This window comes from Chryseobacterium sp. PMSZPI (assembly GCF_002835665.1).
GTDB lineage: Bacteria > Bacteroidota > Bacteroidia > Flavobacteriales > Weeksellaceae > Chryseobacterium.
This window is the reverse complement of record NZ_PIZV01000062.1, coordinates 1-57,671: the sequence shown is the minus strand read 5'-3', so window position 1 is coordinate 57,671 and position 57,671 is coordinate 1. Positions and strand designations below refer to the sequence as shown.

53 protein-coding genes are annotated in these 57,671 nt (G+C 34.6%); 34 read left to right on the top strand and 19 right to left on the bottom strand.

The window, feature by feature from the left end; all coding sequences use genetic code 11:
* Positions 1-20: 20 nt before the first annotated feature.
* Positions 21-386, bottom strand: a complete 366-nt coding sequence (locus tag CW752_RS12750) for a DUF1304 domain-containing protein (RefSeq protein WP_101240093.1) — start codon at positions 384-386, stop codon at positions 21-23.
* A gap of 66 nt (positions 387-452) precedes the next feature.
* Here CW752_RS12750 and CW752_RS12745 point away from each other — a divergent pair, with 66 nt between their 5' ends.
* From CW752_RS12745 to CW752_RS12730, 4 genes are all read left to right on the top strand, one after another.
* Positions 453-1,025: a Crp/Fnr family transcriptional regulator gene (locus tag CW752_RS12745; protein ID WP_101240092.1), complete on the top strand. Its 573-nt coding sequence runs from the start codon at positions 453-455 to the stop codon at positions 1,023-1,025.
* Positions 1,026-1,088: 63 nt separating this feature from the next.
* Positions 1,089-1,520 (top strand): DoxX family protein, encoded by a 432-nt coding sequence (locus tag CW752_RS12740; RefSeq protein ID WP_185117628.1) that lies wholly within the window; start codon positions 1,089-1,091, stop codon positions 1,518-1,520.
* Positions 1,521-1,527: 7 nt separating this feature from the next.
* The gene (locus CW752_RS12735) at positions 1,528-1,971 is read left to right on the top strand and encodes a carboxymuconolactone decarboxylase family protein (protein WP_101240091.1); all 444 of its coding nucleotides are present in this window, start codon (positions 1,528-1,530) and stop codon (positions 1,969-1,971) included.
* Between the two features lie 172 nt (positions 1,972-2,143).
* Positions 2,144-2,623 (top strand): hypothetical protein, encoded by a 480-nt coding sequence (locus tag CW752_RS12730; protein ID WP_101240090.1) that lies wholly within the window; start codon positions 2,144-2,146, stop codon positions 2,621-2,623.
* A gap of 291 nt (positions 2,624-2,914) precedes the next feature.
* On the opposite strand, the gene CW752_RS12725 is transcribed toward CW752_RS12730, so the two are convergent.
* The 3 genes from CW752_RS12725 to CW752_RS12715 form a co-directional block, all read right to left on the bottom strand.
* Positions 2,915-3,898, bottom strand: a complete 984-nt coding sequence (locus CW752_RS12725) for an aldo/keto reductase (RefSeq protein ID WP_101240089.1) — start codon at positions 3,896-3,898, stop codon at positions 2,915-2,917.
* A gap of 496 nt (positions 3,899-4,394) precedes the next feature.
* The gene (locus CW752_RS12720; RefSeq protein ID WP_101240088.1) at positions 4,395-4,682 is read right to left on the bottom strand and encodes a putative quinol monooxygenase; all 288 of its coding nucleotides are present in this window, start codon (positions 4,680-4,682) and stop codon (positions 4,395-4,397) included.
* Positions 4,679-5,296 (bottom strand): NAD(P)H-dependent oxidoreductase, encoded by a 618-nt coding sequence (locus CW752_RS12715; RefSeq protein WP_101240087.1) that lies wholly within the window; start codon positions 5,294-5,296, stop codon positions 4,679-4,681. The genes CW752_RS12720 and CW752_RS12715 overlap by 4 nt, the downstream gene beginning before the upstream one ends.
* Before the next feature lie 433 nt (positions 5,297-5,729).
* On the opposite strand from CW752_RS12715, the gene CW752_RS12710 reads away from it, so the two are divergent.
* Entirely contained in the window at positions 5,730-6,473 is a 744-nt protein-coding gene (locus CW752_RS12710; RefSeq protein WP_101240086.1) for a metallophosphoesterase family protein, read from the top strand.
* 43 nt (positions 6,474-6,516) lie between these two features.
* Entirely contained in the window at positions 6,517-7,416 is a 900-nt protein-coding gene (locus tag CW752_RS12705) for a LysR family transcriptional regulator (RefSeq protein ID WP_101240085.1), read from the top strand.
* Here the strand turns inward: CW752_RS12705 and CW752_RS12700 are convergent.
* On the bottom strand, positions 7,390-7,857 hold the full coding sequence (locus CW752_RS12700) for a GNAT family N-acetyltransferase (RefSeq protein WP_101240084.1): 468 nt from the start codon (positions 7,855-7,857) through the stop codon (positions 7,390-7,392). The two genes, CW752_RS12705 and CW752_RS12700, sit on opposite strands and share 27 nt — an antisense overlap.
* A complete protein-coding gene (locus CW752_RS12695) occupies positions 7,857-8,291 on the bottom strand; it encodes an acetyltransferase (protein WP_101240083.1) in 435 nt (144 codons plus the stop codon). Before CW752_RS12695 ends, CW752_RS12700 begins: the two co-directional genes overlap by 1 nt.
* Before the next feature lie 433 nt (positions 8,292-8,724).
* Between CW752_RS12695 and CW752_RS12690 the strand changes: the two genes are divergently transcribed.
* The 3 genes from CW752_RS12690 to CW752_RS12680 all read left to right on the top strand — a co-directional run bounded on the left by CW752_RS12690 (position 8,725) and on the right by CW752_RS12680 (position 11,320).
* The gene (locus CW752_RS12690) at positions 8,725-9,600 is read left to right on the top strand and encodes an aldo/keto reductase (RefSeq protein WP_101240082.1); all 876 of its coding nucleotides are present in this window, start codon (positions 8,725-8,727) and stop codon (positions 9,598-9,600) included.
* A 172-nt stretch (positions 9,601-9,772) separates the two neighbouring features.
* Positions 9,773-10,834 (top strand): NAD(P)H-dependent flavin oxidoreductase, encoded by a 1,062-nt coding sequence (locus CW752_RS12685; RefSeq protein WP_101240081.1) that lies wholly within the window; start codon positions 9,773-9,775, stop codon positions 10,832-10,834.
* A gap of 48 nt (positions 10,835-10,882) precedes the next feature.
* The gene (locus CW752_RS12680; RefSeq protein ID WP_101240080.1) at positions 10,883-11,320 is read left to right on the top strand and encodes a hypothetical protein; all 438 of its coding nucleotides are present in this window, start codon (positions 10,883-10,885) and stop codon (positions 11,318-11,320) included.
* Between the two features lie 62 nt (positions 11,321-11,382).
* Here CW752_RS12680 and CW752_RS12675 read toward each other — a convergent pair whose 3' ends face one another.
* The 9 genes from CW752_RS12675 to CW752_RS12635 form a co-directional block, all read right to left on the bottom strand.
* Positions 11,383-12,720: a UDP-N-acetylmuramate--L-alanine ligase gene (locus CW752_RS12675; RefSeq protein WP_101240079.1), complete on the bottom strand. Its 1,338-nt coding sequence runs from the start codon at positions 12,718-12,720 to the stop codon at positions 11,383-11,385.
* A 6-nt stretch (positions 12,721-12,726) separates the two neighbouring features.
* On the bottom strand, positions 12,727-13,164 hold the full coding sequence (locus CW752_RS12670; protein ID WP_101240078.1) for a hypothetical protein: 438 nt from the start codon (positions 13,162-13,164) through the stop codon (positions 12,727-12,729).
* A gap of 6 nt (positions 13,165-13,170) precedes the next feature.
* A complete protein-coding gene (locus CW752_RS12665) occupies positions 13,171-13,977 on the bottom strand; it encodes a lysophospholipid acyltransferase family protein (RefSeq protein WP_101240077.1) in 807 nt (268 codons plus the stop codon).
* Positions 13,978-14,004: 27 nt separating this feature from the next.
* Entirely contained in the window at positions 14,005-14,634 is a 630-nt protein-coding gene (locus CW752_RS12660; protein WP_101240076.1) for an NUDIX hydrolase, read from the bottom strand.
* A 149-nt stretch (positions 14,635-14,783) separates the two neighbouring features.
* On the bottom strand, positions 14,784-15,260 hold the full coding sequence (locus tag CW752_RS12655; RefSeq protein WP_101240100.1) for an OsmC family protein: 477 nt from the start codon (positions 15,258-15,260) through the stop codon (positions 14,784-14,786).
* Between the two features lie 123 nt (positions 15,261-15,383).
* Positions 15,384-16,805, bottom strand: a complete 1,422-nt coding sequence (locus CW752_RS12650) for a T9SS type A sorting domain-containing protein (protein WP_185117627.1) — start codon at positions 16,803-16,805, stop codon at positions 15,384-15,386.
* A 291-nt stretch (positions 16,806-17,096) separates the two neighbouring features.
* Positions 17,097-18,656, bottom strand: a complete 1,560-nt coding sequence (locus tag CW752_RS12645) for a ribonuclease E/G (protein WP_101240074.1) — start codon at positions 18,654-18,656, stop codon at positions 17,097-17,099.
* 368 nt (positions 18,657-19,024) lie between these two features.
* Entirely contained in the window at positions 19,025-19,315 is a 291-nt protein-coding gene (locus CW752_RS12640; RefSeq protein WP_002984212.1) for an HU family DNA-binding protein, read from the bottom strand.
* Positions 19,316-19,613: 298 nt separating this feature from the next.
* Positions 19,614-20,285, bottom strand: coding sequence for a response regulator transcription factor (locus CW752_RS12635; RefSeq protein ID WP_101240073.1), 672 nt, complete (start codon positions 20,283-20,285; stop codon positions 19,614-19,616).
* Positions 20,286-20,464: 179 nt separating this feature from the next.
* Here CW752_RS12635 and tssO point away from each other — a divergent pair, with 179 nt between their 5' ends.
* From tssO to polA, 21 genes are all read left to right on the top strand, one after another.
* On the top strand, positions 20,465-20,998 hold the full coding sequence (gene tssO, locus CW752_RS12630; RefSeq protein WP_101240072.1) for a type VI secretion system TssO: 534 nt from the start codon (positions 20,465-20,467) through the stop codon (positions 20,996-20,998).
* A 12-nt stretch (positions 20,999-21,010) separates the two neighbouring features.
* Positions 21,011-21,535, top strand: a complete 525-nt coding sequence (locus tag CW752_RS12625) for a type VI secretion system transmembrane protein TssO (protein ID WP_101240071.1) — start codon at positions 21,011-21,013, stop codon at positions 21,533-21,535.
* Between the two features lie 47 nt (positions 21,536-21,582).
* Positions 21,583-22,494, top strand: a complete 912-nt coding sequence (locus tag CW752_RS12620) for a PKD domain-containing protein (RefSeq protein ID WP_101240070.1) — start codon at positions 21,583-21,585, stop codon at positions 22,492-22,494.
* A gap of 48 nt (positions 22,495-22,542) precedes the next feature.
* On the top strand, positions 22,543-24,948 hold the full coding sequence (gene tssR, locus CW752_RS12615; RefSeq protein WP_101240069.1) for a type VI secretion system protein TssR domain-containing protein: 2,406 nt from the start codon (positions 22,543-22,545) through the stop codon (positions 24,946-24,948).
* 457 nt (positions 24,949-25,405) lie between these two features.
* Positions 25,406-25,813, top strand: a complete 408-nt coding sequence (gene tssD / locus CW752_RS12610; protein ID WP_101240068.1) for a type VI secretion system tube protein TssD — start codon at positions 25,406-25,408, stop codon at positions 25,811-25,813.
* 169 nt (positions 25,814-25,982) lie between these two features.
* Positions 25,983-27,914, top strand: coding sequence for a type VI secretion system Vgr family protein (locus CW752_RS12605; RefSeq protein WP_101240067.1), 1,932 nt, complete (start codon positions 25,983-25,985; stop codon positions 27,912-27,914).
* A gap of 2 nt (positions 27,915-27,916) precedes the next feature.
* Positions 27,917-28,090, top strand: a complete 174-nt coding sequence (locus tag CW752_RS16935; protein ID WP_185117626.1) for a hypothetical protein — start codon at positions 27,917-27,919, stop codon at positions 28,088-28,090.
* Positions 28,074-29,051: a hypothetical protein gene (locus CW752_RS12600; protein ID WP_101240066.1), complete on the top strand. Its 978-nt coding sequence runs from the start codon at positions 28,074-28,076 to the stop codon at positions 29,049-29,051. Before CW752_RS16935 ends, CW752_RS12600 begins: the two co-directional genes overlap by 17 nt.
* Positions 29,052-29,957: 906 nt before the next feature.
* A complete protein-coding gene (locus CW752_RS12590) occupies positions 29,958-32,453 on the top strand; it encodes an ATP-dependent Clp protease ATP-binding subunit (RefSeq protein ID WP_101240064.1) in 2,496 nt (831 codons plus the stop codon).
* Between the two features lie 60 nt (positions 32,454-32,513).
* On the top strand, positions 32,514-33,380 hold the full coding sequence (locus CW752_RS12585; protein ID WP_101240063.1) for a lytic transglycosylase domain-containing protein: 867 nt from the start codon (positions 32,514-32,516) through the stop codon (positions 33,378-33,380).
* 765 nt (positions 33,381-34,145) lie between these two features.
* The gene (tssD, locus tag CW752_RS12580) at positions 34,146-34,553 is read left to right on the top strand and encodes a type VI secretion system tube protein TssD (protein ID WP_101240062.1); all 408 of its coding nucleotides are present in this window, start codon (positions 34,146-34,148) and stop codon (positions 34,551-34,553) included.
* Between the two features lie 224 nt (positions 34,554-34,777).
* Positions 34,778-36,970: a type VI secretion system Vgr family protein gene (locus tag CW752_RS12575; protein ID WP_101240061.1), complete on the top strand. Its 2,193-nt coding sequence runs from the start codon at positions 34,778-34,780 to the stop codon at positions 36,968-36,970.
* 44 nt (positions 36,971-37,014) lie between these two features.
* A complete protein-coding gene (locus CW752_RS12570) occupies positions 37,015-37,878 on the top strand; it encodes a hypothetical protein (protein ID WP_101240060.1) in 864 nt (287 codons plus the stop codon).
* Positions 37,875-39,122: a PAAR-like protein gene (locus tag CW752_RS12565; protein ID WP_101240059.1), complete on the top strand. Its 1,248-nt coding sequence runs from the start codon at positions 37,875-37,877 to the stop codon at positions 39,120-39,122. Before CW752_RS12570 ends, CW752_RS12565 begins: the two co-directional genes overlap by 4 nt.
* A 34-nt stretch (positions 39,123-39,156) precedes the next feature.
* A complete protein-coding gene (locus CW752_RS12560; RefSeq protein WP_228401750.1) occupies positions 39,157-40,041 on the top strand; it encodes an ankyrin repeat domain-containing protein in 885 nt (294 codons plus the stop codon).
* Between the two features lie 36 nt (positions 40,042-40,077).
* On the top strand, positions 40,078-41,013 hold the full coding sequence (locus CW752_RS12555) for an ankyrin repeat domain-containing protein (protein WP_228401748.1): 936 nt from the start codon (positions 40,078-40,080) through the stop codon (positions 41,011-41,013).
* Between the two features lie 31 nt (positions 41,014-41,044).
* A complete protein-coding gene (locus CW752_RS12550; protein WP_101240057.1) occupies positions 41,045-42,130 on the top strand; it encodes a LysM peptidoglycan-binding domain-containing protein in 1,086 nt (361 codons plus the stop codon).
* Positions 42,117-42,797 (top strand): hypothetical protein, encoded by a 681-nt coding sequence (locus tag CW752_RS12545; protein WP_101240056.1) that lies wholly within the window; start codon positions 42,117-42,119, stop codon positions 42,795-42,797. The genes CW752_RS12550 and CW752_RS12545 overlap by 14 nt, the downstream gene beginning before the upstream one ends.
* A 12-nt stretch (positions 42,798-42,809) precedes the next feature.
* The gene (locus CW752_RS12540) at positions 42,810-44,147 is read left to right on the top strand and encodes a hypothetical protein (RefSeq protein ID WP_101240055.1); all 1,338 of its coding nucleotides are present in this window, start codon (positions 42,810-42,812) and stop codon (positions 44,145-44,147) included.
* Between the two features lie 561 nt (positions 44,148-44,708).
* The gene (gene tssD, locus CW752_RS12535; protein ID WP_101240054.1) at positions 44,709-45,116 is read left to right on the top strand and encodes a type VI secretion system tube protein TssD; all 408 of its coding nucleotides are present in this window, start codon (positions 44,709-44,711) and stop codon (positions 45,114-45,116) included.
* Between the two features lie 164 nt (positions 45,117-45,280).
* Complete coding sequence (polA, locus tag CW752_RS12530; RefSeq protein ID WP_101240053.1) at positions 45,281-48,115, top strand: DNA polymerase I; 2,835 nt, start codon at positions 45,281-45,283, stop codon at positions 48,113-48,115.
* A 74-nt stretch (positions 48,116-48,189) separates the two neighbouring features.
* On the opposite strand, the gene CW752_RS12525 is transcribed toward polA, so the two are convergent.
* Positions 48,190-48,912, bottom strand: coding sequence for a hypothetical protein (locus CW752_RS12525; RefSeq protein WP_101240052.1), 723 nt, complete (start codon positions 48,910-48,912; stop codon positions 48,190-48,192).
* 567 nt (positions 48,913-49,479) lie between these two features.
* On the bottom strand, positions 49,480-49,878 hold the full coding sequence (locus CW752_RS12520) for an immunity 22 family protein (protein WP_101240051.1): 399 nt from the start codon (positions 49,876-49,878) through the stop codon (positions 49,480-49,482).
* Between the two features lie 194 nt (positions 49,879-50,072).
* Between CW752_RS12520 and CW752_RS12515 the strand changes: the two genes are divergently transcribed.
* Positions 50,073-50,720 (top strand): MgtC/SapB family protein, encoded by a 648-nt coding sequence (locus CW752_RS12515; RefSeq protein WP_101240050.1) that lies wholly within the window; start codon positions 50,073-50,075, stop codon positions 50,718-50,720.
* A 36-nt stretch (positions 50,721-50,756) separates the two neighbouring features.
* Here the strand turns inward: CW752_RS12515 and CW752_RS12510 are convergent, their stop codons facing one another.
* Positions 50,757-51,251: a copper resistance protein NlpE gene (locus CW752_RS12510; RefSeq protein WP_228401746.1), complete on the bottom strand. Its 495-nt coding sequence runs from the start codon at positions 51,249-51,251 to the stop codon at positions 50,757-50,759.
* 302 nt (positions 51,252-51,553) lie between these two features.
* Between CW752_RS12510 and CW752_RS12505 the strand changes: the two genes are divergently transcribed.
* The 3 genes from CW752_RS12505 to CW752_RS12495 all read left to right on the top strand — a co-directional run bounded on the left by CW752_RS12505 (position 51,554) and on the right by CW752_RS12495 (position 56,045).
* A complete protein-coding gene (locus CW752_RS12505; RefSeq protein ID WP_101240049.1) occupies positions 51,554-53,692 on the top strand; it encodes a S46 family peptidase in 2,139 nt (712 codons plus the stop codon).
* Positions 53,693-53,973: 281 nt separating this feature from the next.
* Positions 53,974-54,963 carry a polysaccharide deacetylase family protein gene (locus CW752_RS12500; RefSeq protein WP_101240048.1) on the top strand — a complete coding sequence of 330 codons (990 nt, stop codon included), beginning with the start codon at positions 53,974-53,976 and terminating at the stop codon, positions 54,961-54,963.
* Positions 54,960-56,045, top strand: a complete 1,086-nt coding sequence (locus CW752_RS12495) for a GNAT family N-acetyltransferase (protein WP_101240047.1) — start codon at positions 54,960-54,962, stop codon at positions 56,043-56,045. The genes CW752_RS12500 and CW752_RS12495 overlap by 4 nt, the downstream gene beginning before the upstream one ends.
* Before the next feature lie 169 nt (positions 56,046-56,214).
* On the opposite strand, the gene CW752_RS12490 is transcribed toward CW752_RS12495, so the two are convergent.
* Positions 56,215-57,671, bottom strand: a 1,457-nt coding sequence (locus tag CW752_RS12490) for a M16 family metallopeptidase (protein ID WP_133121689.1), incomplete at its 5' end; no start/stop codon positions are given.

The following is a 57,671-nucleotide window of genomic DNA, read 5'->3' as shown; positions in this document are numbered from 1 at the left end:
CCAATAAAATATCCAGAAATCTATTTCAGTAAAACAGCAATGATAGCCAATATTGCAGGCAATGCCTGAACAAAAAAGATCTTTTTCGTAGCAGAAATAGCTCCATAGATTCCAGCCACAGCTACACATCCTAAAAAGAATAAAGCTACATTGGTTTGCCATTGTTGATCTTTAATTAGAAAAGACCATATCAGTCCGGCGGATAAAAAGCCGTTGTACAATCCTTGATTGGCTGCTAATCCCTTAGTGGGTTTGAACATTTCGGGGGGCAGGGCTGCTTTGAATACTTCTTTGCCTTTGGTTTCCCAGGCAAACATTTCCATCCAGAGAATATAAAGATGTTCAATAGCTACAATAGCGATCAGAATTTTGGCAAGGACTTCCATAATTTTATGTTTTTGACATTGTAAAACTAAAAAAATAAAGTTAAGTTTGAATATACAATTCTTAAAATGGACAGTTTCAAGGCACATTTAAATAAATTTATCACAGTCAATGAAGAAGAATATATCTCAATCCTTTCATTCTTTGATACATTGAAGGTGAAAAAGAAACAAAATCTGATGCAGGATGGGGAGATTTGCAGACATATGTATTTTGTGGTGGAGGGTTGTTTAAGGAAATTTTTTATTAATGAAAAAGGGGTAGAACATACCACTCAATTTGCTATTGAAAATTGGTGGATTACCGATACATTCGCCTATGAAAGGCAGCTGCAAACTGATTTTAATATCCAGGCTGTAGAGCCGTCTGTCATTTTAACGATTGATTCTAAAAGCCAGGAATTATTGTTTGAAAAACATCCTGTGATGGAAAAATATTTCAGGATTATTTATCAGCGGGCTTATGCTGCTTCGGAAAGGAAAATTCGTTATTTATATGAATATTCAAGAGAAGAATTATATGTTCATTTCAGTACACTGTACCCTTGGTTTATTCAAAGAATTCCTCAATATTTAGTAGCTTCTTTTCTTGGCTTTACCCCGGAATATTTAAGTGAAATTAAAGCGAAATTACGTTCTTAAACCAGTTTAAGTTTTTTACGGATCAGAAGCCGGAAATTTGTCATGTGATTAAAAGTAAATGCAATGACAGATGTAAAGAACCAATTCCCACAATTATTTTTAAGATTTGCTCTTAGTATAACCATGCTTTCCGCGGTGGCGGATCGGTTTGGGTTATGGAACAAAGAAAATTCATCATGGGGGAACATGGACAGTTTTGAGGAATATACCAGGCAGTTGACCTTTTTTCTTCCTGAGGCTTTAAGTATTTTTTCAGCATATGCTGCCACATTTTTGGAGATACTTTTTCCTCTGATGCTGATTGTTGGTTTTAAAACTAAGATAGCAGCTTATGGAAGCAGCATCTTACTCCTGGTTTTCGCTTTATCCATGACGATTGCATTGGGAGTTAAGGCTCCACTCAATTACTCGGTGTGGGTAGGAAGTGCAGCGGCGCTATTATTGGCTGTTCAGTCACAGTATTCTTTAAGTATAGATCAATTAACCAAAAAATAATATAATAATGAGTGCACGATTTAACATGGCAACAACGGATGCTGCAGCGTATAAAGCAATGTTTGGATTAGAGGGATATTTACAGACAATTTCTTTAAATCCTATCCAAAAAGAATTAATTAAAATCAGAGCTTCACAGATTAATAAATGTGCTTTCTGCCTTGATATGCATACCAAAGATGCTATCAAATACGGTGAAACTCCTCAAAGAATATTCATTCTGGATGGATGGACGGAAGCTAAAGAATTCTTTACAGAAGAAGAACAGGTGCTTTTAGCAATGACTGAGGAAATTACTTTAATCAGCCATAAAGGTTTAACGGAAGAAACTTATCAAAAAGCCAGAACATTTTTTGATGAGACTCAGATTGCTCAAATCATTATGGCGATTATTACCATCAATGCATGGAACAGAATTGCAATAAGTACACATCTTCCGATTGCAAAATAGTAAAAAATAAGGATAGACGTTAGTGAAGACGGATCAAGTGTAGAAGTTGTGGGGCTTAGAATATGTAGATCTGTTTAATTTTAAAATTTCACGCAAAGGATTTCTGATTTTTTGCCATGTTTGGTAGTCTTAATATTTATATACCAAAACGAAAATTTAAATTTAAAAAAATATGAAAATTATATTAGAAGAAAAGCAAAAATTTAATCAATTACTTATTTGGCTACCATTAATTGGATTATTAATTTTTGTTATAAAAAAATATTACGACAATACTTCAACTTCAAGTTTAATATCATTATTAATAGTAAGCCTCTTAATTTTATTTTTCTTTTTCATTACTCTGAAATACTCGATTCATGAGGATGAAATTGATATTTCCTACTTCCCTTTTTTTAGAAAAAAAACTTTTAAAAAAGATGAAATTACAGAAATTAGCGTTGTCAAATATAGCCCTCTTTTTGATTTTGGTGGATGGGGATTACGATATGGGAAAAATGGAACTACAGCTTATAATATTAAAGGAAACGTAGGTATTTTTATTGTATTAAAAAATGGAAAGAAATATTTGTTAGGTAGTCAATTGAATAAAAATGTTTTATTAGAAAAATTGAAAATATTTTTTGATACAGTTGAAGAAAAAAAATTCTAAATAAATTGTTTTTTTTATAGGTAAATTTCCCAGTTTAGAGTGTAGATTATATTTATTAACTGTTTGAAAAAGGGTAAGTCTTCAAAAATAGGGAAGTTTACCATGGGGCTTCCGGTTTTACATTCCTTTGATAAATAGAAAGGAAGCTGGAAGATAGAAGTTGTTGAGGTCTGTTAACAATTGAAGTTTTGCATTATCAGATTGTTATTATTTGAAATAAAAGGCTGGAAGTTATCAAGTCACTTATAGGACCTCCATGTTCATACTTCCATCTTCCAGCCTCTCTATATATTAAATCTCGCTTAAAGCAGAGTTGATGAAGATTAATTCTTCCTGGGAAAGGTTGATGTTCATTGCTTTTGCATTATCAATAGCCTGTTCAGCATTTCTGGCTCCTGCCAATACTACTGTAATTGCCGGTTGTAATGTAGTCCATCTTAATACCAATTGAGAAAGGCTGGCTCCTTTTTCCTGAGCGATCGGCTCAATTTTTTCTAAGAAAGTTTTTACTTTATTTACATCAAACTGAGAGAAGTATCCGTTTCTGTGGTCGTTTTCTTTTAATTTATTATCCTTGAAATATTTACCGGTTAAAAGACCTCTTTCCATAGGACTATATACGATGATTCCTGAGTCGTTTTCCAAAGAATAAGGAACAAGATCAGTCTCAATAGCACGGTTCAGCATACTATAAGAAACTTGGTTGCTGGCTAATTTCAAGGTTCTGTTAGCTTCCTCCATTTGAGCTACACTATAGTTGCTTACTCCGGCGGCACGTACTTTTCCTTGCTGGATCAATAATTCCATAGCTTCCATCGTTTCGCTGATCGCAGTAGTGCTGTCCGGCCAGTGAAGTTGTAAAAGGTCAATATAATCGGTGCCTAATCTTTTTAAGCTTTCCTCAACTTCTTTGATGATGTTTTCTTTAGAAGCTAATTTATATACCGGAATGGTCTTTCCTTCATCTTCAGCATCGAAGAAAAATTCTCCTTTTCCATTATTGCTACCATCCCATACCAGTCCGAATTTGGTCAGCAACTGGATTTTTGAACGGTCTTTACCTTTAATTGCTTCTCCAATCATTTCTTCACTTAATCCGAAACCATAGAATGGCGCCGTGTCGATAGAAGTTACTCCATGATCTAATGATGCGTGGATAGAGTTGATAGAATCCCGTTTTTCATTACCACCCCACATATTTCCACCGATCGCAAAAGCTCCGTGTGTGATGGTTGATAATTCTAAATCTGTATTTCCTAATTTTCTATATTCCATTTTTCTTGTTTTTAAATTTGTTATTGTGTTAAACCTTGAAAGTCGTAAAAGGTGTTATAGATACTTGGTAAACCATCCCGTCAAAAATTCCTTGAATTTTTGCCACCCCTCCAGAGGATGGGAATTTTCAGCCCTTCAGTTGAGATATTCGGAGAAATTGGAGATTTTTCAAAACTTAAGTGTCTTTTCCACGGTTTGCATTATAATTTCTGTTTACTTAAGTGTTTAAAAGCTTTTGTGCCTTAATTTTCCACAGATTTTACAGATGTATACAAATCTTTTTTCTCTCGTAAATAAAGCCACTAATGCAGATTTTTATAACACTTTAGTTCACTTCAGTAAGTTTGTATTGATACTGAATAAGTAAGTTTATTATAGAAGAAAATCGAAGATTTTCAAGACTTATGTGTGCTTTCTATCCGTCAAGTTTGTCATTTAAATAACTTAAGTGTTAAAAACTTTTGTGACTTTTGTGGTTAAAAATTATGGTTTATGTTTAAATGAGATGAGTAATGTAAATCTGAGGTTTTTCCTGAAGTTTCTCATCTACCAAATCTCCAAAGGCTTTAATGTAAGGCTGTTCATTATGCTGTGCTAATCCTTCTTCACTTTTCCAGATTTCGTAAAAAACAAATTGGTTTTTGTCTTCAATTCCCTGGTGAAGGGTATACAATTCGGAAGCTTCTTCCTTTCTTGTTTCTGTTACCATATTCTGAAGAACTTCCAATACTTCTGTTTGATATTCTTCTTTGGCTTTTATAATTGCGGTAAGGTGAATTTTCATGATACTAATTCAGATTTTAATTCTTTTTCAAATACGTTTCTTACATGTTCTCTGTAGATTTTCATATCACGCTCAACATTGGCATTCTTTTCTACATCATGGAAATGGAAACTTTCCATTTTTTCTAACGAAACAAAGGCGTTCATTCTATGGAAACCAAATAGAGGTCCTTCATCTACGGTTTTTTCATCAAAAAATTCTCCCGGAAGTGTAAAGGCTGTTGCAGGAGCATTCCAGCTTGTTGTCAGCATATATTTTCTACCTCCAAGCATTCCTCCTGTACCGTAGTTGATTTCAGGATTTTCGGCTTTTCTTCCGTCACTCATATAAATTCCTTTTGCATGACCCGCGGTGAATACTTCATCAATATATTTTTTTAATCCGTTAGGAAGCTGGAACCACCAGATGGGAGTGTGGTAAATGATATAATCAGCCCAGACAAATTTTTGAACTTCTTCATGTTTGTCATAATTTTCACTTACATTCGTAACCTTTATTTCTACATTATCGAATTCTTTAAGAACTTCCAATGTGTTTTCTGCAATAGTCTGATTATATTTTCCTCCGGAATGCCCGAAGTTTTGTCCTCCGTTGATGATTAATACTTTTTTCATTTTTTTATGATTGTTTAAATTTTACTCTGCAAAGTTACTATCGAACTTTGTATAATAAAAATAATATAAATTATAGTAATGTATCAGAATATTTATATTGTTCAAATTTGTATATAGTGAATGGTGAATTCGCTTCGCTTGTCAATTTTTATAGTTGGGAGTCATTCAAGCTTTGTGAAAATCTTTGATTTTCATCTTATGTGGACTGGTCTACGGAATCGTTTAAACAAACTTACTTAAGTGAACTAAAGTGTTTTAAAATTAAAGATTCTGTGGTTTATAAAGATTAAACAACTTTATTATTCACTTGCGAAGTAAAATTGACGATTGGCTTTGCAAAGCAAAAATTCACCTCTTCATGGTAAAATGTCATATCATCTTTCCTCTGAAATTCCTTTCCACCTCGTAAATTTGATTAACAAATTGACAGTGAATGATACAGATAGCAGTTTTCAGTGACGTACATGGAAATCTTCCTGCTTTGGAAGCGGTATTGAAGGACATGGAAGAGAAGGGAATTGAACATAAATTTTGTTTGGGAGATTTGGTTGATTTTGCTCCATGGGGTAATGAAGTAATAGAAAAGATAAAGAGCTTGAATATTCCCTGTCTGATGGGAAATCACGATGAAAGAATTGCTTTTAATATCCCTGTCATTCCTTTACCCAAACATTCTGAAGAGGAAACGAATGCCAGGCTTATTGCTATTGATCATTCTAAAAAACATATTACAAAAGAAAACAAAAAGTTTCTTTCCGAACTTCCTTTTCATATGAAGCTCAATTATAAAATAGGTAAGAAACATTGGAATATTCAATTGGTTCACTCTAGCCTGGAAAGCAATGATACTTATTTATACGAATCGGAAAATGATGAGGTTTTTACACAGATGTTGGAAGATTCAAAATCTGATTTGATTGTGATGGGACATACCCATTTATCTTTTAAAAAACAATTTGATAATAAGAAATGGGCTGTTAATTGCGGCTCTGTAGGTCGTTCAAGAGAGGAAAACAGATTAGCTTCTTATTTAACACTGACTTTACACGAAGAAGAAATTAATCCTGAGATTATACAATTAGATTATCCGATTGAAGAAACCGCCCGTCAGATACAGGAAAGCGGGATTCCTGATTATTATGCATCGTTTTTAAGAAATGAAAATATATTATTATAATAATAATTTTGTAAATTTGCATTATAATATTAATAATTAAGTCATGGTTAATTTAGAATGGTATCGTACTTTTAAGGCGATATATAAAACCGGGACATTGACGGGCGCAGCTGATGCTTTATTCATTTCTCAGCCAGGAGTGAGTCTGCATTTAAGTTCACTGGAAGCTTATGTCGGTTATAAGCTGTTCGACAGAACCGGTAGAAAGATGATTCCGACAGAGAGGGGAAAAGTGTTGTTTAATGCGGTTGCCGAGCCTCTTACCAAATTGGAAGATGTGGAGAAAAATTTTCAAAAATCAACGGAAAAACTTACACCGACAATCAGTGTGGGAATGTGTTTTGAGACTTTTCAGACAACTTTAGAGCAATATGTTTCGTCATTGCCTTTCAATCTGATTATCAGCTTTGGAGAATATCCTGAAATGCTGGATCAATTGGATAAAGGAATTCTGGATCTTATCATTACTCCGAAAAAAGGATCTTCTCCTAATATTGAACATGAAGCATTTTCTTCCGAACAGATCATTCTGGTTGGCGGAAAAGACGTTGATACAGCAGCTTTCAATAGAGTATTGAAAACAAAAGATGCCGAGCAGATAGAGGAGTGGCTGAAGAATGAAAAATGGTACGGAACGACCGGAGATATGGAGCATCTTTTTCAGTTCTGGACACTCAATTTTGGACATAAACCAAACTTCCGTCCAAATTATATTGTTCCCAACCTTAATTCAATTATTCGTTGTCTAAAAGGAGGGGCAGGTTTGGCTGTTGTTCCTGATTTTCTATGCAAAAATGAAATCGAAAGTGGAGAAATAAAGCTGATCTGGGAAGGAAAGAAAAAGCTTGAAAATACGCTGTATTTCGGATGTAGAAAAAAGACCAATTATCAAACGGAAATAGACCATATCAAAGATCTATTCCGTAAGATGATGGGTAAGTAAAATCATATCGCGCATCTGTAAACCGTTTTCATAAATAGGATCCGGATAATTTTTAATAAAAAAATCCTTACGAATTCCTGTTGTAATGAAATCGTTTTTCTCATAAAATCTGATCTGTTGGAATCCTGTATCTGAGGTTCCGACAGTCAGTGTTTTATAATGATTTTCCCGTGCAATTTCTTTTGCTTTATGAATCAAAATACTGCCAATACCTTTACTTCTGTAGCTTTCAATAACGGCAATATTTTTAATTTCCAATTCTGTTTCAGAGTTTTTGTGTAAAGCCATCACAGCAATTTCTTGTTGGTGGTCATGCAAAAGATAAATTTCGGATGTGAAGATATACTGATCAATGGCTTCAATAGTTTCATCTGCCAACAGAAGTAGTTTGTAGGGAATCTCCGAACCTGATTCCATTTTCTTGAAAGTGAAATTTTGCATTACAAACTCATATGGATTAATGGATAATTTTTTCCGGAACCATCTTTCTCTGATCTTCCTGTTTTTTTGAACCCCATTTTTTCATAAAAGCCGATCGCTTGTGGATTTTGTTCGTTGACATCTACTTTGGTGAGGCCTGTTTTTTCTTTCATAAATTGATAAAGAGCCTTTCCATATCCTTTTCCACGGATATCATTATGGATAAAAAGCATTTCCAGGTTACTTTCAGCGACAGAAGCAAATCCTTGGGCTTCATTATTTTCCGTGATCAGATAGACTTCCAGATGAGGAAGATAATCTTTTGGAATAGCTTCTTTAAAATAGTTAAAATCCTCTTTAGCAAGGAAATCATGGGTAGCCTTTACAGCCGATTCCCAAATTTCCATGATTCTTGGATAATCTTCAGGAGTAGCAAGTCTAATATGTTGTGACATGATTTGAAATTTATACAAAAGTAAGGAAAATAGGGACTTAAAGCTAGGGTGAAGAAGGTATGAATTGATGAAGGTACAAAGGAATTATTTTCATCATGCTTATTTTTTGCCACAAATTCATGAATAAAATTATCCATAAAACTACGTATAGAATCCTTTAATATTTTTTCCAAACTATAGGGGGATGGCATGTATGCGTAAAAATAATCATTCGTGAATTCATAGCAATAAGAATAATTCTCTCGCAAATCTGGCTGATTAAGCAGATTTCCATAAATATCAGTACAATCAGCAAAATCAATGTGAGATAAAATTGTTGTATTGTGTAATGAAATTTTTTAACGGGAAAACAGTAAAATTGGTAAGCTAGAGTTTCGATTTTTTATCGCAAATTTGTTTAATCACTTTATATTAATAATTAAAATAAAGACTTATGCAAAAGAAAATCTATGCAGGTCAACCTGTAGTCACTTTAAATAATGGAGTAGATATTCCTGCGTTGGGATTTGGAGTTTGGCAAATGGAGAATTTGAAAGAATGTGAGAATGCTGTCATCAAAGCAATTCAAACAGGATACAGAATGATAGATACAGCAGCTATTTACCAAAATGAAACTGCTGTAGGAGCCGGTGTGAAAAATAGCGGAGTCAATAGAAATGATCTCTTTATTACTTCAAAAGTTTGGGTTCAGGATCATGGATATGAAAAAGCTAAGGCTGCCTTTCAAAGAACATTGAACCGCTTACAGATGGATTATCTCGATATGTATCTTATCCATTGGCCATATGGAGATTTCTTAGGGACCTGGAAAGCTTTGGAAGAATTGTATCAGGAAGGAAAGATTAAAGCTATCGGGGTATGCAATTTTACGATTGAAAAATTAGAAGAATTAAAAGCTAATTCTGCGATTTTACCTGTCATTAACCAAATTGAACTGCATCCGGTGTTTCAACAAAAAGAATTGCAGGTATATAACAAAGAAAATAATATTGTAACTGAGCCGTGGAGTCCATTAGGGAACGGAAATACCAATCTATTGAATAATACTGATCTGAAAGCAATTGCCGAAAAATATGGTAAAACGGTAGCTCAGGTAATTTTGAGGTGGCATTTGCAGGAAGGATTTGTAGTGATTCCAAAGTCTGTAACACCTTCTAGAATTGAAGAAAATTTTAATGTCTTTGATTTTGAACTGACAGGGGATGAGATGAATATCGTTCGCTCTCTGGATACCGGAAAAAGATTGTTTTTTGATCCAAAAGATCCGGAATGGGAGCAGAAAATGCTGAATGCTGTAGCAGATATTTAAAAATAAGATATTAAGATAGCTCCCGCGGATTTCACAGATAATGCAGATTTTTGATCTGTGAAATTTGCGAGATCTGTGGGATTTCTATTGTATCCATAATGAGGAATGTCATCTCCTGTTGCAAGTGAGGTGTTCTTATTTTTTGTACCTTTTTTAATTAAAAATAATTCTTATGCATTGGCCGGAAACCATTAGTAAAAGATTAGGAATAAAATATCCTGTCATTCAAGCTCCGATGTTTGGAGTGAGTACTGTAGAGATGGTTGCAGCAGCAACTCGTGCGGACTGCCTTGGGTCTTTGGCTGTAGCTGATCTTTCAGCAGACGAATCGATTTTTCTGATCAAAGAAACTAGGAAATTAACGGATAAACCTTTTGCTGTCAATATTTTTGCCCACGAAATTCCGGAAATTACAGATGCTTTACAAGATCAATTTCTAAGAACCAGACAGTTTTTGGAGCAGCTGGCCAAAGAAAATAATATTGATGTAAAGCTTCCTTATTTGGAAGACCTTAAAGTGAGCTCCTATCATGAATTGGTAGATGTAGTGATTGAGGAAAACTGTAAGATCTTAAGTTTTACTTTTGGTAATCTGGATGATCAGAGTATTGAGAAATTAAAAGAGAAAGGAGTAACACTAATCGGTACCTGTACTTCTGTGAATGAAGCATTGATTTTAGAAAAATCGGGAATCGATATTATTTGTGTGCAAGGAACGGAAGCAGGTGGCCACAGAGGAACTTTTGATCCTGATCATGTTCCTCAGATCGGGGGATTATCATTATTATCACAGGTGTCTGATCATGTTAAGGTTCCATTGATCTATGCGGGCGGAATTTATAATGGTAAAACTTTGCAGGCGGCAAAAGAATTGGGAGCGCAGGGGTTTCAGGTGGGAAATATTCTGTTGGCTTCTCAGGAAAGTGCTCTAGAGCCTTTTGAAAAGAAAAGACTTAAAAAGGTTCAGGAGAATGAAATTATTTTAACGAAAAGTTTTTCAGGGAGATATGCCAGGGGTTTGAAAAATAAATTCATTGAGCTGATTGAAGGGTCTGAATATATTTTGCCTTATCCTTATCAGAATAAACTTACAAACGGGCTGCGTAAAGCTGCAAAATCTAAACAGAATACCGATTTTGTGGGGATCTGGGTTGGGCAATCTATCCATCATTACAGTGAGCTTTCAACGGAACATATTCTGAGAAATCTCATACTTCAAACAGAAGGGAAGTAAATAAAATTGTATTACCTTCGGGCTTTAAATACAATTTAAACTTTAATCATGAAAAAATTATTTCTAGCATCTGCTGTACTTTCAGCAATGGTATCATGCAGTAGGGATGATGATAGTCCTAAAAAAGATGAAGCCTCTTTAATTATTGGAACCTGGAATCAATATAAAGGTGATTTTTATACTACTTATGATAATAAAACACAAACTCTTTACCCTAACGGTTGTGAATCCCAAAATACTGTTGAGTATAATGAAACTGAAGTGAATATTGTGAATTACGAAAGTAAAGATGGCGCATGTGCACCTACTATACACAAAAATGGAAAATATACATATGATAAAGAGACTAAAAAACTAACGCATGGTAAAGCGTATATTGTCACCAAAATAACTCCTACTGAATTGATAACGGAAGATCATAATACCGACTGGGATGGAGATGGAAAAAAAGATGTGACAACAAGGTATTTCAGAAGAGTCAAATAAAAAATAAAAATTCCTTTCATGTTTTTGAAAGGAATTTTATTTTATATCAAGCTGTAGATTACCTATTTAGCCAGATCCAGACCACCAAAGTTTCCTGAACTCATCATCAAATAAACACCATTGGTTTTATCTAAAGTATTCCAGTAGTTATGAAGATCTTCAGCATTAGTGAATACTCTTAAATTATCATTTTTAAATTTCTCTTTAATGAATTCCGGAGATATAGGCTCCATTCTTTTAATCTTTAATGCATCTTCAGAATAGAAAACAATAGCTTCATCCAATCCATCCATAGCATGATCATATTGCTCTAAAAAAGCAGGATTTAAGCTGGAATAGGTATGAAGTTCTAGAAATCCGTATTTCTTTTCGTTTTTAAATTGCTCTATGAACGCTTTTACAGCAGCTTTCACTTTACTTGGTGCATGGGCAAAATCTTTATAAAGAGTCCCATTGTCTTCTCTTTCTACTTTTTCAAGGCGTTTAGAGGCTCCTTTGAAACTCATAATCGCTTCATAGAAATCTTCATCCATAATCCCCAATTGTTGGCAAATATGTCTGGCCCCTTCCATATTTAATAGGTTGTGGGCTCCGAAAACAGAAAGTGGAACATCTCCCATTTCAGTTTTTAAATATACTTTACCATTGTTGATCTCATATTCAGGGGTTTTGTATGGGATTTTTCTGAAATAATTTTCAGCGTTTTCCACTACTTTTACCACTTCCGGATCTTCTTCATTGTATACTAAGACACCACCTGCAGTAATGCTTGCTACAAATTTTCTGAATTGGTCGATATAATCATCAAATGTTTTGAAAACATTGATATGGTCCCATGCAATACCACTCATCAAAGCAATATTAGGCTGATACAGCAAGAATTTTGAACGAAGGTCAATAGGAGAGGATAGGTATTCATCACCTTCCAATACCATGAAATCATTATCCTGAGTCAGCTTAACCATGCAATCAAAACCTTCCAATTGTGCTCCCACCATGAAGTCCACATCTTTCTGATGGAAGTTCAAAACGTGTAGTATCATAGAAGTAATGGTTGTTTTCCCATGAGAACCTGCAATGACCACTCTGGTTTTATTTTTGGATTGCTCGTATAGAAATTCCGGATAAGAATATATTTTTAATCCCAGTTCTTTTGCTCTTGCCAACTCGGGATTGTCCTGGTGGGCATGCATCCCAAGAATGACAGCATCAATATCCGGAGTTATTTTTTCCGGAAACCATCCCATTTCCTGAGGCAATATTCCTTTTTTCTCCAATCTGGATTTTGAGGGCTCGAAGATGGCATCATCTGAACCTGTAACCTGGTATCCTTTATCTTTTAATGCAATGGCAAGGTTGTGCATGGCGCTTCCGCCAATGGCAATAAAGTGGGTTTTCAATTGTATTTACTGTTTTTTAACATTAGTATTAATGATTTGCTGAAAAGCCTCAAGAATATTGTTCCAATTGGTTTGATAATTGGAAGTAATCATACTGGCGTCTGTTTTACTTCCTTCATTAGGACCTTTCTTGATATTGATAGACGTTGAAATATTGTCGTAAAGCTTTTTACGGTCCTCCTGAATTCTTCTGAAATTATTCTGAGAAAGAGTTTGATCCAGTTTCTTTAAATCTTCGTTGGAAATTTTAAAGTCCTGCTTATATTTTTTTCCCTGGCCTTCAAAAGAATAATGTACATTATTACCTTTGATCAGAAGATTTTCATATACAGGAGCATAGCCTCCACTTTTCGAATAGCTGATATCAAAATCCGAATATACTTTTTGGCTGTTGCACGAAACTAATACTATGATTGCGAATAAGATTCCTATTATTCTTTTCATAATTACTTAATTATTTGAGTCCTTTTGTTCTAATTTTTTAGCTTTAAGTTCTTCATCATAACTGTGTAATATATTGAAATCTTCTGTCTGCTCAATGGCAGTCATGATTTTCAATAAAATTTCCGGTGCTTTTTCATTATCATAATCAATATCCAAAGGAGCTTTAAATTCCATGGTAGGTTTCACACCGGTTACCTTTACACGGAGTCCTTTTTTATCAAAAGCCCTTCTGAATCCATTTATTTTGATAGGAATTACAATAGGGCGTTGGTTTTTTACCAATTTGGCAGTACCTCTTCTTCCTTGGGCAAAAGCTGATGTGGTTCCTTGAGGGAAAGTCGCTACCCAGCCATTGTCCAATGCCTTCATGATGTTATCTACCTCACTCATGTCTACCATTCTGTTGACATTTTTACCTTCAGATCTCCATGTTCTTTTTACGGTGACTGCTCCAGCAATTTTAAAAATTTTAGGAAGAATACCTTTATTCATGGTTTCTTCAGCAGCTACATAATAAAAATCAATCTTTGGGTTCAACAGATAGATCGGATTTTTAATGGTATTTAAATATCCGTTATTTACAGCGCAGAAAGCATGGTACATTGCCGCCACATCCGCAAAATAAGTTTGATGGTTCGATACAAAAAGCACATTGGAGTCCGGTAGATCCACAAGGTGTTCTGTACCGGTTATTTTCAATTTATTAAAGCCATTGAATCGTCTATAGGATACCAATCCTAAAATAAAAATAATTAACCTTTTTAAAAAATAAGGTGTTCCGAATGCATCGGTGAAAATATTTTTCTTCGCCATCTCTCAATTAAACACGGTAGTGCAAAGTTACATTTTTTTCAGCAACTGGCTGAATTCACTTAATATCATTGCTGTGGCTCCCCAGATGATATATCCATTGAAATTAATTACAGGAACTTCATGGCCTCCTGCACTTGGAAGTGCCATAATTTCAGGGGTGTCCGACAAGTTCAAAAATGAAGTGATGGGAAACTCGATAGATTCCACGGCTTCGCTCTGCTGAAGAACGAAAAGGGGATTCTTTTTAGTATACGAAATATATGGATATACGTAAAAGTTACTTGGTGGAATATAGATGGGTGACATTTCCCGGATAATCCTTACATAATGCTTGTCTATACCAATTTCTTCAGAGGTTTCCCGAACAGCCGTTTCGGCAAAATCTTTATCCAGTTCTTCGCGCTTTCCGCCAGGTAAAGAAATTTGACCACTATGTCTGTCGTGTTCATTAATGGTTCTTTGGATTAAAGGAAAATACCATTCGTTGTCTTTCAAATATAATACAATGTTAACGGCTGCAAACTTTGGATTTTTTGCCAACACTTCTTCATAAGTAAAAACGGGACGGTAAGGAGGTGAAAATATTCCGTGGGCATGTTCGCCGGGAAGTTCTACACTTTTAATTTTTCTCAATAAATCTTTTCCAAAATTTTCCATAGTCCAAATTTAACAATATATTCTTGAAGAAATAAAAGCCTTAACATTAATTAACCTAGGGGATTCACGAATGAAAGGATTGAAAAAATGTAAAATTCAATGAGCAAATAATGAAAAGATTATTGGTTATCAGATAATCAGTATAAGGTTTAAAATGCCGATTGAACCAATATATTTACTGCATGTCTTACCGGAAAATTAACAGAATTGGCAATGAAGCAATATTCGTTGGCTTTATGGTGAAGTTCTTTTGCTTTTTCAACCATTGATTCCTCGGTGATAGTCACGGTTGGATGAAGCGTTACTTCTGTAAAATGACCACTTCCATTGGTGGTTTCCGTCATTATACCGGTAGCTTCATCGGTATAGTTGGTGACAATAATTCCTGCTTCGGAACAAAAATGGAGATACCAAAGCATATGACATGACGAAAGTGAGGAAAGAAACATTTCTTCAGGGTTATGCTTTGTCTTGTCTCCTCTAAATGAAGGATCAGAGGAGCCTTCAATGGTAGCTTTGTTTTCTATTAAAATGCGATGGCTCCTTTCATAATCTCTATAGCTGCTCGTGCCGGTTCCTTTATTTCCGGTCCATTGAATCATGGTTTTGTAATGGTGAGTTTTCATGATTAAAAGGTATTTAATATCAATTGAGTTAGGTTTTAGTCCAAATTTCAAAATATGAATATACATCTTTAATAAAGTATAATCAATAACAAAAAACTCCGGTAAGACCAGAGTTTTGAATGATTAATTCTTAATAAATTTCTTTGTGACGCTATTCCCGTTTTCAAAGGTGAATTTTGCGATATAAGCTCCTTTTAGTAATTCTGAAATGTTTGTAGCATTACCTTGTAGGGTTTTTACCGTTTTTCCGGTGAGGGAATAAATCTCAATCTTGTTTACTTTTTCTTTTGACTGATAAACAAGGTTTTGATTAACCGGATTTTCAAATGAAAGATTAATATTGGTTTTTGCAATGTCAGGGGTAGCCAACGTTGAAGTATTTAACAAAAACTTTAGAATAGTAGTTCCTCTGCCTGCAATAATATTACTATTGTCTATGACCATATCGTCAATACCATCCGAACTTGAAGTGGTTTCTGAATAATAATTGAATAAAGGATCTACAGACCCTGTGGGAGTGAGTTTGGAAATGAAAAACGTTTCTCCGGTTGAACCAGTCTGGCCGGCTATAAAATAACTGCCATTCTTTTCCGTTACTGAAGATATGTTGTTGATTGTAAAAGGATATGAATTAGCTGGGTCAAATGCAAAAGAATTGTCATAGATTCCATTTGCAGTAATCCTAAATATTTCATTATTGATATTGCTGCAAAGAATATTGTTATTACTATCCATAAATGCTGTTCCTACCACTCCGGGATTATGAGTGAAAACAAGAACTCCATTGTTTCCAAAGCTTGTCAGAGGTTGCCCGTTACTGTTATATTTTTCCATTCCTCCGTTAGGATAGGTTACATTGGCGTTAGTATTACTGTAATTAGTGATAAGGCTTACAATATTTGATTGATTATCTACAAATATGAAGTTTCCCATAGTCTTAATAGATCCATTGTTTCCAAATGTATTGTCAATACTCCCATCATTGTTGAGCCTGTAAACACTCTTGTAAAAATTAGAAGGACCATCATTTGACACACCATAGATAATGATCTTATTATTTTGAAGATACAGGCCATAGCCAACACTATTGAAATCTGTTAAGACATTTGAAATCTTTGAAATGCCATTCATGCCAAATGTAGTATCAAGCTGTCCATTGGAGGTAATTCTGGCAATAGCAGCCCCATCAGTATTGAACCCCATTACCAAAAGCTTACCGTCTGACTGCTTGGTGAGTTGGCTGTCTACAGGGGTGAAATAATTACTGATGACAGTTTCTCCATTACTGCCAAAAGAAGAGTCTACAGTTCCGTTAGATTTAAGTTTTGAAATAACGCATTCAGGGGAGCCTAGAGAGGAATTGTCTCTGGCATAAGTGAAATAGACACTTTTATCAGAGTTTTTAACTAATTTGGTTTTGTAGTTGTTATTGCTGCCTGTGATAGCATATTTTCCGTTTGAAGCAAAACTGTTGTCATAGGAAACAATCTGTGCAGATACACTTTGAACCATCAAAATACATGGTAATAATAAGTTTTTGATCATTGTATTTAATTTAAAAGTTTTATTGGTAACAGTTTTCATAGCAGATCTTTACAGGGCATGTTGCCTCAGTAGAATACCTGAAAAACAGAAGTTTTTTGAAAATAGTCTAATACTCTTTTCATTCTGGTCATTGAATGAAAATGATTATTTTGGGATAATTAAGTAATACAGTCGAAGTATTCCGAATACCCGGAATATTTATGAGTAATTTTTTTTTCATTTATTTGATTTTTATGTTGTTACAAATATAATGAAAAACCTCCAGTTTTTACTGAAGGTTTAAATTTTGTCTTAATTAGAGAATTCTATCAATTCTTCTTTTTTGGAATTGTAGATTCTGTATTCTAAATATTTAAAAGAATCCCTTGGTACAATAGTTACCCATTTTTTGTATTTGATAAACCATTTCATTTGGATACTTTTGATGCCTTTGGTTAAATAGGCTTCTACGAACGGGTGTACGTGCAGATAAATTTTTCCTTTTTCTTTCTGAAGGATATTTCTTAAGGTTTCACCCATTCTTTCCACGATAACAATAGGAGCTACAATTTCTCCGTCTTTGTTCGGGTTTTCTTCTTTGGTTTCGATCTGTTTTTCCGGACGGTTTCTTTGTCTGGTGATCTGGATCAATCCAAATTTACTTGGAGGAAGGATCTTGTGGCGAGCTTTGTCGCGTTTCATTTCCTCTTTAAGATGCTCATAGAGATCTCTCCTGTGCTCAGAATTCGGCATGTCGATAAAATCGATTACAATGATTCCTCCCATATCTCGGAGGCGTAGCTGTCTTGCGATTTCTGTGGCTGCCATTTTGTTCACTTTAAGAGCGTGTTCTTTATTGACAGCAGTTCCGGTTGTAATATTATTTCCGGAGTTGACGTCGACGACGTGAAGTGCTTCTGTGTGCTCAATGACAAGATAAGCTCCTTTTGAACTTGGAATGTTGACGTGCTTTCCAAAGCTCTGTTTAAGCTGTTTTTCAACGTTGTAATATTCCAGAAGAGGAATATGGGAATCATAAAACTGGACAATGTTTTTCTTTTCAGGGGCAATTACTTCAATGTAATTTTTCATTTCGTTCACCATTTGCTCATCATCACAAATGATATTGACAAAATCCTGATTAAAATTGTCTCTTAGAATAGCTGAAGCTTTGTCTTCTTCGCTTAAAACTTTAGACGGAACTTTATTTCTCTGGATGTTCTTGAAAGTGCTTTCCCATTTCTGAATCAATTGATTCATGTCATTATGAAGGTCTGCTACTTTTTTTCCTTCGGCTACAGTTCTGATAATAACTCCGAATCCTTCAGGTTTGATGCTATCGATAAGGGTTCTCAGTCTTTCTTTTTCCTCAGAACTTTTAATCTTTTTGGAAATAGAAACTTTATTGTCGAATGGAATTAAAACCAGGAAACGTCCTGTTAATGAAACTTGGGTAGATATTCTGGGGCCTTTGGTAGAAATGGGCTCCTTTGTTATTTGCAGTAAGACCAGATCATCTTTTGCAATCACTTTGTCTACCGTTCCGTTTTTATCTATTTCGGGCTGTATCTCGAAATTTTTTAAGCTTGAAGTGCTTTGTTTTTTAGAAATAGTATCTTTTAAAAACTTTCTATACGTAAGATATTGAGGGCCTAAATCCTGATAATGCAGAAACGCATCTTTGTCGTATCCGATATTGACGAATGCCGCATTCAGGTTGGGTGCAAGTTTTTTTACTTTTCCTATAAACAGATCTCCAACTATAAAATCGCTTTTGTCCTCTTGCTCATGAAGTTCACATAATCTTCCGTCTTCCAGCAGCGCAATCTTTGTAAGATCATCTTCATGCGAAACTATTAGTTCTTTCTTCATTTTGTTATAAGATAAAATTGTTAAGATTATAGGAAATCGGCATGTTTCTCTTTTAATTCATCTATTAAATATAAGGATTTAGAATGAAAGCCATTATATTTTTATTAAAATACTATTTGAAACCATCCCGTTTTCCGCGGAATCTTATAGTTGCAAACAAAAATATAGTCGGTGAAACTTAGAATTTTAAAATCACCAACTATATTATTATATTGTAAATCTCGAGAAAAAGAGATTATTTTTTCTTATGTCTGTTCGCTCTTCTTCTTTTCTTTCTTTTGTGAGTCGCAACCTTGTGTCTTTTTCTTTTCTTTCCGCTTGGCATAATTTTAATTTTTTAGTAACTAGTTAATATTCAGTTAATGTTCTTATTTTACTGCAACTTTCGTTTTTACTTTCTCTACAAAAGACTTTGAAGGTTTGAAAGCAGGAATGTTGTGAGCAGGAATCTCAATTGCAGTGTTCTTAGAAATATTTCTTCCTGTTTTAGCAGCTCTTGTTTTAATGATGAAAGATCCAAAACCTCTTAGATAAACGTTATCCCCATTATACATAGAAGTTCTGATCTCCTGCATAAAAGCTTCTACAACTTTCTGTGTTTCATTCTTTTCTGTTCCCAACTTATTTGAGATGGTGTTTACCAATTCTGCCTTTGTCATTTCCTTATTTTAATTTTAAATTTTAGGTGTGCAAATTTAGTTAAAAAAATTGAATACTAGCAAATTAGTGGCAAAATATTTTTGTTCAGATACTTGAGGTTTTAATATGCACACTATATTAAGGCGGGATTGTTGTGATTTAACAATTTAATAATATAGAGGTGTAGCAACGTGAAACCAGGCAGGTAAATGATGAAAAATGAAGCCACAGGCTAGGTAAACCTGATATTTCTCATTGTTGGATAATGTGCTCAAATCCTTTATTCATCTTCATTATCCACCAAAGTTAATCATTTATTTATAAACTGGAGTTGTAATATCCGTTTTCTACACAGAAGCGGATAAGATGAAGTTTGGTTTTTAATCCTAATTTTTCCGTAAGTCTGTTGATGTAGGTATCAATGGTCCTTGTGCTCAGGTTAAGTTTTTCTGCAATTTCCTTATTGCTGAAGCCTTCATAACAAAATCTCATCAACTGTATTTCAGCTGGGGAAAGTTCTTCCTGACCTTTTTTTTGCCTATCCATGTATTCCTGCACAGCCAGAGGTTGTTGTTCCCATTCTTTAGAATATGCTTGATAATCAAATTCATCAGAAGCAATACTTCCTTTAATAATATCCTTGATAATATTGCTTTTTTTCTGACAGTAATATATATTAGGAATCTTCGAAAGAATCTCAGCCATATCCTCCTGGTAAGTTCCGGAATAGGTGATGATTGGAGTTTCCGTGTTGTTTTTCCTAATGTATTTAATCGCTTCGATTCCGCTTAATACCGGCATAAAGAGTTCAATAATGAACACGTCTTCCTGTCTTCTATAAATTCTGTTAACAAGCTCATGGCCATTGTTACAGTCATTGAGAAGCATATAGAAAGGATTTTCCATAAGTGTTTTGATCATTATTTTTTTAAAATAAAAATCGCTGTCAGCAATGGAAAAACGCACCGTATTAGATAGTATTTTACTCATTTTTAATATCGATTTGGCGAATGATATTTAAAATTTAGAGGCCTAATTTATGAAAAACTTATTAAAGTGGAAATTAATATTAATTTAATTAGGGCTTTTACGGAATATGCTCGGGAAAAATACGGGTTGTGCATAAAATTTTTTTTTTATATTTTCACAGGCCAAACAAATCGCAAATTATGTCTTCGAACAGGGAAAAAAAATTAAACAGATCTGACGTAAGGATAGGCATTTGGAAGTTTATTCTGTCTTTTGCTGTTTTGTCGGTAGTATCCTTTACTTGTCTTTATCTCTTCTTTAAAAGCTATGATATGCAAAGAGAAGGGATTAGCAGAGACGCGGAAGCTTATAAGGAATTAATGCGCAGAAGTGACGTACTGAAAACTCATGTTGATAACATTTATGAACGCATGACCCAGCTTAATACAAATAAGGTGGATAACGAAGTTTTTCTTAGAACTAATATTATGGACAACGTAAGAGATGCCAAAAATATTATGGGAAAAGATAGTACGACTAATTTTAAGCATTATGCTTTACTTATGAAACAGATTGAGCCCATGTTGGGATTAAAAACCAAGATCATGGAAGTGGAGTACAAAAAAAATATTGTACGCAGAGATCTGGAAGAGTGTATAGGAAAAGTAGGAAGAGCTAATAATGAGCTTAGAAAAGATCCTACAAGAAATTTCACAGGAAGAAAAAGAAGATAAAAAATAAGAGATATGCAAGGACAAATTACATTATCCAAGAAGGAAAGGCATTATCAGTTTTTTTATTTAATACTGATGCTAGTTACGGCCATGATATTTCTAGGTGTTATCTTTTTAAAAGGATTTGAGTCTCCGTTTTCTGATGAAGATGTAAGAGGTATTCAGAACCTTGAGCAAAAAGTAGAATTTGAACAACACCAAAAGATTGTTATACCGATCATGGATAGTACTTATACTTTGATCAGTAAGCTTACCGATGAAACACCACAACCTTTTGTCGAAAATAATATTATCGTTGGGGTGAATGACCTTGCGAATTATTTTAACGGTTATGACGTTGTTGATATCCGAAAAGATGCTTATCCGCAGATTGCAAAATTCTATAAAATGTATTTTGATGATAAGAAAGTAATTTCAACAACTTCAGAAGACATTAAAAAATTTGAAAAGCAGGTGGAAGATTGCAGGATCGGCTTTAAAGATAAGCAGAACAAGCTTTACGAAAGAGAGAATGCACTTAAAGCGCGTACTCAATAAGTTATGAATCTAGGAACTATAAATAAAACACATCACAATTATTAACTATGAATTATTTTCAAAAGAACAAAAAGAACATTATTATTGGTGTCATTGCAACACTGCTCATCGCGGCTCTTGTTGCTCTGTGGCTACAGAAAAAAGTGATCCACTCTGCTGATGATATTGTTGGGGTAGTTTATCCATCCTCACTAGCAGTAGGAGATACGCTTTTATTTGAAGATAAAACCCAGTTTGCGAAAACTAAAAGATGGAACTTCGGAGACGGAACAACCTCTGATAAAAATAGCGGTATCCATTTTTATAATAAACCGGGATATTATCAGGTAAGCTTAATTGTTGACAATAAATATACGAAGTCTTTCCCGGTAATGGTGAATGCAAGAAGCATCCAGAAACCAAAAGATACGACAAAAGTAAAATCAACTATTGAAGCTCCTACCCAGGCCATGCAAAATGAAAACGTGCAGTTCCGTGCAATTTCAGAAGCAAAACAATTTGCCTGGAAGTTTGGTGAAACCGGAAACACAGACTCTAAAGACAAGCTGGCTATTTATTCTTACAAAAAACCGGGAGATTATCTGGTAACTTTATACACGGAAGAAACTCAGGAACCTATCTATCACCGTATCAAAATTCTTCCTGCTTATAACTCTTTAGCAGAAGATGAAGTGTCTGTGGAAGACTCCTATGCAAAAGTTGATAACGATTTCAAATATCACTTACAGCAGATCGCAAATGGAAACAGCTTCAATATGCATTACAATTACCTATTGAAAACTTATCTGTGTAATAATGAAAACACAGTAGTAAAGGTAAATGACAGTAAGGTAAATAATTTTTACATGTATTGTGCGGGACTTCAGTTTGACAAAAATACTGTAATCCAGACTGTAAAAGTAAACCTTGATGATGCAGGAAACTGTGTAACTAAAGTAGATATCAATCAAAGCAAATAATGCCGTCCGGATCTTTCGGATGTACCAATCATAAAAAGATAAAATAGGATGAAAAATAAACTTCCTCTAGCAGCATATTATATAGGACTATCAGTATTGTTGACGAGTTGTCAGGTTAAGCTTCCGTCAAAAAGAACTCCTGAGCCGTCTCAGTACGGGCAGGTGGATGGTTCGCCGGTAGTTAATGGGTTTCCTAAAAAGTCCGTTCCATGGATCGTCGTTTCAGACAGATCGAGAAATACGGCTTATTTAGATAAAAGTGACGAGAAATCGTACAAAGAAGTTAAATTCTTAGAACCTTTAATGGTTTTAAAACATAGAGACGGAATGGTAAAAGTGGCGGAATATGTTCCGGATGCTTTAATGAAAAAAGTTTCGTCCAAATCGATCAAAACTTATGGATGGATTCCTGAATCTGACCTGCTTCTGTGGAGCAATTCATTGAAAAGCGAAAGAACAGGGTATCCTGTAAGGGTGGCTGTAGTACCAAGCAACAGTGAAGTGATCAAAAGTGCTGAGCGATATTACAAAAATGATTCAATCATGGTGTTCAATTCACCAAGCCTTATCGAAACAGCTAATGTGAAGATTCCTAATGGACAAATGGTATATGTCTATAAGCAGGCTGAAAATAACAAGAGATTTTTGGTAGGAAAAAAAACTTCTATAGATATCGACAGCATTGGGAAAAGTCTTTACGGGTGGGTAAGCTCAAATGTGATTTCCACTTGGGGAGAACGCTCCGCGATCAAACTGAAAAATAATACAGGGATTAACGATTCTTCTTTAGGAATCCATGAAGGATATCCTGGAGGTTCTGGATCGGATGCTGAAAATAAAAAAGCTATTTTACTTTCTGAGATCAATAAAAGAACTCCTCTGGAAAATATTTATCCTGTAAATTTAGCTTTAGAGGGAACTCCAACTCCTGATGTTAAAACAAAATATTTTACCAATATTTTAGATTATAGTAAAAATTATGTTTTCAATGTTTTAGGAGAACCTATTTATTTCGATCGTTACAGAGAGATCACGGATAGAGATAAAAACATTAATATTGTCTTTGCTTTAGATGTAAGTGGACCGAATGCTCCTTACGCACCTATTGTTAAATCATTATTACAGGATCTTCAGCTTAGATTTGAAAAGCCATCCTATTTTAATACCGTTAAATATGGAGTGGTTTTATACAAAAATAATCCTTGCGGAAACAATACTTCTGTTTCAAACTTAAGTACAGACTATAGTAAAATTACAGACTTCATTGATCAGAAAACGAACGAAATGAACTGTAACAGCAATAGTGGCTACCAGCCGGTAGGTGAGGCTCTTTCTGCAGCCGGAAACCTGTTGTCTAGTGTTCCTGATGAAACCAATATTGTTGTAACGGTAGGAACTTCTGCCAATCAGAGCGGAAACATGTACAGTGTAATCAGCTCTCTGACACAAGCTCAAGCGAGATTGATCATGTTCCAGACCAGTGCAAGATCTTCAGATAATTATAATGATTTTGTATTGATGGCTGAAAACGTCGTGACCAATACAGCGAAAAATATTGCTGAACTTAAAAAGCAAAAAATTATTAACCAATATGATGTCCTTACCAAGAATAACTTCAGTTTAGTGGAAAGTGATGAAGGGTTCTTCTCATTAGATTATCCTAAACAGAGTATGTCTCAAGGATTTGTAATTTTCCCTAAAAAAGGAGATGTAGCAACTCCGGGGTTCTTGAAAAAATCTGTAGATAGCCTTATTGCTCAAGTTACATTGGATAACCAAACGGTAGATAAATCACTTAATGATTATTTCCATTCTTCAGTAGGTGCGGGAAGAACAGATGTGGATTTGAAGTATAAATATCTGTATCCGGGACTTACCAATCCTGTTTCTGCAGGAATTGCTGCACAGCTCATCAATTATGGAAGTCCGTTCCTTGTAAAAGGGTATATTCCAAAAGATCTGAAAGATTTCACACCGGGAATAGAAAAAGGAATTCTTATTTCTGAATCAGAATATGATAATTTAAAAGCCTTCTATACTGAAGTATATAAAAATACTGAAGCAGAGAGAGCAGACTTTAATCAATCAAGAGCGATTAAAGAATATGTAAGGTTATTGAAAAAATATAATCCAACTATCAAATTCCTGGATAAAGGAGATCTTTATGAACTACCAATGGCTTATGCAATTGGAATGAGTACCGGATTTGACCTTTCAGAAGAAGAATTGATGGCTAAATATAAACTTAAAGGCTGGAGAAAGTCTAAAGTTGTTCCTAATGAAACCGTTAGAAATTATTTCCGTCATTACAAAGATTTAGCGGACAGGATGCTTGCTCATAGAAATGATCCTGCCGTGAAGATTCAACAAAACGGACAGACATTCTATTGGCTTAACGAGTACTTTACTCCAACAAGGCTTCCAACAGAACAACCGGAATATACTAAACATTAATTGTTAATTTTTATAATATTAAAGGCAGAAGTACTATTACTTTTGCCTTTTTTCTATTAATGGAGTTAATGCGATTTTTATAGATGAACTCACGGTCATTGAACTAATAAGAAATTTATTTCAAATCGGATAAAATTGACAAGCGAAGCGAACACTGACTTTTAAAAAAATTACAGACTCAATAATCTTGCAATATAGCTTCCAAAACTTTATATTTCTCTTTTTTGTGTAAAATTTCTGTTTTTGTTTGAATTTTTAAATATTGTAAATTCCTTTATTAAAGGATGTTGTGGTTATATTGTTAAATCCATTGTCGTAGAATTACGACACAAAATCGTAGAACTACTACAATTTTTCAGATTTGTATTCAAAAGTTTTTTTTAGAGAAAAAGACCCTCTATCTTTGCTACACAATCACTGAATCACAAAATATTATTAACGATTAAAATTTACAATCATGGCAGAAAGAAATTCGAGAGGAATCTTAAAATTCAATGGAGGAGAAGGACAAAAGCTGTTGAAAATGAAATACAGCGTATCCAGATCTACAGACGTATCAGGACGTGTAGCATCAGATCCTTCCAATGCACTGATCAAAGTTACAGTAGAAGCTACTGAAAAATCTGATATCCTGGAAAGTTTATTGAATGGTAAATATAAGCCTACAGTAGGAGAAATTACATTCAACAAATCTCACGAAGAAGGAACGCTAATCACACTAAACTGGAATAATGGATACGTAATCCAACACCAGGTAGATTTCGATGCTATTGATAGCAATAGTATGCTGATCAGCTTCGTAGTAAGTGCTGAAACAATTAATTACGGTAACTCTGAGTATGCCGGAATTTGGCCAACAAGCTAAAATTTATACACATTATCAACATTCATAAGAAAAGACTGTCCCTATCAAAGACGGTCTTTTTTGGCCTGAGAAGAATTCATACTGAACTGTTTCTTACTGTAAATCAGTTTTATCCGATCATTATTTCGTGAAATAGTAGTATCTTTAAGGTTAACCAAACACAAAGCAAATGAAAACCGAATTACACAATACACCAAAGGGTTCCTCCTTTCGTCCTTCCCAGAATGCGGATGGTATCTCCGAAAATCATCATGCGGGTATCAATCGTTTAGTGAAATTGTCATTGGTAGTGGAGGGGAAAATAATCAAATATTATAAACATTTCACGCTCAAACAAAAAGCCAGTCATCATCATGAGTTTAGTTTGATACTGGCACATGATGCATTGGGAGGCAGACAAAGTCATACACTTGAAGAAGCAAATAAATTTTTAGGAAAACGCCTTACTGCAATTATTTCTTATAAAGATATTGAGAATAGTCCGGAAAGGAACTTTGTGGGAATTATTACCAAAGTTGGCTTTAGCCAGGAAAAGATGAGCCTGGGAAATATTGTTCTTTCAGGATTCAGCCCTACAATTCTTTTGGATGGGGCTCCACATATTCAGAGCTTTGGAGGTGGGCAACCCGTTAATATGGGAATTATTGCAGAAGAAGTAATCAGGCAGGGAATTGATAAAGGACGTTTTGATATCCGGGTGGACACCAATGATTATTCCCAGATTATTTATAGCAGTCAGTACAATGAGACCCATTATAATTATCTTGCAAGAATGGCCGAAGCTTATGGAGAACAGTTTTATTATGATGGTGAAGTTCTTCACTTTGGAAAACTTCCACCTCAAAATAAGCCTATAAAGCTGGTGTATGGCAGCAATGCAGATAATATCAGGGTAGAATTAAAGGCAGTTCATACAAAGCCACAATATTACGGTTATAATAGCAGTAAAAATGAAAAGCTGACCTCTGGTGAAACTCCGATTAACCATTTGGGAGATCTCGCAAAAACAGCCTACAATCATAATGATAAAATATATAAAACTCCTGCTCTTCAGGTAGCGCCCATCAAAGCGTCTACCCATCTTGATGTGGAGAATTCTCAGAAAAGTAGTTCGGGAAGTGAGGCGGTAAGTGTATTTTCAGTTTCCGGTTCCACAACGGTACCATTTCTTCATCCCGGATGTGTGGCAGATATTCACATGAGAAAGCAGGACAGTAATAAGACTTCTTATTTTACGAAAGTTATGATCACTGAAGCCGTTCATGAAATTGATACCATTGGCCATTATTCAGGAAGCTTTGAATCCATAGCTGCTGATACGGGATTTTTGCCGAAACCTGAATTTACGGTTCCTGTCGCGCAACCTCAGATTGCCACAGTAATAGCTAATGCAGATCCAGAAGGACAGGGAAGGGTACAGGTAAGATTCGACTGGCAAATGAACGATACGACCCATTTCGTAAGAGTAATGAGTCCTGATGCCGGAGGAACAGACCAGATTACCCAAAACCGAGGCTATGTAGCAATTCCGGAAATAGGAGACCAGGTAATGGTGAACTTTGTACACAGTCATCCCGACCGCCCTTTTGTAATGGGAGGAATGTTCCATGGAGGAATAGGCCTTGGCGGTGGAGCAAACAACCGTGTAAAATCTATCCAGACGAGAAGCGGACACAGAATTGTTTTCACGGAAGATGAAAGCATCATTATCACTGATAAAAGTGGTAACGAAATTCATCTGGATACTACCGGAAGTAATATCAATATCACGGCACCGGAAACGATGACCTTGACCTGTAAAAATATGCACATTAATGTAGGGGAGAATATGATGACGACAGTAGGGAACAATCAAAGTGTAACAGTAGAAAATAATATCACAATTTCTGCAGGTAATGATATTGTAGAGACAGCTACAGGAAATAGAATGGAAGTGTCCAATAATCGAACTGAAATGGTGGATAATACTATTCTTAGACAGTCTAACAGGTCAGAAACTTTTGCAGGTTCAATAGACATTAATACAACTCAGGAAAATATGACAATGCAAAGTGCCAAAACAATAGAATGGAATAGTGGTGAAAAATCAAATTTATTTTAATTATGGCAATTATTAAGACTTCAAAAAATATGATTATAAAGACTACAAATAAAGAGGCAGTTATTTGTAAATATAGGCTTGAAGAAACCTCTAAATCTAAATGGTTAGAGGCAACAGAAGGAAAATTAATTTTAAATAGTCCTAAAAAAATATCTTCAAATGGGAACAGGAAATAGTATAGGTAATTACACCCCTGGAAGGCCAAGTATTAATCATATAGTTAATTATAATGAAAATATAATAATAGTAGGTGCAGAAGTACATGATAAAGCTCCTGTTAATAAACTAATGTTTATGGCTCAAGCAGTAAGAAGAGTGAAAATGTCAAGTATTCAAACTGTAATATATTTTAAGCAAGGCTATTCTCAGAGCATGAAGTTAGAATTTGAGAAATCATTAAAATTTTATAAGAAAAATATAAAAATAATAGAAGCTTCTAATTTAAATGAGATTATCAATTATATTAATACTGGTTATACAAATGCTTTGAAAAACTACAGAACAAAAGAAGATGAGTTTGGTAATATCTATAAAGTGAAAAATTTGTATATGTATTCTCATGGAATGCCTAGTAGAATTACATTTATGCTTGATTGGGATTTGTACAAAAATACTAATAAGATAAGTTCAAATGAAACTGCAGAAGCTAATGAATTAAATTTAAACAATTATTCTCGTTTAGATCCTAATAGCTTTGCTCAAGATTCAGAAATATGGTCCTATGCATGTAGAACAGGACTGAGTATTGATAATAATACAGATATAGAAAAATTCACTTGGGGAGAAAGCGAAAGTTTAGCACAAAAATTGGCGGACAAATTAAATTCTAAAGTTTATGCTTTTCTTAAAAGAAGTAATTATAGTGCTACATGGGGAAATAAATCTGATCGAATAGATTTAAAAGTTGCTGATAAATTAGAAAAAGTTAATATTTATGTTAAAAATGATGATGATTTTAGAGCTTACAAAAAACTAGAAAAAAAACTTGATGAAATTTATCCATGGCAACCACAAGGAGCTTATAGAGATGTGATAGCTGGGAGTTCACCTTATGGACCTCCTAATTGTATGTGTATATTTCAAAAAGGCAAAACTATGATCATACCCTGTGATACAATGATTTTTCCTAAAGGTTAATTTAATATTATGAAAAAAAATATAATATTTTTTATTTTATATATCCTTGCTGGATTAATAAGTTTTTTCGGATATAGATTCATCTATAACTCATCTTTTGAATTAGGTAATCTATGTGAAGTTAGTACTGAATGTTATGCTGTGACTCAAAGAACTATTCTTTATGACTGGGGTATAATTTTAATAATAACATTAATAATTTATTTTGTAGCAAGAAAAAAAAATATATTTACTATCATAATTATGACTATTCTTCTATATAATCTATTGAAGATAGATACAAATATGTCAATACCCTTTTTAATAGTTTTAAATTTCTTTGTGATAATACTTACATACTTTTTATTACAAAACATCTCAAAAAAAATGTATATATTAAATGCTATAGGCATATTTTTACTAGTATTAATTGAGTTTCTTCATATAGGAGAAGTTTTTTACTACAATAAAAAATATAGTTCAATCGAAACATTGTTTGATACTTCTATTGTTATAATCTTCATTATAAGTTTACTATTTTCCATCATCAGAAGAAGTATAACTAGTAAACAAATGAAATCAGTTAATTAGTTATTTTTTTTATCTATCTGAAAATGGATGTGTTTAAAGATTAGGAATTGGGTTTGAAAAATAAATTTAAATATGAAAAAAAGTTTTAAGAGAATTCGGTTTTTTCTCAACAAAAAACAAAAGATATAGAATACCAATTATTACCTCTCTAATAGAAGAAATAACTATCTTTATCACATTTAGAATAAAATAATTAATTTTAGCAAAATAAAATATTTGCTTTTATACCTGAATCATCACAGATGAAATAAAAAAAGGTTAGAAGCAGAAAACATCAAATCGGTCTGAAAAGAACAATAACACTGAACGCAAATATTAATATAAGAAGAATTATAAATGGGAGTACTAGTAACCAACGAAACAGTAAAACAGCTATTTCATATTGCTCAGTCGATAGCGAAGGAAAATTATAATGGCACGTATGGTGGTCCACATATTTTACAGGCTTTAATGCATAAAGATATTGGGCTTAATGAATTTTTGAAAAGCATAGATAAAGATCCCGGCTATTTTTACGAGTGGGCAGATGTTCGTATTGAAGAATATCCAAAAACAAGTCATCTCCCGGATGAGGTAGCACAGGATGATGCTGTAGATACTCTAATAGAAGAGGCGGATGATATTCGTTTAAAATTAGGTCTGGATGAGATTACACCTATCTGTATTTTAACGGCTATTGTGAAGCCGCAGGTTGTATTTTCATTGCAACAATTGAAATCACTTCCGTTGAGGGAGCACGAAATTTTCAATTTATATCGAAAGGATACTCCGTTTACCGTTTCAGATGACGGTGACTTTTCATCACTATTCTCCAACGGAGCAGAATATTCAGACTCTTCTTTTCCATCCATTAAAAGTTATTGCGTAGATAGAACGGCACAAGCGAGAAAAGGAGACCTTGAAAACATTATCGGTAGAGATAAAGAATTGAGAATGCTGGTAGAAATCCTTTGTCGCAGAAGCAAACCGAATGTAATTATCATCGGAGAGCCGGGAGTAGGGAAAACAGCTTTAGTAGAAGGTTTTGCTATTGAAATCACAAAAGGAAATGTTCCCGAAATGCTTAAAAACGGAACCCTTTTAGAACTGGACACCGGAGCATTATTAGCCGGAACTTCTTACAAAGGAGAAATTGAAGACCGCCTGAAAAAAGTAATCAATGAATGTAAGAAAATTGAAAAAGCCATTCTTTTCATTGATGAAATTCATACCCTTTTAGACCCGAAAGGGAGCATCGGAAACGTAGCCAACCTTCTGAAACCTGAATTGGCCAGAGGGGAAATTACCGTAATCGGAGCAACCACACAGGAAGAATACAGAAAAATTATAGAGCCGGAACAAGCTTTCAATCGTCGTTTTGAGGTTTTAACGGTTAATGAACCGGATGAAAAAACCTGTGTGAAAATGATTGACGTACTTCTTGATGGCTATAAAAAACACCATGGCATCGAAGTGGAAAAAACTGCCCTTCCGGAATGTGTTCGTCTGGCAAAAAGATATGCAAAAGGTAAAAAATTACCGGATGCTGCTATTGATTTATTAGACAGAACAATGGCTGCTATCAAAATGCTTGACGAACTTTCAGAAAAAGAGTTGAGCAGTTGGAAAGAGAGCTATGATGCTATTTTAAAAGAAGAATACGCAGACAATAAAGATAGAGCAGACGAACTGATCTGGACATACAATCTGTTGAGAGATAAGATCAGTCCTATTTTGTGGGGGTCATTGAGTGAACAGCCTGCTCTTGACAACTCAATGCCGGTAGATCAGATTCAAAAGATTATTGAAGATACGTATGCTGAATTGCTACAACATGCGGCTAAGAAAAGAGAAAAAGTAGACAGATTGGAACTGGCTGCCGTAATGGCTGCCAAAACCAATATTCCCATTGGAAAAATCCAGGCTCAGGAGAAAGAAAAACTTCTGAATATGGAATCCCTTCTACTAAACAGAGTCGTAGGGCAAGACCATGCCTTAAAAATTCTTTCTGACGCTATCGTTGAAAACCGAAGCGGATTAAATAAACCGGGACAGCCAATCGGATCGTTCTTCCTTTTAGGACCTACAGGAACCGGTAAAACCGAATTGGCAAAATCTATGGCGGAATTGCTTTTCAACGATGAAAAAGCAATGGTACGTTTTGATATGTCGGAATTTAAAGAAGAACATTCCGCAGCATTATTATATGGAGCGCCTCCGGGATATGTTGGATACGAAGAAGGAGGAATGCTTGTCAACAAAATCAGGCAACAGCCTTATACCGTAGTTCTTTTTGATGAGATTGAAAAAGCACACCATTCCGTTTTTGATGTATTCCTGCAAATTATGGATGAAGGGAAAGTACACGACAAACTCGGAAAAGAAGGAGATTTTAGCAATGCTTTGATCCTGTTTACTTCCAATATCGGTAGTGAGGAAATCGTAAAACAATTTGAAGAAGGTAAAGTTCCGGAATCCTCGTCATTGATGCAGATCATGTCTAACTCAGGAAGATTCAGACCGGAATTCCTGGCAAGGATTACAGAAATTATTCCTTTTGCACCGATTACAGAATCTATTGCAGAAAGAATTTTTAATATCCAGTTGAAATCACTTCATACCTCATTAACCCGATTAGGGATTGCTTTAAAAATCAGTGATGATGCAGTAAGAAACCTTGCATTAGGTGGATTCAGCAGTAAGTATGGTGCAAGACAGATTTCAGGAGTGATCCGTGCCCAGTTGGCAAGGCCAATCTCCAAAATGATTGTAAGAGAAGAAGTGAAATCCGGCCAAACCATTCATGTAGATTGGAATAAAGAAGAAGAAAAATTAAGCTGGAAAGTAGATTAATTAAGAAAAAAGCAAAAAGGTAAAAATCAGATTTACCTTTTTGCTTATAAAATATTTAAAATGAAAACTATTGTCAGAAATATCTTTACAGGTTTACTATTATTAGGAACTGTTGTTTTGGTCAACGGACAATTCCTTGCTGCTACCGATACCTCAGAAAGCAGTGTGAAAAAATATAAGAATATCATCAATTCCAATAAAGATCTTGTTGAATTTATTGAACAATTGCTCCTTCAGAAAGGGCTTCCCAAACATTTGAGAAACCTTGCATTGATCGAGTCCCATTTTGATAGAAATATTACTTCAGGAGCCGGAGCAGTCGGAATCTGGCAATTCATGACGGCACATGCCAACCAATACGGGCTTACCGAACAAAACCGTACAGATGTTTATAAAAGCACAAAAACAGCGGTCGTTTCATTAGGTAACCTTTATAAGAAATACAATAACTGGGTGACTGTAGTCGCGGCTTATAATTGTGGAGAAGGTAACATTTCAAAAGCGATGCAGGCCGCAGGTTCCTCACAATATCATGAGTTTTCTAAATACCTGCCAGCGGAAACAATCAACCATGTTAAAAAATATTTGAATGCGTGTTATGCAACAGGAGAACTGGAAAGCGTTTTGAATAATTACAATTCTTCAAGACTTAATAAAGTTTTCTTTGAAGGAGAGAATAAAAAAATGACAGCTGCAGCTCTTTCAGAAACGGATATTAATGCAGGATTTAATTTGAATATCGTTGCTGATGAGTTGAAAGTAAATATGGATGAGCTCCTTGCCTGGAATCCGGGAATTGTAGAAGAATTGCAGAAAAAAGGAGAAAGTCCTTTCTATTTACCAACAGATCTGATGCCTGATTTCCTTTTAAGAAAAAACAAAATCCTTTTACGTTCCATTAAAGAAGGACATAATACTCAGCAATAAATGGATCTTTGATATGATTAATAGGTGATGATCAATGTAAGTTGATTGTTAAAATCATCATTTTGTTTAAGTAGAAAAAATTACAATCATAGCGATTCGTGAAAATCAGTGTCATTCGTGGCCTTCCAACATTAGCGTCTTTTCAATTTTTAATTTGATTAGTCATATAAATTAACCTGAGTTCGGGTTAAGGAAATTAAGATTTAGATTATTGGAAGCTGGAAGAGGGAGGCTGGAAGTTATTTTCAGTCCCATTATCTATAGATGGTTACCATAAATTTAATATCATCATTGTTTAAAAAAGATGAAAATATGGGAAAAACTGTTCTTTATAACCTGAATAACTTCCAGCTCCCAGCTTCCAACCTGATTAAAATAGAAAATTCTTATCCCGAATTCAGGTTAAATTAAATCATCATATAAATTCGCGAAAATCAGCGTCATTCGTGGCCTCCTAAACATTCACCATTTTCCATCCTTTTTTATTTCGTTGTCTCCCGATCTGTTAACACTTCCCAATTTTATATTAAAAAAAACTTAATATTTCTCTTTTGTGTGGAAAATTATCTGTTTTAGAGGGATTTATCATTTATTTAAAATCCTTTGTTGAAGGGTTTTTGTGAGTGTTTGTTAAATCCATTGTCGTAGAACTACTACAATTTTTCAATTTTATACTTAAAAGTTTTTTTCCCAGAAAGAGACCCTCTATATTTGTTACACAATCACCGAATCACAAAATATTATTAACGATTAAAATTTACAATCATGGCAGAAAGAAATTCGAGAGGAATCTTAAAATTCAACAATGGAGAAGGACAAAAGCTGTTAAAATTAAACTACAGTGTATCCAGATCTACAGACGTATCAGGACGTGTAGCATCAGATCCTTCCAATGCATTGATCAAAGTTACAGTAGAAGCTACTGAAAAATCTGATATCCTGGAAAGTTTACTGAATGGTAAATATAAACCTACAGTAGGAGAAATTACTTTTAACAAATCCCACGAAGAAGGAACGCTAATCACACTAAACTGGAACAATGGCTATGTAATCCAGCACGAAGTAGACTTCGATGCAGTAGATACAAACAGTATGTTGATCAGTTTCGTAATCAGTGCTGAAACCATCAACTACGGAAATTCCGAGTATGCCGGACTGTGGCCAGGTAACTAAACAGACCCATCTCTTAGTAAAAATAAAATTGGTACAGAACAGTGCACTCATTCGGGTATACTGTTCTGTTTTTTCCATTTTTAAATACTAAAGAAAATTTCTCGGATCATTTTTATATGCCTTGCTATTGAGCAATAGATCGACCAGAATGTTTTTTGATTCGTAGATGCTGTAGATATATCAGCAAAATATTCAATATTTATTTAACTTAAACACAGAGTATTATGTTTCAGGATGATAAAGAAATTAAAGTACCGGCTTCAAAAAATAATTTGAAAACAGGTACAGAACAGTTAAAAAATACTGCTAAAGAAAACGTTGCAAAAAAAGCAGAAGCAAAATTGAATAAAACAGGGGAAAAGGTAAAAAAAGCAGTAACGACAGGTCAACAAAGCCTAAGTGCTGTGCAGGGAGCAGATATGTTTATGAATCAGACTATGGTTCCCAATAATCCTTCCATTGTTGAAAAGAAAGTTTGGTCAAAACAACCTACTTCAAAAATACATAATGCCGAAGCCATTCCCGAAAGTTATATTGCCGGGATTAATCGTGTTGTAAAACTCGATGTGGTCATTGAAGGGCAGATTATTAAGCATTTTAAACATTTTAAACTCATACAAAATGCTGCTAAACATCATGAGTTTAGCCTGATGTTGGCGTATGATAGCTTAGGAGGTGCTGAAAACCACAATTTACAGGAAGCCCAGAATTTTTTAGGAAAAAGGATTACTGTTGTTTTCAAATATAAAGACATTGAAAAAGGAGCAGAGCGAAACTTTGTAGGTGTCGTTACAGAAGTTGGATTCAGTCAGGAAAAAGGAAGCCTTGGGAATATCATTCTTAAAGGATATAGCCCTACAGTACTTTTGGATGCTGCCCCTCATATTCAGAGTTTTGGAGGAATGCAGCCGGTGAGCTTAAACAGTATAGCCGATCAGGTAATCCGGGAAGGATTAGGGCAAAACAAATTTGACTTTAGGGTAGATGCCCAACACGGGAATGTTTCCTATAGTTCTCAATACGAAGAAACACATTATAATTATCTTGCTCGAATGGCTGAAGCTTACGGTGAGCAGTTTTATTACGATGGTGAGGTTCTTCATTTTGGAAAGCTTCCACCACAGGAAAAGCCGGTTAAGCTAACCTATGGAAGCAGTGTAAGTGATATTGCCATTAAAATGAAAGCTCAGCATGTGAGTCCTACTTTTTATGGATATAACAGCAGCAAAAATGAAAAACTGACTGCCGGAAATTCAAAAATCAATCATACTTCAGATATTGCACGACGTGCTTACGAAATATCAGAGAAAACCTTTACTACCCCTTCGCTAAGAGTCGCTCCAATAAAGGCTTCGTCTTTTATGGATATTGATGCTTCCCAAAAAGGAACGGCAGGAAGTAAAGCTTCTGAGGTTTTTATCACTTCTGGAACAACGACAGTTCCGTTTCTATATCCGGGATGTACCGCAGATATTGAAATGCGTAAAACAGAAAGCAATGAAACAGCTTATTTCACTAAGCTAATGATTATTGAAGTGACCCACGAAGTAGATGCCAGAGGTTATTATAATGGGAAATTTGAAGCTATTGCCGCAGATACCGGTTATATTCCCCGTCCGGAATTTGAAACTCCGAAAGCAGAACCTCAATTTGCCAAAGTCATTTCAAATACAGATCCTTTAAATCAGGGAAGAGTTAAAATACAATTCGATTGGCAAAGCGGTCCTGATACTTCAGAATTTATCCGGGTGATGACACCAGATGCGGGAAGCAGTGATAAAGTAAATAAAAACAGAGGATTTATGGCTATTCCCGAGGTCGGAGACCAGGTGATTGTCAACTTTGTTCATCAGCATCCCGACCGTCCTTTTGTAATGGGGGGAATGTTTCACGGTGGAATTGGAGGCGGAGGCGGAACCAATAATAATGTGAAAAGTTTAAGTAGCCGAAGCGGGAACAAATTAGAATTAAATGATGGTGAAGGCTCGGTTTTTCTTACAGATCAAGGTGGTGCCAATATGAAATTTGATGGGGCAGGAAACGCCCACACCAATGCCAATAACAATAAAACGGTAAATGTTGGTAACAATAATACCGTGAATGCAGGAAGTACCAGTTCTATTAACGTAGGAGGTAAAGAAGGTGAAGGAGCTAATTCTTATTTAAAAATGGACGCTTCCGGAAATATATCTTTAGAAGGAAAAACCAAAATAGAATTAAAAGTAGGCGAAAATAGCATTACCATTACCCAACAAGGCATTACCATTTCTGCAAAAAAAGGTTTTCTGGATCTGAATTCATTAGAAAATGCTTTACTGACTACCCAGGATAATCTAAGCATTTATAGTAAAGCCTTAACGTCGATTAATGCTACGGGAGATATGACCATTACAGGAAGTACGGTAGATATCAATTAATATGTAGTATAAGGCATTTGAATTCTTAAAACCCCATTGAAAGTATGGCATTGGAACTAAATATTGAAGAAAAAAATGATTTATCAGGATTTAAATATGCCTGGTATAAAAAAGCAGAATACAATATCAATATTAAATCTTATCTTACTTTAGGAAATGGAAAGGCCAATCAAACGGAAATAGAAGAAGACTGGATCGTGATGCCGGGAGAATATAACCAGATCACCATCAATTCTTCTACCCAAAGATATATTCAGGCAGATGGACAAATGCAACCTTTTTATGAAATCCTTGACAAAATAAACAAGGCCACAGATGTACTGGAACTATCTTTAAATACAGATAAAAGCATTCATGAAGTCACTAATAAAACTGAAATTTTAGACAAATGGAGCAGTATAAAAAAGGATTTACACTTCTATGAACTGATCAAAGAAAGCTTTGAGGCTTTTATACAGGTGTATGATAAAGAGTTTAATAATATGGATCATAATATTAAACAAAACTTATTGTACCAGATTATGTTTTATCCGCTGCCGGCATTCAGAGGGGGTGGTTTTACAGATAAAATTCCTGTAAGAACGGTTTTATCAACCCTTTTTCCCGGAGAAAAATTAAGATACACCTCTGAATATACCATTTCCGGAAGTACAGAAGGAGGATATTTGGTAAAACTGGAAGGGAAAGGAAAAGACAACCAGTCCCATTTTGAAAATATTTACAATGAAAAATACCAGAGAACGCTTGGCAGTTCTTTAGAGTATAGATATACAATAGAAGGAGAATATGTTTATAATGAAGATTCAGTATTGTCTGAGGTTACTTTCCATGTGAAAGAAGAACTCAATGAAAAGATGTTTTATGTCTGCAGATATCATATAAAACTAAACAAAAAAGTACCGGTATGAGTCAATTATATATAGCACAGGATACCCCGCTTATGTGCAGTAAGGGCAGGAGGCTTATAGGAATTGGGGTGAGCTCGCAATCTTCGGTAAAACTGAAGAAAGGTGCCAAGTTGATGGCAACAGAAGATGATCGCTTTAAAGACAATTTTATTTGTCCCGAGATGATGATGGCCGGAGCTTTAGCCGGAGTAGCTGTAGCAGCTGCTTTTTCAGGAGGACTTTTTGTTTTAGCCGCTGCTGCCTGGGCAGGAAGTGCCCTAATTGATGATTGCCTGAACATCTGCTCATTTCTATGCAAAGGAAGTGACTGGAAAAATACCCATCCCAAAGTAAAAGTTGAAAATAAAAAACCTTTATTGCAAAATTCCAGTTTACATTGCTTTTTAGGTGGTGAGATTACTTTTCATTTGCCTGTTGCTCAGTTGAAAGAGGCTGTTACAGCCAGTAAAATGGCTCAGGACTCTTACGAAGACAATAAAGGACAAAATACAAATATTGATGGATATACCCGTATTGATACTGATGAACAGGATGAGTTAGACAAATTATTTGGACCGGGAGTATTTGATCCAAAAGATTTTAATACAAATGAAGATAACGGCTTCTTTTCTTCCTTATATTATAATAAAGATACCAATGAATATTTTGTATCTTTCAGAGGCTCAGAAGCTGGTGATCAATTTGTAAAAGACTGGGTAATAGAAGATGGAGGGCAAGCCTTTGGTTTTAATACTCCTCAAGTAGGAAAGACCCAAGCCCTTGCTAAAAAAATAAAAAAGAAGGTTAAAGGAACTGTAAAATTTACCGGACATTCATTAGGAGGAGGAAATAGTGCAATGGCTTCTTACTATACTGGATTTACAGGTTATACCTTCAATGCAAGAGGTGTTCATCAGAATACTTTAAATTATCTTGATAAAGAAGGAGCTGTAGGATCAACTTCTAATATCATCAATTATAGTACAAGTAATGATATTCTTAACGGATTACAAAACAACAGGGAAGGATTACTTTCTACACTGGCTTTTTCAAGAATTCCCGGACTTAATAAACTGGCCATCTTTGGAGGCCTTACCGGTGCTGCTCCACGCGCATTGGGACAACAAAATGAAATCTTCGGATATATAGAAGATAATGAAGGGCTTGGAATTAAGACTTTAGGAAGCGGACATGGTGCCTATGCAGATGCGCTTCAGGCAATGGTAGCCAATATCAATACAGACGTTGTAGCAAATAATATATAATATGAAACCAATTATTCTAATAATATTTTCGATCATGACACTTTTTTCCTGTTCAGATTTTAGCCTTAGGTCGCGTAAAAAAGAAAATAGAAACCAGTATCCGCCTTCAAAAATGTTTAAAGGAGATGGCTTATTAGCTGCTCAAAAAATGTTTGATGGAGATTTGACCGGTATGGAACAGATTATTAAAGAGAAAAAAATTGATCTTAATAAGCTACAGGAAGAAACCGGGTATACTTTATTGATGTATGCTTCTATTATTGAAGATCTTAAGGCCATGGAAAAACTCATGGAACTCGGTGCCGATCCTAATATTATTATTCCCCATAAAGGATTAAAATCCCCTTTAAACCATGCAGTAGCTCTTAATAATTATGATATGCTTCAATTGCTTTTTAAGTATAAAGTCAATCCTAATCCTGCTTTAGGGGATTCTCCATTGTCTGATGCCATGATGATAGGAGGGTTTGAAAATACTGAAAAGAAAATGATTGACTACTTGCTTCAGAATGGAGCTAGTATCAATAATATATCCTATAATGGTAATAATATTATGGAGAATGCTGCAAGAGATGATTTAGATCTAGCTGCGTATTTACTGGGAAAAGGTGGTCAACCAATTATTTCAGGAACAAAACTTTGTCCGATGGCAGATCAGATTCAGTTTGAAGAAGAGGATCAAATTAAATTTCAAAAAACAAATACACCCTATTTTAAAAAACTATCTGCGCTTAAAAAGCAGTTGATAGAAAAATATAACGTTCAGTTTCCCTACAAACAAGATACAATAGCAGAAGCTAAGCTTAGAATAAAACTGTATGAAAATTTAAATTCTAAAGATAAAATATCAGTTAATTTTAATAAGAATTATGGTGAAAATCGTTATCAGCAGGATTTAGCTATAGTTAAAGGAAGATAAAGGAGATTAAGTTATTAATGGGAAAAGATATATTAGATGAGTAAACCAATTATTTTAATACTATTTTCGATCATGACACTTTTTTCCTGTTCAGATTTTAGCCTTAGATCACGTAAAAATGCAAATAGAAGGCAATATCCACCTCAAAAATTATTTAAAGGGATTCAACTTCAGGCTGCACAAAAAATTTTTGATGAAGATAATGCCGGACTTGGAAATATAATTGATATTCATCCTGAAATTATTAATCAACACAGTGAGAAAGAAAGTCCATCAGGCGATTTAGCAGGAGTTACATTATTGCACTATGCTTCAATGCTTGAAAACATGAATGCAATGGAAATTTTATTACAGAAAGGCGCAGATCCTGATATTATGGACGCATTAGATGGTTCTGCACTCTCACATGCTGTAGCTCTTAATAATTATGATATGTTGAATTTATTGTTAAAATATCATGCAACACTTAATCCATCCATTGGATCAAGCCCGCTTAGTGACGCAATGATGCTGGGAGGATTTGAAGGTACTGAAAGAAAAATGATCAATTATTTGCTGGAACATGGTGCAGATATTAATCATACATCTTATAACGGGAGTAATATAATGGAAGATGCTGCTAGGGATGACTTGGATCTGGCAAATTATTTTTTAGAGAAAGGGGGGCAACCAGTTATTGTTGGAACAAATCTTTGCCCAATGGCTGATTATATTCAATATAAAGAGATGCAAAAAAAGGAACGTAATCTACCTGAGTCGCCTTATTATGAGAAACTTTTTAATATTAAAAAACAACTAGTAGAAAAATATAATGTCAAGTTTCCCTATAAACAAGATACAATCGCAGAAGCTAAGCTTAGAATAAAATTGTATGAAAATCTAAGTCCTAAAGATAAAGTTTCCGTTAATTTCTATAAGAATTATGGTGAAAATCTTTATCAGGAAGATTTAAAAAGAGTGAAAGAACAATAAAAACTACTCAAGTAGAGATTGATTAATAATAATGGAGTTTATACAATATAAAATACAGAAAAAAGATACATTAGAATCTATTGCAGAAAAACAACAAATCTCAGTAAAGGAACTTGTGGATTTTCATAATCAATATTCCGGAATCACGGGTGTTATTATTGGAAATGCGTTGCCAATTCATCTGGAACACATTTTTGTTAGTAAGGAACATATCAAAAAGCAAAAGGTCAGAAAAATAAAAGAAGGTGATAAACCTACTTTTAATCAAAAGGCAAGATACCGTTGTGTACAGGTAAACACTACAAGCATTAATGGAGAAGTTGTCCAGTTTGTAGAACAAAAATTTCAATACCTCCTTAAAATGGATACAGTTAATCAGCTGGGATCTGTTAAAAGAGAAGATTATTTAAAAAAGATGACTCCTTCGGTGATGTTGGATGTACTCGACTTTATTGCAGAAACCGATTATATAAAACATAATACCCTCTTTACATTGGATGAGAGCGGACAGATAAAAACGATTCTCAATAGAAAAGAATTAAATGAAAATTGGCTGGCATATAAAAAACAAAAGCTCCATAACAATCCTTTTATTATAGAGTTAGCCAAAACGAATGCAGATGCGGTTCAGGAAATTATTAAGTTAGGAGATATTCAGTTTTCCCAGGAGGCTGCTAATGAAGAAGAGTACAGAAAAGACTTTTTTTATTTTACTTGTTTTAATCAATATATCTTCAGTGATACCCTGGAGACAAGTCATTTCAATTTCCTTTCTACGGTTGTACCTCCTAACGTTGTCCCTCTTAGTTTAAGATACGATAAAGTTTCTGAGCAAAATGATGTGCTAACCATCAGAATGGTGGCAGAATATCAATTAACCAAAGAATTGGAAGAAAATATTATTAGCCAATATAATGCCTTGCATAAACCAAGCATAGGTTTTAGTTATACCCAATATAAACTGATTTTTCGCTCTACCATAGAAATAGATACCCGAACCAGATTGGTGAAAACAGCTACGGTAAAAATGAAGGAATCAATTGCAGATAATATCGAAAATGAATGCAATTATAGTATAAAACAATTAGAAAATTATACCCCGGATGAAGGAAACTAGGAACTTTCAATTTAATGGTATTGATGCCAAAACAGAATGGAAAATAGGATTGATATTGGCTGTTCCTGCATTAGGTGTATTCCTTTTAGTCATGTATTTATCAGAGTCCTATTTACCTAAAACTTATTTTTTATACCCTGTTTTACTCGCTGCGGTTGTAACAATACTAATAAGTATTCTCATATTGAAATTCTTGAGCAGTAGTATAAAAGATAAAAAGTGGAACATTAATATTAATGACAAGGTTCTTGAGATCACTCATAAAAATATTAAAAAAGAAATCCCATTAGCAGATATCAGATCTATTAAAAATCTGGGAAATGTAGGTTTCAGATATCTGACGATAATAACGCATCATGAAACCATTAAGATAAGAGTAGGTAATACCGGTTTTGTACCATTCTCAACCCAAAAGGATCTTGAAAACTGTGATGCTTTTGTTGAATATCTCAGACCTTTTTTAGAAGAAAACTTCAATAAAAAAGAACTTAAGAATAAAATAAACACTCAGATATTCCCCAACTATGGAGTATATGTAGTGAAATCTGAAAAGATTAAATACAGTATTATCAACAGGCTGAAGCCATGGCAAATCATGATTATTTTTCTTTGCGGAGGTTTTTTACTATTGGTTTTACTATTTACACAACTTGAAAAATATTGGTAAAAAATATAAGTTATGGCAGTTTATTTACCTGAAAAAGTATATGCAGTATGTACTAACCAAATGAATCCTGATCCAAGGCAGCTCTTATTAAGTGATTTGAGAGAATCATTTGCACGAACCGTGAAGTTCGGAGCTGAAGATAAAGTCTTTCTTGTCAAAATTGATAAAAAGCTGAGTGAGGATTTTAAATGCAAGTCGAACTGGAGTACAGGTGCTGGAATGGTTGCATTAGGGGCCGGTGTAGGAGTTGGACTTGGAATTGCAGCCGTATGTTTAACCGTACCGGTGGCAGGTTGGATCGTTGGAGGAGCTATTGCTGTTGGGGCATTGATTTGGGGACTTTGTAAGATGGCTCAAAGGCCGTCGTGCAGTGATATGATCGGATATCAGGAAAGTCAATGGACTTTACATCATACTACCGTAAAATTTGACAGTCGTAAAGTAGAAGTTAAAGATCTTCATTTAGCACTGACTAAAAACTCCATGTTATCCTGTAAAGAAGGAGGTGTGGTACTTCCTTTTATCAATAAAGCGGACGCTATGAAGGCCGCCGATAACATTGCAGGTAACAATAAAACTGAATTCTGGACCAATGTTGCGGGTGGATTTTTAACCGGAGCCTTACTCGGTTTTGGAATGGGAGTAGCATTACCCGCCGGAGCAACTTTAACCTGGGGACAAGGTACCATACATGCTTTAACTCAGGCGACGATATTTGGTGCGTGGATTCCCATAGGCCAATTTTTCATTACCCCATGGGCAGGTAAATTTGGGGTAGGTGTAAATTCAGCACAGGCGAATGGAGATAGCTATAAAGATGTTAAAGGTGCACAGCAAAGTACTGAAGATCCAATAATTCCTACAGATAACTGGGACCTTTGGAGCCCGATAAAAGATGGACGTGATATCAGGAAAAAGCTAGCGGAAAATAAAGCTTCAAAAGCCGATCTTGAAAAGTTCGATAAAGGTATTGCCGAGGCTAAAAAACAAGGAACCTATTCATTAAAAAATAATCCGGACTTAAAGGAAATGTTTGAAAGAATGAAGGCAGGAGATTTTGGAAAAGAACTTAAAGAGCAGGTGACCAACAAGAGTGGTAATTTTAGAGGGAAGGTAAATGAGAAAAATGCAAATAAATCTGCTGAAGTCCATTCAGAAAAAACGAATCTTTCTATCAGTGAAAATAATAAAGCCAATATAAGAAGTGGAGCAACATCGGCAGCAGGAATTTTAACTTTAATAGCTCCTTTTGCAGCCAGCTATTTTTCCGAAAGAGCAATAAGACTAGCAGCAGAAGGTTTCACAAACGACGTTACCAAAGGAGTTACTGTAAAAGCTACTGATGCTTAATACATCAATGCTTTTTTCCTGATTTTTATTCTGAAGTTTTCTATATCGTAAGCAATCTAATATTGTTTTTATTTATGAATGTCCGTTATCTGTAATAATTTAGATTATGTCATTCTGAACATAGCGAACCGGAGTGAAGAATCTACTAATGATCAATGAGATTCTTTTGAACTGCGTTCGCAGACCTTCAGTCTGTGTCAGAAATCGAAGATTATCTCCTTCCAGTCGATGAATGTTATTTCGATGTAGTCAATGACAATAGATGGAGGTTTTTATAATATGACTAATTACGGATATTCAAATTTTTATTTAATTGTATTTCTCTGAGTAGTGTAAAAACAAATGTTTTGCTGCTCTTTTGAAATAGCTGTTAAAATATTTGTTGTTAGTTAATTGTCATCGTATTTAACTCCATTGTCGTAGAATTACGACATGAAATCGTAGAACTACTACAATTTTTCAGATTTCCGATCAAAAGCTTTTATTTCAAAAAATCGGGCTTTATCTTTGTTCTATAATTATTGAATAACAATTTATTACTAACGATTAAAATTTACAATCATGGCAGAAAGAAATTCAAGAGGAATTTTAAAATTCAACAATGGAGAAGGTCAGAAACTGTTAAAAATGAATTACAGTGTATCAAGAACTACAGACGTATCAGGACGTGTAGCATCAGATCCTTCCAATGCATTAATTAAAGTTACAGTAGAAGCTACTGAAAAATCAGACATCCTGGAAAGTTTATTAAATGGAAAATATAAGCCTACAGTAGGAGAAATTATTTTCAACAAATCTCACGAAGAAGGAACATTAATTACGTTGAAATGGAACAACGGATACGTAATCCAGCATGAAGTAGACTTCGATGCAGTAGATACAAACAGTATGCTGATCAGCTTCGTAGTAAGTGCTGAAACCATCGACTATGGAAATTCTCAGTACGCAGGACTATGGCCGGGTAACTAAGCCTATCCATTTTTCAAGTAAAAAGATAATAAAGAACAGTATACTTTACGAAGTATGCTGTTTTTTTATTTTTTAGAAATGCCAAACCCTTGTCAAGGTTCTAAACCTTGACAAGGGTTTCAACTTATCTTCCGATTTTCTTATATTTGTTCATTATAGAAAATATGGACGCAACACAAGATAAAAGGCTGTTTCTCATCGATGCTTATGCGATGATTTTCAGAGGGTATTACGCATTGATCAGGAACCCGAGATTGACGAGCACAGGATTGGATACTTCTGCCATCTTTGGTTTTACCAATTCTTTGATCGAATTGATCAGAAGAGAAAAACCCACTCACCTGGCAGTCGTTTTTGATGTTGGAAGAGCCAGCGTAAGGACAGAAGACTTTTCAGAATATAAGGCGAATAGAAGTGAAACTCCTGAAGCCATCAAAATTGCAGTTCCATACATCCACCGGATTTTGGAAGCAATGCATATTCCGATTCTGGGAGTAGAAGGGTATGAAGCAGATGACGTTATTGGAACCATTGCTTGTAAAGCGGAAAAAGAAGGATATACGACTTTCATGGTAACTCCGGATAAGGATTTTGCACAGCTGGTTACCGATAAAATTAAGATTTATAAACCAGGATTAAAAGGTGGAGATATTGAAATTCTGGGAGTAGAAGAAGTGAAGGCAAAATATGAAATTGAAGATCCTAAGCAGGTGATCGATTTCCTTGCTATGATGGGGGATGCTGTAGACAACATTCCCGGACTTGAAGGAGTAGGGGAGAAAACAGCGATGAAATTCCTTAAAGAATTTGGAAATATTGAAACCTTATTGGCCAATACAGATAAACTGAAAGGAAAGCTAAAAGAAAAAGTAGAAGCCTCCGCAGAGCGTGGAATATTATCTAAAAAATTGGCAACTATTATTTGTGATGCTCCCGTAGAATTCCACCAGGAACAATATGATCTTGAAACGCCTGATTTTGAAAAAGTAAAAGAAGTTTTTGAAGAAATTGAATTCAGAAGATTGTACGAAAACCTATACAGAGCTTTTGCTTCGACTCCAGCAGAAACCGTTGTGGTAAGTGAAATAGAAGTGAAACAGACTCCGACAGGGACAGAAGTGAAAGGACAGGTTATGCAGCTTGATCTTTTTGCCAATTTTGAAGAGTTGGATCAGGCTACTTCTACAAAGTCTACCATTGAACATAACGACCACCTTTATCAATTCATTAATAATCCAAAAGCTCAGAAAAAATTGGTGGATAACCTATTAAAACAAAGAGCAGTTTGTTTTGATACAGAAACCACCTCATTGAATGAGCTGGAGGCGGAATTGGTAGGAATGAGTTTTTCCTATAAAAAAGGACTTGCATACTATATCCCTTTATCTGAAAACAAAGAAGAAGTATTACAAACCCTTGAAATTTTCAGACCATTCTTCGAAAAAGAAGATGTATTGAAAATTGCCCATAATTTAAAATTTGATTATAAAATTCTAAAACAGTACGACATCACCGTTAAAGGAGCTATGTTTGATACGATGATTGCCCATTACCTGTTGAATCCGGATGGAAGACACGGTATGGACTACCTTTCAGAAGTATATTTGAACTATAAGCCGGTGTCTATTGAAACCATTATTGGAAAAAAAGGTAAAAAACAAGGTAACTTCAGAGATGCTGACCTTAGAACCCAAACTGATTATGCTGCTGAAGATGCTGATGTAACCTTTCAATTATATGAGCTGTTTGCACCACAATTGAAAAAAGAAAACTTAGAAGAACTTTTCTTTACCATAGAAATGCCTTTAATGGAAGTTTTAGCAAAAATGGAGCTGGCGGGAATCTCTTTGGACGAAAAATGGCTGGCACAGGAAAGTATCGACCTTGAAAATGACCTGAAGCAATTAGAAACTACTATTTTCGAGCTTTCAGGAGAAGAGTTCAATATGAATTCACCAAAACAGCTTGGTGAAATTCTGTTTGAGAAAATGCAATTGGATCCGAAAGCTAAAAAGACAAAAACAGGACAGTATGCTACTTCAGAAGATGTTCTTCAAAAACTGGCTTCCAAGCATGAAATTATCAAACACATCCTGGAATACAGAACCTATCAGAAATTAAAATCAACCTATGTGGACGCTCTGCCTTCACAGATTGATAAGACAGATAACAGAGTACACACCAACTTCTCGCAAACAACAGCCGCTACAGGCCGTTTGGCAAGTGTAAACCCGAACTTGCAAAACATTCCGATCAGAACCCTGAGAGGACAACAGATTCGTGGAGCTTTTGTTTCAGGAGAAGGAAAAAAAATTATTTCTGCCGATTACTCACAAATTGAACTTCGTCTTATCGCTGAGATTTCCGGAGAAGAAAATATGATCAAAGCTTTCCAGGATGGAGAAGATATTCACGCTTCTACAGCGGCAAAACTGTTTAAAATTCCTTTAGAAGAAGTCTCCAAAACCCAGAGAAGTCAGGCAAAAACGGTAAACTTTGGAATCATTTACGGGCAAGGAGCTTTTGCATTGGCAGAACAAACCGGATTATCCCGTACCGAAGCCAAGCAAATGATTGAAGCCTATTTTGAAACCTATCCGAAACTGAAAGAATATATGGCGGAGCAGGTGAGTAAAGCCCGTCAGTTAGGTTATGTTGAAACCATTTTAGGAAGAAAACGTCATTTAAAAGATATCAACTCCAATAATTTTGTAGTACGAGGTCATGCTGAAAGGAACGCAGTTAATGCTCCCGTTCAGGGAAGTGCTGCTGATGTTGTAAAAATCGCTATGATTAAAATTCAACGAGAGCTTGAAGAACAACAATTGAAAACCAAAATGCTACTTCAGGTACATGACGAATTGGTATTTGAATCTCCGGCTGATGAAATCGAAACTGCTTCAGAATTAATTAAAAAAGAAATGGAAACTGCTTTAAAAACACAGGTTCCGCTACTGGTTGAAATAGGAGTAGGAAATAATTGGTTAGAAGCCCATTAATATAGACAATCCTTTACAATAAAAAACTTCCGCTGTTACAGGCGGAAGTTTTTGTTTATTGATAAAATAAAGTTTTACTCATGGGGTATAGAATCATAAGCCTTTCTGATAATTTCATCAGGCGAAGCCTTTTCAAACAGAAAACTTTCTTTTTTTACTTTAAAAGTTTCAGTGGAAGCAGGCATATCTTCTTTCATGGTATTAACGGTTTCTTCTGTAAGTTTACCCTTCAATGGTTCATAATATAATGAAGAATGAGAGCCGGCACCCATATTATACGTTTCAATATAGGTAAGGATCAGGTTTCCGTTTATATATTTGAAAGTACTGAACTGATTTCCGTAAGGACCAATATCATATAAATTGATATTCAAGACTCCCTTTTCAATACTGATGTCTTCCGGATCATGCATTTTATAACCGGATTCGTTGTATTCATTAGGAAGAACTGTATCCGAAGTCTTATCCAGCCGATAGGTTTTATCAGAATTCTTTAAAAGGATCAGCATTTTTCTTTGTGACAAAGTATCTGTTTTTTTTCTGAGAACCAAGGCCATATCAGCAAGCCCGTCCTGATTGAGGTCTCCTTCTGCATCATATTGAATTTCATATTCACTGGAAACAAAGTCTGAAGGTTTCTTTCCTGTTTTTACCTCTTGTTGAGGTTGTTTATTTTGTATAGAATCTTTTTTTACCGTGTTAATAGTATTGCTTTTATTACTGCCGGTGGTTGATTGTTCCTTATGGCAGGAATAGATAATAAAAAGAGATAGAAGAGATAGAATAAAATTTTTCACTGAAATTAATTTTTGTATAGTATCAATCTGGCTTTTATTTCTCTATAATTGAAGAGTAAAACACATGTGCATCCAAGAAGAATGATTGGAAAAAAAGATTGTGATGTCACATAATAGATTTCCGATTTAAAATCATAGGTGCTCCATGAAGATTCCCTATCCACAAAAATAGAATAGTTCCAGAAAAGCCAAAGTATTACTAATAATAGAAACTCAACAATAGCTTTTATAAAAGTATTTTTAATTAAATAAAATAATGAAAAGATAAGAGAAAGAAATATTGATGCAAAGAACGACATCAATACAGCATTCCTAAAAAAACTGCAATTCAGGCATCCACTTGAAGTATGATCAGAGAGCCCGCCCATAGACCAATATATCTGTAGCAGTGTTATAGAAAAAATAATAGCTGTACTAATGGAAAACTTCTTTAAAAATAGAAAACTTTTTCTTGTTTTAGAAAGAACCGGATTATTCAAAATACTTTTTATTTATTAAGAAAAATACCTTACTATGATGTAATATATACTAGCAAGGTATTTTAATCTGTACTTTTAATCTGACTATTTACACATCAAATTCAATCTCTCCGATGTAATACAATTTATTTTCCTCTCCATCTACAGAAACCGGATTAGGAATAACAAATCTGCTGGCGAATATGATAGCATTTACGGGAGTATCCAAACTAAGTTCATTAAGCTTTTTCTCAAGTGTAGGCAGCCATTGATCCGCATAAGAATATTCTGAAAATTTTTCATAGAGTCCTAATCGTTCGTCCTCAAAACCATACTCTATAAAGTCATCATCAAACCATTTTATATTTTGTGATTCAGCAAACTTTGAAACATATTGATCTTCAGCTTCTTCTTCCATATAATAACTTTCATCCTCTTCTACGAAAGCATAAAAGTCCTCTTCATTTTTAAAATATCCCAGCCAGAAGTGTGAAATTTCTTTGTCCATAATTGTTTTTGTCGTATTTTTTATTGTAGTCTTTTGTAGCAAAAAGCAGGTTTCCTGCCATTACCTTCCTTGTTTTGAAACGTAATATTACGAAAGTTTTCTATTAAATATCCTATTATTGTATAAAGTGTGGATAACAAATGGTTCGTTAACTATTTTTATTGTAATTTTAATCTTGGTTTAAATTAAAAACTATGGAATTTCTTCAGGATCACTATGTCATTAAAAATGAGCTGTTGTTGATATTTATTTCTGTTATTTTAGGACTATTTATTGGTACTGAACGTGAATATCGTAATAAATCGGCTGGCCTTAGGACTTTTATTCTGGTTTGTTTTGGTTCCTGTTTATTTACAATTCTTTCCATCAAAATAGGAGCTGCCAATCCCGACCGTCTGGCAGCCAATATCATTACAGGAATCGGATTTTTAGGAGCAGGAGTGATCTTTAAAGGTGAAAATAAGATTGAAGGAATTACAACTGCTACTACCATCTGGGCCACGGCATCCATAGGAATGGCGGTAGGCTCTGGGTATGTATATTTTTCGCTTTTGGGGACCGCTTTAGTGCTTATCGTATTAAGTGCTCTTACTTATTTTCAGAATTATATAGACAACTATCATAAAATAAGGGAATACAGAATTACCGTGACGACATCAGGAGATGTGAAGCATTGTGAAGATATGTTTCAAAAATATCATTTGAAATATATGAAAATCAAGCAGCAGTATTCTCAGGGGAATTTATCGGTTACCTGGAGGCTTACAGGAAATAATGTGCATCATGAAGAATTGATGAATAATTTGGTTGATGATCCCAAGATTATTGCCTATCAATTTTAGAATAAAGCAAAAAAATAAAGGCCGAAGCCTTTATTTTTATTTTTTCTTCAAAATATACAAATCCTTCATTGGACCGTCGATTTCTTTTCCTTCCGTATCCAATTGAATAAGGATGTTTTCACCTACTTTATACTTGGTCGCTGCAGTCTTACCTTTTAAGGTGATCATACTACCAGTTTTATCCCAGGTAAAATACCCTTTATCTTCGTTTTTTGACTTTCTGTCGATATACTCTTCAGTAATATTGAATGTTTTATCTTTATTTAATGTTAATGAAGTTTTAATTCCAGGGCAATCTGCGCAAGGAGTTGTCCCTTCATACGTACCATCCCAGTCTAATGCATTTTCAGAAGTATCGCCGGTAGCACTTGTTACCTGTGTTGTACTGTCAGCAACAGGAGCAGGCTGAATGGCAGGAACGATAGAGTCTGTTGTTGTACCAGGTGCTTCAGATACTGTTTCTTTCTTAGAACAAGAAGCTAGAAATAAGGCTGCTCCGATTCCCAGGATAAGCATTTTGTTTTTCATCATAATAATTATTTTAAATATGTTTTTGTTATAAAATTGTCTTGCAATAAACAAAAATTGCGCCAAGGATAAAGTTGTTAAATTTGAAAGTGAGAATACAGGAAGAGGAGAAGATGCCAATTGTGAATGGTCAATTCGCTTTGCTTGTTAATTTTTTTAGGCTGTGAATTCATCATTCACTTGCGAAGCAAAAAATTGACTATTGACATTTCATTTGCCAAACAAAATTCATTATTGATATTTTTAGCCTTATTTTATTGGTTCTATTCCTATTTTTCTTCGTAAATTCGGGCAAAATTTTAATTATGACAAAAAAGATACTTTTATCCGTATTTCTTTTGCCGGCTGCAATGGCATTTGCACAACAATATGGAGGAATGTGGATTCCTACAGAACTGAATGAAAAGGAAATGAAGGATTTGGGAATGAAGATTTCTGCCAAAGACATTTTCAATACTCAGAAACCGAGCATAAAGGATGCAGTAGTACAGTTTAACGGAGGTTGTACTGCAGAAATCATTTCACCAAAAGGGTTATTACTCACAAACCATCACTGTGGTTTTGGCCAGATTCAGGCACATTCTACAGTTCAGAATGATCTTTTATCCAATGGTTTCTGGGCTAAAAATACTGATGGAGAACTGCCGAATCCGGGCGTAAAAGTAGACTTTATTGTAGATATAAAAGAAGTGACGAATCAAGTTTTGGAAGGTACAGATAACCTTACAGAACCTGAATTGACTAAAAAAATCAATAAAAATATCGAGGTTTACAAAAACTCTCAGAAAATTGAATCTTATCAATCGATTATGATAAAGCCTATGTACTATGGAAACAAGTACTATGCTTATACCATCGAAACCTATAAAGACATCCGCCTTGTAGGAGCACCCCCTCAAAGCATCGGAAAATTCGGTAGCGACTCAGACAACTGGGTTTGGCCTAGACATACCGGAGATTTCTCTATGTTTAGAATCTATGCAGGCAAAGACAACAAACCGGCAGAATATTCTAAAGACAACGTACCTTACGTACCTAAACATTATCTACCGGTTTCTATAAAAGATAAAAACGAGAACGATTTTACTTTCGTATTCGGATTCCCAGGGAAAACAACGGAATACCTTCCGGCTGTAGCAGTAGAGAAGATCGTAAAAGATATTGATCCTGCAAGAATCGCCGTGCGTGATGTCGCTTTAAAAACCTTAGACGAAAAAATGCGTGTAGACAATGAAACACGTATCAAATATGCTTCAAAATATGCTTCAGTAGCGAATTACTGGAAAAAATGGATTGGAGAAGTAGAAGGCTTGAAAAAATCTAATGCAGTTGAGAAGAAAGTGATGTACGAAGGTTCTTTAGTTGCTAAAAACCCGGAGATCAAGACTACTTTAGATCAATTGAACAAATTATACAATGATCAGGCTCCTTATGCATTAAACAATGCTTATTATACGGAAGTTGTAAAAAATGCTGAAACATTAAAATTAGCAGGTGATTATTATGATTTTGTAGCTGCGGTGGAAGCTGGTAGAATGGATGAAAAGGAACTTTCAAAATTAAAAACGAAATTAACTTCTTTCTATAAAGACTACAGCGCAGAGCTTGATGCAAAAGTAACTGCAAAATTACTGGCTTTGTACACCAACAAAACGGCACCACAGTTTTTACCGGCAGGATTCAGCAAATATAAAGATGAGAATGCAAATATTCCGGTAGTGGAAGATATGTCTAAAAACTCAATTATTACCGGAAGAACAGCAGTAAACGGAGCTGCATTAACAACAGATATTGATAAAGCTTTCTCTAATCAGGACAAATTAATCAAAACATTAAAGAAAGACCCTATCTATCAATTGTATGTTTCAATGAAAGAAACATATGGAAAAACTGCTGATCCACAATATACATCTCTTCAGGCAAAAATTGATGCCCTGCAGAAGAAATTTATGGCACAGCAAATGGCTACGGATAAAGACAGAAAATTCTTCCCGGATGCCAATTCAACGCTTCGTGTAACCTACGGAAAAGTAAAAGGATCTACTCCAAGAGATGCAGTTTCTTACGGATATCAGACACACTTAGCAGGAGTTATGGAGAAATATATTCCAGGCGATTATGAATTTGATGTTCCTAAAAAACTGATTGAACTTTATAACAAAAAGGATTTCGGAATTTATAAAGATAAAACAGGTGATGTTCCTGTAGGATTTACAGCAACCAATCATACAACAGGAGGGAACTCCGGAAGTCCGGCTCTTGATGCTAACGGAAACTTAGTGGGGCTTAACTTCGACAGACAGTGGGAGGGAACGATGAGTGATATCAATTACGATCCTCGTTTCAGCAGAAATATCATGGTTGATACAAAATACATTTTGTTTATCATTGAAAAATTTGCAGACTCTAAGTGGCTTGTTGATGAAATGAAAGTTATAAAATAACGTCAGTTTGGGATAAGGATCTGTAGGTCTAAGCGGATTGGGAGCAGGGAAGTTATGAAAGCCATAAAGAATAACCATTCATCTGTTTTTATTTCCTTTAAGGTAAAATTAATGGTGGTGCTGGCTCTCAGTAATGTAACTTCCAGCATCTTCCTTCCTGCTTCCAGCCTTTATATTTAAATTCCTTATCCCGAACTTAGGTTAAAATAATTTTTTTAAAAATATACCTTAAAGAATCTATTTAAATTGAGTTTGAATAGATTCTTTTTTATTTTAGCAGGATGAAAGATAAGATCATCAATGTATTGGCAGCTTTTGAATCAGACAATATCGGGAAATCCTTTCCTTTGGATTATTGCCTGCCTGTTTATCATTGTGTTTCTGATGAAAACCTTCCACATATCAAACATGTGATTCGATATAAAAATACAAAGCAGTTTGAAGAAGATCTGGATTATTTGACAAAATATTTTCGATTTGTAGATTGGCAGGAATTCAAAGACTATATGGCGGGAAGTTTCAAGCCTGAAAAAAAGATTGCTTTGCTGACTTTTGATGATGGTTTCAGAGAATTTTATGATATTGTTGTTCCGATTTTAGAACGTAAAGGGATTTATGCCTGTAACTTTATAAATCCGGCTTTCATAGATAATAAAGATCTCATGTTCAGATGTAAAGCGAGTCTCCTTGTCGATGCTGTTGAAAAAAACAAAAATATTCCTGATGATTTATTTCTTGGAGAATACAAAACAAAAGAAGCTTTACGAAAACATATTCTAAAAATTAACTACCAACAAAAAGACACCCTGGATCTGCTCGCAGAAAAACTGGAAGTTGACTTTCAGATGTATTTGAAAGAGTATCAACCTTATCTAGGTACTGAAGAATTGAAAAAACTTACTGATAAAGGCTTTGGGATATCTTCTCACAGTTGGGATCATCCAAAATATGGAGACTTGTCTTTAACCCGGCAAATGGAGACAACTCATAAAACTTTTGTTTATTTAAAAGAAAATAACTTCCTGTATGAAAGCTTTGCATTTCCCTTTACAGACTTTGGAGTAAGAAATGATTTCTTTGAGGAACTTTTTAAAAACAAAGAAATATACTGTAGTTTTGGAGCTGCCGGTGTAAAACGGGACAGTGTGAAAAAGAATTTCCAGAGAATTCCTATGGAAATGGGGGGAAGTGGAGAAAGATTATTAAAAAAAGAAATCGCTTATTTCAAACTGAAAAAACTGGTGAATAAAAATACTATTGTACGAAAATGATACAGCTGAAAACATTCAATAAAAAACAACTTGATGATTTTGTATCATCCGGTGGCTTTCGGCAGTACGATTTTCTTCCCATTACAAAGCATCGTGCTCTGTCTCATAGTAAAAATCCCAAAGCTTTGGATGAGCAGACCCTTCTTATCCTTGCTTTTTATAATGACCAGCTCGCAGGTTATTTGGGATGTCTTCCCGATTATTTTATCATCGATGAAAAAAAAATCGAATATACATGGTTGAGTACACTCTATGTAAGCGAAGAGTTTAGAGGTAAAAAAGTAGCCAAAGCGCTTTTGGAAAAGGCTTTAGCAGATTATAAAAGCCATGTTGTCATGGCGGAATTTACCAAAGAAGCGGAAGTTTTTTTTAATAAAATGGGTAATGTAGAAAATGTTTTTCCTAAAAATGGAAAACGATATTATTTTAAAATAGATTCTGCTGCAGTTATTTCCGATAAAAAATCATGGGGAAAAACACTCAGTCCCATTTTTAAAATTGTAGATGGTATAGCTAATTTTTTAATTGATATTAAAAATATACTCATAAACAAACCCGATTTCAGAGTTGAGGTTCTTGATGCTGTTGATACCGAAATTATAAATTTCACTTCTACTTTTCAAAATAAACGGAATATTGATGAAATTAATTATTTCATAACCCATCCCTGGATTCTTGAAGGACGGAAAAAAGATAACAATTACTTCTTTTCAAGTTATGCTGAAGTTTTTAAATATTTTTGGATTAAGATTTATGATGAACAAGAGAATCTGGAAACATGCTCACTATTGCTTTTGCGGGACGGACATCTTAAAACCCCTTATATCTTTTCAAAGACTGATGGAAACTTGAATAAGCTAGTACAATTTCTCAATGATTTTATAATCAAAAACAAAATCAAGACGTTCACCAGTTATCATGAAGGACTTAATAAGGAAATAAGAGTATCTGATGCACTCTCCAAAATCTATGAAAGAGATTTTAAGCGTGATTATCTTTTCCGTAAAGAGCTGCTGCAAAGTCTCCCCAAAAATTTTAATCCATATTACCAGGATGGAGACGGAGATTGTATGATGACATAAACATGTTTAAAAAATTGTTTCAAATGTGTCATTCTGACGAAGGAAGAATCTCAATGCTTTATTATGCTGTGATTCATTCAGAATAACAAAGGTTTAATGACAACTTTTTGGTAATTCAAGCTTTTGATAATATTAAAAAAATCCGCTCAACATTGAGCGGATTTTATTTTTAATGTCCAAAGATATCTTTAAAACTTACTTCTGTAAATGTTCCCATTTTATCTACAGCATTCATATTCAGGTTTTCCTTTTTACCGATAATGGCTGTATTAAAATGTACAGACTTGATATTCGTTTCGTAGAACTCTTTCAAATCTTCAAATGTTAGACTCTCAATCTGCTGATAAATATCTTTCCTGAAATCATGTTCGATATTTAATTTTTTCAATCTTAAAGTATTGAAAAATATATTGTTTCGGGTAACCCGGGTTGAGGCTATCTGCTTCAGAGCTGCATTTTTAGCATTTTCAAACTGGGTAGATACTTCAGGAAGCTCATTCATTAGCTCGTTCATTGTATCAACAGCAATCATGAGTTTATCCGGTTGCGTTCCGATGTAGGTCGTAATATAATCAGGATGTTTCAGCTCAGAATTGGCGGCATAAGATACATAAGCAGAATAAGCCAGGCTTTTACTCTCACGGATTTCCTGAAAAACAATAGATGATAAACCTCTTCCAAAATATTCATTGAAGACATTCACTTTACCAAAATTAAAAGGATTAACCGGAAGACCTTTTCCTATCTTACTCATTTCCATTTGCACCATATCATATCCTGTAAAATAGACATTTCCACCGGTTTCAGGTTCCGGATATTGTCTGGCAGCAGAGATCTGAAGACTTTCAGTTTCTACATACTTTCCTATGTATCCTTTAAAGTTTTCAAAATCTTTTCCATAGAAAAAGACCTGATAAGGATATTTAAAAAGATTTTTCATTCGGTCCGTAAACACTTCAGCTTTACTGCTTTCAAGTTCCTCTTTAGAAATAACATCTGTAAAACGAGAGGTACTGCCAAGTTTCGTATAGTTCGTTAAAGCAGTCATGATACGGTTTTTATCTTTTTTGATAGCCTGTCTGTTTTCCAATATGGTTCCTACAAATTGATTATAGATTGCCTGATCAGGCTTTACATCATACATCCAATGTTGTAGAAGAGATATACCCTTTTCGATATTTTCTTCCAGTCCGCTTAACGAAATAAGGAGCTGGTCATTGGTTGTTTTGAAATCGTTGCTTATTCCGATTTTAAAAAATTCCTTTTTTAAATCCTCAGGAGAAAAATCTTTAGTTCCCAGATATTGCAACAATTGTGTAGAAAGGCCTAGATCTCTGTCATTATCACTTCCAAATGGGAAAATAAAATGTACCTGGGCAATATCATTGTACTTATTTTTTACAAAGCTAAGCTTCTTTCCTTTGCAGTTATCAGTAGTAATTTCTTTATGATAATCAATAAACTCAGGTTTGATATCCTCAGTTTTTTCAGATAAAATTGATTTTAAAAATTCAGATTGAGTATCACGATTGATTTTTACAGGAGTAATTCCGGGATTTTCAACTCTCACAAGTTTATCATTAACACCTTTCTCTTTATACACAATAACAAAATTGTCTTTGAAGA

Coding starts and splice junctions, on each gene's coding strand:
- CW752_RS12750 (WP_101240093.1), bottom strand. CDS start 386: ATGGAAGTCCTTGCCAAAATTCTGATCGCTATTGTAGCTATTGAACAT.
- CW752_RS12745 (WP_101240092.1), top strand. CDS start 453: ATGGACAGTTTCAAGGCACATTTAAATAAATTTATCACAGTCAATGAA.
- CW752_RS12740 (WP_185117628.1), top strand. CDS start 1,089: ATGACAGATGTAAAGAACCAATTCCCACAATTATTTTTAAGATTTGCT.
- CW752_RS12735 (WP_101240091.1), top strand. CDS start 1,528: ATGAGTGCACGATTTAACATGGCAACAACGGATGCTGCAGCGTATAAA.
- CW752_RS12730 (WP_101240090.1), top strand. CDS start 2,144: ATGAAAATTATATTAGAAGAAAAGCAAAAATTTAATCAATTACTTATT.
- CW752_RS12725 (WP_101240089.1), bottom strand. CDS start 3,898: ATGGAATATAGAAAATTAGGAAATACAGATTTAGAATTATCAACCATC.
- CW752_RS12720 (WP_101240088.1), bottom strand. CDS start 4,682: ATGAAAATTCACCTTACCGCAATTATAAAAGCCAAAGAAGAATATCAA.
- CW752_RS12715 (WP_101240087.1), bottom strand. CDS start 5,296: ATGAAAAAAGTATTAATCATCAACGGAGGACAAAACTTCGGGCATTCC.
- CW752_RS12710 (WP_101240086.1), top strand. CDS start 5,730: ATGATACAGATAGCAGTTTTCAGTGACGTACATGGAAATCTTCCTGCT.
- CW752_RS12705 (WP_101240085.1), top strand. CDS start 6,517: ATGGTTAATTTAGAATGGTATCGTACTTTTAAGGCGATATATAAAACC.
- CW752_RS12700 (WP_101240084.1), bottom strand. CDS start 7,857: ATGCAAAATTTCACTTTCAAGAAAATGGAATCAGGTTCGGAGATTCCC.
- CW752_RS12695 (WP_101240083.1), bottom strand. CDS start 8,291: ATGTCACAACATATTAGACTTGCTACTCCTGAAGATTATCCAAGAATC.
- CW752_RS12690 (WP_101240082.1), top strand. CDS start 8,725: ATGCAAAAGAAAATCTATGCAGGTCAACCTGTAGTCACTTTAAATAAT.
- CW752_RS12685 (WP_101240081.1), top strand. CDS start 9,773: ATGCATTGGCCGGAAACCATTAGTAAAAGATTAGGAATAAAATATCCT.
- CW752_RS12680 (WP_101240080.1), top strand. CDS start 10,883: ATGAAAAAATTATTTCTAGCATCTGCTGTACTTTCAGCAATGGTATCA.
- CW752_RS12670 (WP_101240078.1), bottom strand. CDS start 13,164: ATGAAAAGAATAATAGGAATCTTATTCGCAATCATAGTATTAGTTTCG.
- CW752_RS12665 (WP_101240077.1), bottom strand. CDS start 13,977: ATGGCGAAGAAAAATATTTTCACCGATGCATTCGGAACACCTTATTTT.
- CW752_RS12660 (WP_101240076.1), bottom strand. CDS start 14,634: ATGGAAAATTTTGGAAAAGATTTATTGAGAAAAATTAAAAGTGTAGAA.
- CW752_RS12655 (WP_101240100.1), bottom strand. CDS start 15,260: ATGAAAACTCACCATTACAAAACCATGATTCAATGGACCGGAAATAAA.
- CW752_RS12650 (WP_185117627.1), bottom strand. CDS start 16,805: ATGATCAAAAACTTATTATTACCATGTATTTTGATGGTTCAAAGTGTA.
- CW752_RS12645 (WP_101240074.1), bottom strand. CDS start 18,656: ATGAAGAAAGAACTAATAGTTTCGCATGAAGATGATCTTACAAAGATT.
- CW752_RS12640 (WP_002984212.1), bottom strand. CDS start 19,315: ATGACAAAGGCAGAATTGGTAAACACCATCTCAAATAAGTTGGGAACA.
- CW752_RS12635 (WP_101240073.1), bottom strand. CDS start 20,285: ATGAGTAAAATACTATCTAATACGGTGCGTTTTTCCATTGCTGACAGC.
- tssO (WP_101240072.1), top strand. CDS start 20,465: ATGTCTTCGAACAGGGAAAAAAAATTAAACAGATCTGACGTAAGGATA.
- CW752_RS12625 (WP_101240071.1), top strand. CDS start 21,011: ATGCAAGGACAAATTACATTATCCAAGAAGGAAAGGCATTATCAGTTT.
- CW752_RS12620 (WP_101240070.1), top strand. CDS start 21,583: ATGAATTATTTTCAAAAGAACAAAAAGAACATTATTATTGGTGTCATT.
- tssR (WP_101240069.1), top strand. CDS start 22,543: ATGAAAAATAAACTTCCTCTAGCAGCATATTATATAGGACTATCAGTA.
- tssD (WP_101240068.1), top strand. CDS start 25,406: ATGGCAGAAAGAAATTCGAGAGGAATCTTAAAATTCAATGGAGGAGAA.
- CW752_RS12605 (WP_101240067.1), top strand. CDS start 25,983: ATGAAAACCGAATTACACAATACACCAAAGGGTTCCTCCTTTCGTCCT.
- CW752_RS16935 (WP_185117626.1), top strand. CDS start 27,917: ATGGCAATTATTAAGACTTCAAAAAATATGATTATAAAGACTACAAAT.
- CW752_RS12600 (WP_101240066.1), top strand. CDS start 28,074: ATGGGAACAGGAAATAGTATAGGTAATTACACCCCTGGAAGGCCAAGT.
- CW752_RS12590 (WP_101240064.1), top strand. CDS start 29,958: ATGGGAGTACTAGTAACCAACGAAACAGTAAAACAGCTATTTCATATT.
- CW752_RS12585 (WP_101240063.1), top strand. CDS start 32,514: ATGAAAACTATTGTCAGAAATATCTTTACAGGTTTACTATTATTAGGA.
- tssD (WP_101240062.1), top strand. CDS start 34,146: ATGGCAGAAAGAAATTCGAGAGGAATCTTAAAATTCAACAATGGAGAA.
- CW752_RS12575 (WP_101240061.1), top strand. CDS start 34,778: ATGTTTCAGGATGATAAAGAAATTAAAGTACCGGCTTCAAAAAATAAT.
- CW752_RS12570 (WP_101240060.1), top strand. CDS start 37,015: ATGGCATTGGAACTAAATATTGAAGAAAAAAATGATTTATCAGGATTT.
- CW752_RS12565 (WP_101240059.1), top strand. CDS start 37,875: ATGAGTCAATTATATATAGCACAGGATACCCCGCTTATGTGCAGTAAG.
- CW752_RS12560 (WP_228401750.1), top strand. CDS start 39,157: ATGACACTTTTTTCCTGTTCAGATTTTAGCCTTAGGTCGCGTAAAAAA.
- CW752_RS12555 (WP_228401748.1), top strand. CDS start 40,078: ATGAGTAAACCAATTATTTTAATACTATTTTCGATCATGACACTTTTT.
- CW752_RS12550 (WP_101240057.1), top strand. CDS start 41,045: ATGGAGTTTATACAATATAAAATACAGAAAAAAGATACATTAGAATCT.
- CW752_RS12545 (WP_101240056.1), top strand. CDS start 42,117: ATGAAGGAAACTAGGAACTTTCAATTTAATGGTATTGATGCCAAAACA.
- CW752_RS12540 (WP_101240055.1), top strand. CDS start 42,810: ATGGCAGTTTATTTACCTGAAAAAGTATATGCAGTATGTACTAACCAA.
- tssD (WP_101240054.1), top strand. CDS start 44,709: ATGGCAGAAAGAAATTCAAGAGGAATTTTAAAATTCAACAATGGAGAA.
- polA (WP_101240053.1), top strand. CDS start 45,281: ATGGACGCAACACAAGATAAAAGGCTGTTTCTCATCGATGCTTATGCG.
- CW752_RS12520 (WP_101240051.1), bottom strand. CDS start 49,878: ATGGACAAAGAAATTTCACACTTCTGGCTGGGATATTTTAAAAATGAA.
- CW752_RS12515 (WP_101240050.1), top strand. CDS start 50,073: ATGGAATTTCTTCAGGATCACTATGTCATTAAAAATGAGCTGTTGTTG.
- CW752_RS12510 (WP_228401746.1), bottom strand. CDS start 51,251: ATGATGAAAAACAAAATGCTTATCCTGGGAATCGGAGCAGCCTTATTT.
- CW752_RS12505 (WP_101240049.1), top strand. CDS start 51,554: ATGACAAAAAAGATACTTTTATCCGTATTTCTTTTGCCGGCTGCAATG.
- CW752_RS12500 (WP_101240048.1), top strand. CDS start 53,974: ATGAAAGATAAGATCATCAATGTATTGGCAGCTTTTGAATCAGACAAT.
- CW752_RS12495 (WP_101240047.1), top strand. CDS start 54,960: ATGATACAGCTGAAAACATTCAATAAAAAACAACTTGATGATTTTGTA.